The organism is Oryzifoliimicrobium ureilyticum, from assembly GCF_037199735.1.
GTDB lineage: Bacteria > Pseudomonadota > Alphaproteobacteria > Rhizobiales > Rhizobiaceae > Rhizobium > Rhizobium ureilyticus.
This window is the reverse complement of sequence record NZ_JBBBVQ010000009.1, coordinates 108,955-162,196: the sequence shown is the minus strand read 5'-3', so window position 1 is coordinate 162,196 and position 53,242 is coordinate 108,955. Positions and strand designations below refer to the sequence as shown.

63 protein-coding genes, 1 pseudogene, 1 riboswitch and 1 other annotated feature (1 of these 66 cut by a window edge) are annotated in these 53,242 nt (G+C 58.2%); of the genes and pseudogenes, 35 read left to right on the top strand and 29 right to left on the bottom strand.

Annotated features, from left to right (window positions below):
* Nucleotides 1-39: 39 nt before the first annotated feature.
* Nucleotides 40-369 (top strand): YkgJ family cysteine cluster protein, encoded by a 330-nt coding sequence (locus VQ830_RS14220; RefSeq protein WP_337268786.1) that lies wholly within the window; start codon nt 40-42, stop codon nt 367-369.
* 29 nt (nt 370-398) lie between these two features.
* On the opposite strand, the gene VQ830_RS14215 is transcribed toward VQ830_RS14220, so the two are convergent.
* The 3 genes from VQ830_RS14215 to VQ830_RS14205 form a co-directional block, all read right to left on the bottom strand.
* Entirely contained in the window at nt 399-788 is a 390-nt protein-coding gene (locus VQ830_RS14215; RefSeq protein WP_337268785.1) for an ester cyclase, read from the bottom strand.
* Nucleotides 789-889: 101 nt separating this feature from the next.
* Complete coding sequence (locus VQ830_RS14210) at nt 890-1,495, bottom strand: class I SAM-dependent methyltransferase (RefSeq protein ID WP_337268784.1); 606 nt, start codon at nt 1,493-1,495, stop codon at nt 890-892.
* A gap of 147 nt (nt 1,496-1,642) precedes the next feature.
* On the bottom strand, nt 1,643-2,614 hold the full coding sequence (locus VQ830_RS14205; protein WP_337268783.1) for a quinone oxidoreductase family protein: 972 nt from the start codon (nt 2,612-2,614) through the stop codon (nt 1,643-1,645).
* A 70-nt stretch (nt 2,615-2,684) separates the two neighbouring features.
* Here VQ830_RS14205 and VQ830_RS14200 point away from each other — a divergent pair, with 70 nt between their 5' ends.
* From VQ830_RS14200 to VQ830_RS14190, 3 genes are all read left to right on the top strand, one after another.
* A complete protein-coding gene (locus VQ830_RS14200; protein WP_337268782.1) occupies nt 2,685-3,563 on the top strand; it encodes a LysR family transcriptional regulator in 879 nt (292 codons plus the stop codon).
* Nucleotides 3,564-3,901: 338 nt separating this feature from the next.
* A complete protein-coding gene (locus tag VQ830_RS14195; protein WP_337268781.1) occupies nt 3,902-4,912 on the top strand; it encodes a GGDEF domain-containing protein in 1,011 nt (336 codons plus the stop codon).
* A gap of 323 nt (nt 4,913-5,235) precedes the next feature.
* Complete coding sequence (locus VQ830_RS14190) at nt 5,236-5,934, top strand: response regulator transcription factor (RefSeq protein ID WP_337268780.1); 699 nt, start codon at nt 5,236-5,238, stop codon at nt 5,932-5,934.
* Nucleotides 5,935-6,025: 91 nt separating this feature from the next.
* Here the strand turns inward: VQ830_RS14190 and VQ830_RS14185 are convergent, their stop codons facing one another.
* From VQ830_RS14185 to VQ830_RS14175, 3 genes are all read right to left on the bottom strand, one after another.
* Nucleotides 6,026-6,298, bottom strand: coding sequence for a hypothetical protein (locus tag VQ830_RS14185; protein WP_337268779.1), 273 nt, complete (start codon nt 6,296-6,298; stop codon nt 6,026-6,028).
* Between the two features lie 221 nt (nt 6,299-6,519).
* Nucleotides 6,520-6,762: a hypothetical protein gene (locus VQ830_RS14180; RefSeq protein ID WP_337268778.1), complete on the bottom strand. Its 243-nt coding sequence runs from the start codon at nt 6,760-6,762 to the stop codon at nt 6,520-6,522.
* Entirely contained in the window at nt 6,762-6,929 is a 168-nt protein-coding gene (locus VQ830_RS14175; RefSeq protein WP_337268777.1) for a hypothetical protein, read from the bottom strand. Before VQ830_RS14175 ends, VQ830_RS14180 begins: the two co-directional genes overlap by 1 nt.
* A 323-nt stretch (nt 6,930-7,252) precedes the next feature.
* On the opposite strand from VQ830_RS14175, the gene VQ830_RS14170 reads away from it, so the two are divergent.
* The gene (locus tag VQ830_RS14170; protein ID WP_337268776.1) at nt 7,253-9,079 is read left to right on the top strand and encodes a methyl-accepting chemotaxis protein; all 1,827 of its coding nucleotides are present in this window, start codon (nt 7,253-7,255) and stop codon (nt 9,077-9,079) included.
* A gap of 89 nt (nt 9,080-9,168) precedes the next feature.
* Here VQ830_RS14170 and VQ830_RS14165 read toward each other — a convergent pair whose 3' ends face one another.
* The gene (locus VQ830_RS14165) at nt 9,169-10,842 is read right to left on the bottom strand and encodes a thiamine pyrophosphate-binding protein (protein ID WP_337268775.1); all 1,674 of its coding nucleotides are present in this window, start codon (nt 10,840-10,842) and stop codon (nt 9,169-9,171) included.
* Nucleotides 10,843-10,982: 140 nt separating this feature from the next.
* Here VQ830_RS14165 and VQ830_RS14160 point away from each other — a divergent pair, with 140 nt between their 5' ends.
* From VQ830_RS14160 to VQ830_RS14145, 4 genes are all read left to right on the top strand, one after another.
* Entirely contained in the window at nt 10,983-11,447 is a 465-nt protein-coding gene (locus tag VQ830_RS14160; RefSeq protein ID WP_337268774.1) for an Lrp/AsnC family transcriptional regulator, read from the top strand.
* Nucleotides 11,448-11,727: 280 nt separating this feature from the next.
* The gene (locus VQ830_RS14155; RefSeq protein WP_337268773.1) at nt 11,728-11,967 is read left to right on the top strand and encodes a DUF551 domain-containing protein; all 240 of its coding nucleotides are present in this window, start codon (nt 11,728-11,730) and stop codon (nt 11,965-11,967) included.
* Nucleotides 11,968-12,047: 80 nt separating this feature from the next.
* Nucleotides 12,048-12,266, top strand: a complete 219-nt coding sequence (locus VQ830_RS14150) for a hypothetical protein (RefSeq protein WP_337268772.1) — start codon at nt 12,048-12,050, stop codon at nt 12,264-12,266.
* Between the two features lie 263 nt (nt 12,267-12,529).
* Nucleotides 12,530-13,180, top strand: a complete 651-nt coding sequence (locus VQ830_RS14145) for a L,D-transpeptidase (RefSeq protein WP_337268771.1) — start codon at nt 12,530-12,532, stop codon at nt 13,178-13,180.
* A gap of 18 nt (nt 13,181-13,198) precedes the next feature.
* Here VQ830_RS14145 and VQ830_RS14140 read toward each other — a convergent pair whose 3' ends face one another.
* The gene (locus VQ830_RS14140; RefSeq protein WP_337268770.1) at nt 13,199-13,525 is read right to left on the bottom strand and encodes an Atu4866 domain-containing protein; all 327 of its coding nucleotides are present in this window, start codon (nt 13,523-13,525) and stop codon (nt 13,199-13,201) included.
* Between the two features lie 46 nt (nt 13,526-13,571).
* On the bottom strand, nt 13,572-14,300 hold the full coding sequence (locus VQ830_RS14135) for an SDR family oxidoreductase (RefSeq protein WP_337268769.1): 729 nt from the start codon (nt 14,298-14,300) through the stop codon (nt 13,572-13,574).
* A gap of 206 nt (nt 14,301-14,506) precedes the next feature.
* Between VQ830_RS14135 and VQ830_RS14130 the strand changes: the two genes are divergently transcribed.
* The 3 genes from VQ830_RS14130 to VQ830_RS14120 all read left to right on the top strand — a co-directional run bounded on the left by VQ830_RS14130 (nt 14,507) and on the right by VQ830_RS14120 (nt 16,409).
* Entirely contained in the window at nt 14,507-15,397 is an 891-nt protein-coding gene (locus VQ830_RS14130; protein ID WP_337268768.1) for a LysR family transcriptional regulator, read from the top strand.
* Nucleotides 15,398-15,463: 66 nt separating this feature from the next.
* Nucleotides 15,464-15,712 (top strand): hypothetical protein, encoded by a 249-nt coding sequence (locus tag VQ830_RS14125; protein ID WP_337268767.1) that lies wholly within the window; start codon nt 15,464-15,466, stop codon nt 15,710-15,712.
* A gap of 148 nt (nt 15,713-15,860) precedes the next feature.
* Nucleotides 15,861-16,409, top strand: a complete 549-nt coding sequence (locus tag VQ830_RS14120; protein WP_337268766.1) for a GrpB family protein — start codon at nt 15,861-15,863, stop codon at nt 16,407-16,409.
* A 42-nt stretch (nt 16,410-16,451) separates the two neighbouring features.
* Here VQ830_RS14120 and VQ830_RS14115 read toward each other — a convergent pair whose 3' ends face one another.
* Together VQ830_RS14115 and VQ830_RS14110 are read right to left on the bottom strand one after the other, a co-directional pair.
* Nucleotides 16,452-16,949, bottom strand: coding sequence for a GNAT family N-acetyltransferase (locus tag VQ830_RS14115; RefSeq protein ID WP_337268765.1), 498 nt, complete (start codon nt 16,947-16,949; stop codon nt 16,452-16,454).
* Between the two features lie 67 nt (nt 16,950-17,016).
* The gene (locus VQ830_RS14110; protein ID WP_337268764.1) at nt 17,017-18,600 is read right to left on the bottom strand and encodes an ABC-F family ATP-binding cassette domain-containing protein; all 1,584 of its coding nucleotides are present in this window, start codon (nt 18,598-18,600) and stop codon (nt 17,017-17,019) included.
* 255 nt (nt 18,601-18,855) lie between these two features.
* Here VQ830_RS14110 and VQ830_RS14105 point away from each other — a divergent pair, with 255 nt between their 5' ends.
* The 3 genes from VQ830_RS14105 to VQ830_RS14095 all read left to right on the top strand — a co-directional run bounded on the left by VQ830_RS14105 (nt 18,856) and on the right by VQ830_RS14095 (nt 20,032).
* A complete protein-coding gene (locus VQ830_RS14105; RefSeq protein WP_337268763.1) occupies nt 18,856-19,329 on the top strand; it encodes a hypothetical protein in 474 nt (157 codons plus the stop codon).
* 77 nt (nt 19,330-19,406) lie between these two features.
* Nucleotides 19,407-19,640: a hypothetical protein gene (locus VQ830_RS14100; RefSeq protein WP_337268762.1), complete on the top strand. Its 234-nt coding sequence runs from the start codon at nt 19,407-19,409 to the stop codon at nt 19,638-19,640.
* 89 nt (nt 19,641-19,729) lie between these two features.
* On the top strand, nt 19,730-20,032 hold the full coding sequence (locus VQ830_RS14095; protein WP_337268761.1) for a hypothetical protein: 303 nt from the start codon (nt 19,730-19,732) through the stop codon (nt 20,030-20,032).
* Nucleotides 20,033-20,044: 12 nt separating this feature from the next.
* Here VQ830_RS14095 and VQ830_RS14090 read toward each other — a convergent pair whose 3' ends face one another.
* Nucleotides 20,045-20,950, bottom strand: coding sequence for an agmatinase (locus VQ830_RS14090; RefSeq protein ID WP_337268760.1), 906 nt, complete (start codon nt 20,948-20,950; stop codon nt 20,045-20,047).
* A 115-nt stretch (nt 20,951-21,065) separates the two neighbouring features.
* On the opposite strand from VQ830_RS14090, the gene VQ830_RS14085 reads away from it, so the two are divergent.
* Nucleotides 21,066-21,629, top strand: coding sequence for a GNAT family N-acetyltransferase (locus tag VQ830_RS14085; RefSeq protein WP_337268759.1), 564 nt, complete (start codon nt 21,066-21,068; stop codon nt 21,627-21,629).
* A 32-nt stretch (nt 21,630-21,661) separates the two neighbouring features.
* Here the strand turns inward: VQ830_RS14085 and VQ830_RS14080 are convergent, their stop codons facing one another.
* The 4 genes from VQ830_RS14080 to VQ830_RS14065 all read right to left on the bottom strand — a co-directional run bounded on the left by VQ830_RS14080 (nt 21,662) and on the right by VQ830_RS14065 (nt 24,643).
* Nucleotides 21,662-22,063 (bottom strand): DUF1398 domain-containing protein, encoded by a 402-nt coding sequence (locus VQ830_RS14080; protein ID WP_337268758.1) that lies wholly within the window; start codon nt 22,061-22,063, stop codon nt 21,662-21,664.
* A gap of 44 nt (nt 22,064-22,107) precedes the next feature.
* Nucleotides 22,108-22,557, bottom strand: a complete 450-nt coding sequence (locus VQ830_RS14075; protein ID WP_337268757.1) for a MarR family winged helix-turn-helix transcriptional regulator — start codon at nt 22,555-22,557, stop codon at nt 22,108-22,110.
* A 79-nt stretch (nt 22,558-22,636) separates the two neighbouring features.
* The gene (locus VQ830_RS14070; RefSeq protein WP_337268756.1) at nt 22,637-22,876 is read right to left on the bottom strand and encodes a hypothetical protein; all 240 of its coding nucleotides are present in this window, start codon (nt 22,874-22,876) and stop codon (nt 22,637-22,639) included.
* An 825-nt stretch (nt 22,877-23,701) separates the two neighbouring features.
* The gene (locus tag VQ830_RS14065) at nt 23,702-24,643 is read right to left on the bottom strand and encodes a GlxA family transcriptional regulator (protein WP_337268755.1); all 942 of its coding nucleotides are present in this window, start codon (nt 24,641-24,643) and stop codon (nt 23,702-23,704) included.
* A gap of 121 nt (nt 24,644-24,764) precedes the next feature.
* On the opposite strand from VQ830_RS14065, the gene VQ830_RS14060 reads away from it, so the two are divergent.
* The 3 genes from VQ830_RS14060 to VQ830_RS14050 all read left to right on the top strand — a co-directional run bounded on the left by VQ830_RS14060 (nt 24,765) and on the right by VQ830_RS14050 (nt 26,977).
* Nucleotides 24,765-25,559: an SDR family NAD(P)-dependent oxidoreductase gene (locus VQ830_RS14060; RefSeq protein WP_337268754.1), complete on the top strand. Its 795-nt coding sequence runs from the start codon at nt 24,765-24,767 to the stop codon at nt 25,557-25,559.
* A 39-nt stretch (nt 25,560-25,598) separates the two neighbouring features.
* A complete protein-coding gene (locus tag VQ830_RS14055; RefSeq protein ID WP_337268753.1) occupies nt 25,599-26,363 on the top strand; it encodes an SDR family oxidoreductase in 765 nt (254 codons plus the stop codon).
* Nucleotides 26,364-26,449: 86 nt separating this feature from the next.
* Nucleotides 26,450-26,977, top strand: a complete 528-nt coding sequence (locus VQ830_RS14050) for a carboxymuconolactone decarboxylase family protein (protein WP_337268752.1) — start codon at nt 26,450-26,452, stop codon at nt 26,975-26,977.
* 67 nt (nt 26,978-27,044) lie between these two features.
* On the opposite strand, the gene VQ830_RS14045 is transcribed toward VQ830_RS14050, so the two are convergent.
* Nucleotides 27,045-27,398 carry a VOC family protein gene (locus VQ830_RS14045; protein ID WP_337268751.1) on the bottom strand — a complete coding sequence of 118 codons (354 nt, stop codon included), beginning with the start codon at nt 27,396-27,398 and terminating at the stop codon, nt 27,045-27,047.
* 148 nt (nt 27,399-27,546) lie between these two features.
* Nucleotides 27,547-27,623: riboswitch (Fluoride riboswitch) on the top strand.
* Nucleotides 27,624-27,721: 98 nt separating this feature from the next.
* Between VQ830_RS14045 and VQ830_RS14040 the strand changes: the two genes are divergently transcribed.
* From VQ830_RS14040 to VQ830_RS14025, 4 genes and pseudogenes are all read left to right on the top strand, one after another.
* Nucleotides 27,722-29,074 carry a voltage-gated chloride channel family protein gene (locus tag VQ830_RS14040; protein ID WP_337268750.1) on the top strand — a complete coding sequence of 451 codons (1,353 nt, stop codon included), beginning with the start codon at nt 27,722-27,724 and terminating at the stop codon, nt 29,072-29,074.
* Nucleotides 29,075-29,170: 96 nt separating this feature from the next.
* Nucleotides 29,171-29,575, top strand: coding sequence for a carboxymuconolactone decarboxylase family protein (locus VQ830_RS14035; RefSeq protein WP_337268749.1), 405 nt, complete (start codon nt 29,171-29,173; stop codon nt 29,573-29,575).
* A gap of 115 nt (nt 29,576-29,690) precedes the next feature.
* Nucleotides 29,691-30,144, top strand: a pseudogene (locus VQ830_RS14030) (MerR family transcriptional regulator).
* Complete coding sequence (locus tag VQ830_RS14025; protein ID WP_337268748.1) at nt 30,056-30,463, top strand: carboxymuconolactone decarboxylase family protein; 408 nt, start codon at nt 30,056-30,058, stop codon at nt 30,461-30,463. Before VQ830_RS14030 ends, VQ830_RS14025 begins: the two are co-directional and overlap by 89 nt.
* 67 nt (nt 30,464-30,530) lie before the next feature.
* Here VQ830_RS14025 and VQ830_RS14020 read toward each other — a convergent pair whose 3' ends face one another.
* Nucleotides 30,531-32,345, bottom strand: coding sequence for a methyl-accepting chemotaxis protein (locus VQ830_RS14020; RefSeq protein ID WP_337268747.1), 1,815 nt, complete (start codon nt 32,343-32,345; stop codon nt 30,531-30,533).
* 152 nt (nt 32,346-32,497) lie between these two features.
* Nucleotides 32,498-32,692: a hypothetical protein gene (locus tag VQ830_RS14015; protein ID WP_337268746.1), complete on the bottom strand. Its 195-nt coding sequence runs from the start codon at nt 32,690-32,692 to the stop codon at nt 32,498-32,500.
* Between the two features lie 115 nt (nt 32,693-32,807).
* Here VQ830_RS14015 and VQ830_RS14010 point away from each other — a divergent pair, with 115 nt between their 5' ends.
* Complete coding sequence (locus VQ830_RS14010; RefSeq protein ID WP_337268745.1) at nt 32,808-33,434, top strand: formate/nitrite transporter family protein; 627 nt, start codon at nt 32,808-32,810, stop codon at nt 33,432-33,434.
* Between the two features lie 53 nt (nt 33,435-33,487).
* Nucleotides 33,488-34,627 (top strand): DKNYY domain-containing protein, encoded by a 1,140-nt coding sequence (locus tag VQ830_RS14005; protein WP_337268744.1) that lies wholly within the window; start codon nt 33,488-33,490, stop codon nt 34,625-34,627.
* A gap of 49 nt (nt 34,628-34,676) precedes the next feature.
* Here VQ830_RS14005 and VQ830_RS14000 read toward each other — a convergent pair whose 3' ends face one another.
* The 3 genes from VQ830_RS14000 to VQ830_RS13990 form a co-directional block, all read right to left on the bottom strand.
* A complete protein-coding gene (locus VQ830_RS14000) occupies nt 34,677-35,123 on the bottom strand; it encodes a type II toxin-antitoxin system VapC family toxin (protein ID WP_337268743.1) in 447 nt (148 codons plus the stop codon).
* Nucleotides 35,120-35,386: a type II toxin-antitoxin system Phd/YefM family antitoxin gene (locus VQ830_RS13995; RefSeq protein WP_337268742.1), complete on the bottom strand. Its 267-nt coding sequence runs from the start codon at nt 35,384-35,386 to the stop codon at nt 35,120-35,122. The genes VQ830_RS14000 and VQ830_RS13995 overlap by 4 nt, the downstream gene beginning before the upstream one ends.
* A gap of 125 nt (nt 35,387-35,511) precedes the next feature.
* Complete coding sequence (locus VQ830_RS13990) at nt 35,512-36,978, bottom strand: SulP family inorganic anion transporter (protein ID WP_337268741.1); 1,467 nt, start codon at nt 36,976-36,978, stop codon at nt 35,512-35,514.
* A gap of 66 nt (nt 36,979-37,044) precedes the next feature.
* Nucleotides 37,045-37,100: a sequence feature (sul1 is cis-regulatory element that is thought to sense ions involved in sulfur or methionine metabolism; They are found in Alphaproteobacteria), on the bottom strand.
* 219 nt (nt 37,101-37,319) lie between these two features.
* Between VQ830_RS13990 and VQ830_RS13985 the strand changes: the two genes are divergently transcribed.
* Nucleotides 37,320-37,670 carry a PilZ domain-containing protein gene (locus VQ830_RS13985; RefSeq protein WP_337268740.1) on the top strand — a complete coding sequence of 117 codons (351 nt, stop codon included), beginning with the start codon at nt 37,320-37,322 and terminating at the stop codon, nt 37,668-37,670.
* A gap of 15 nt (nt 37,671-37,685) precedes the next feature.
* Here VQ830_RS13985 and VQ830_RS13980 read toward each other — a convergent pair whose 3' ends face one another.
* Entirely contained in the window at nt 37,686-38,075 is a 390-nt protein-coding gene (locus VQ830_RS13980) for a VOC family protein (RefSeq protein ID WP_337268739.1), read from the bottom strand.
* Between the two features lie 698 nt (nt 38,076-38,773).
* On the opposite strand from VQ830_RS13980, the gene VQ830_RS13975 reads away from it, so the two are divergent.
* The 5 genes from VQ830_RS13975 (at nt 38,774) to VQ830_RS13955 (ending at nt 43,882) form a co-directional block, all read left to right on the top strand.
* Nucleotides 38,774-39,334 (top strand): LbetaH domain-containing protein, encoded by a 561-nt coding sequence (locus VQ830_RS13975; RefSeq protein ID WP_337268738.1) that lies wholly within the window; start codon nt 38,774-38,776, stop codon nt 39,332-39,334.
* Nucleotides 39,331-40,434, top strand: a complete 1,104-nt coding sequence (locus VQ830_RS13970) for a glycosyltransferase family 4 protein (RefSeq protein ID WP_337268737.1) — start codon at nt 39,331-39,333, stop codon at nt 40,432-40,434. Before VQ830_RS13975 ends, VQ830_RS13970 begins: the two co-directional genes overlap by 4 nt.
* A 217-nt stretch (nt 40,435-40,651) precedes the next feature.
* Nucleotides 40,652-42,397 (top strand): gamma-glutamyltransferase, encoded by a 1,746-nt coding sequence (ggt, locus tag VQ830_RS13965; protein WP_337268736.1) that lies wholly within the window; start codon nt 40,652-40,654, stop codon nt 42,395-42,397.
* Nucleotides 42,398-42,644: 247 nt separating this feature from the next.
* The gene (locus VQ830_RS13960) at nt 42,645-43,310 is read left to right on the top strand and encodes an HD domain-containing protein (protein ID WP_337268735.1); all 666 of its coding nucleotides are present in this window, start codon (nt 42,645-42,647) and stop codon (nt 43,308-43,310) included.
* Nucleotides 43,307-43,882: a flavin reductase family protein gene (locus VQ830_RS13955; protein ID WP_337268734.1), complete on the top strand. Its 576-nt coding sequence runs from the start codon at nt 43,307-43,309 to the stop codon at nt 43,880-43,882. The genes VQ830_RS13960 and VQ830_RS13955 overlap by 4 nt, the downstream gene beginning before the upstream one ends.
* Before the next feature lie 43 nt (nt 43,883-43,925).
* On the opposite strand, the gene VQ830_RS13950 is transcribed toward VQ830_RS13955, so the two are convergent.
* Nucleotides 43,926-44,372 carry an Rrf2 family transcriptional regulator gene (locus tag VQ830_RS13950; RefSeq protein ID WP_337268733.1) on the bottom strand — a complete coding sequence of 149 codons (447 nt, stop codon included), beginning with the start codon at nt 44,370-44,372 and terminating at the stop codon, nt 43,926-43,928.
* 128 nt (nt 44,373-44,500) lie between these two features.
* Here VQ830_RS13950 and VQ830_RS13945 point away from each other — a divergent pair, with 128 nt between their 5' ends.
* Nucleotides 44,501-45,415, top strand: coding sequence for an NAD(P)/FAD-dependent oxidoreductase (locus VQ830_RS13945; RefSeq protein ID WP_337268732.1), 915 nt, complete (start codon nt 44,501-44,503; stop codon nt 45,413-45,415).
* Nucleotides 45,416-45,729: 314 nt separating this feature from the next.
* Nucleotides 45,730-46,899 carry a hypothetical protein gene (locus VQ830_RS13940; protein WP_337268731.1) on the top strand — a complete coding sequence of 390 codons (1,170 nt, stop codon included), beginning with the start codon at nt 45,730-45,732 and terminating at the stop codon, nt 46,897-46,899.
* Here the strand turns inward: VQ830_RS13940 and VQ830_RS13935 are convergent.
* Entirely contained in the window at nt 46,869-47,813 is a 945-nt protein-coding gene (locus VQ830_RS13935; RefSeq protein ID WP_337268730.1) for an AraC family transcriptional regulator, read from the bottom strand. The two genes, VQ830_RS13940 and VQ830_RS13935, sit on opposite strands and share 31 nt — an antisense overlap.
* A 94-nt stretch (nt 47,814-47,907) precedes the next feature.
* On the opposite strand from VQ830_RS13935, the gene VQ830_RS13930 reads away from it, so the two are divergent.
* Nucleotides 47,908-48,735, top strand: a complete 828-nt coding sequence (locus VQ830_RS13930; protein WP_337268729.1) for an oxidoreductase — start codon at nt 47,908-47,910, stop codon at nt 48,733-48,735.
* A gap of 109 nt (nt 48,736-48,844) precedes the next feature.
* Here the strand turns inward: VQ830_RS13930 and VQ830_RS13925 are convergent, their stop codons facing one another.
* From VQ830_RS13925 to VQ830_RS13910, 4 genes are all read right to left on the bottom strand, one after another.
* Nucleotides 48,845-48,976 (bottom strand): hypothetical protein, encoded by a 132-nt coding sequence (locus VQ830_RS13925; RefSeq protein ID WP_337268728.1) that lies wholly within the window; start codon nt 48,974-48,976, stop codon nt 48,845-48,847.
* A gap of 108 nt (nt 48,977-49,084) precedes the next feature.
* Nucleotides 49,085-49,609 carry an AAA family ATPase gene (locus VQ830_RS13920; RefSeq protein ID WP_337268727.1) on the bottom strand — a complete coding sequence of 175 codons (525 nt, stop codon included), beginning with the start codon at nt 49,607-49,609 and terminating at the stop codon, nt 49,085-49,087.
* Between the two features lie 137 nt (nt 49,610-49,746).
* Nucleotides 49,747-50,214, bottom strand: coding sequence for a hypothetical protein (locus VQ830_RS13915; protein ID WP_337268726.1), 468 nt, complete (start codon nt 50,212-50,214; stop codon nt 49,747-49,749).
* Nucleotides 50,215-50,292: 78 nt separating this feature from the next.
* A complete protein-coding gene (locus VQ830_RS13910; protein ID WP_337268725.1) occupies nt 50,293-51,618 on the bottom strand; it encodes a S41 family peptidase in 1,326 nt (441 codons plus the stop codon).
* A gap of 751 nt (nt 51,619-52,369) precedes the next feature.
* Between VQ830_RS13910 and proP the strand changes: the two genes are divergently transcribed.
* Nucleotides 52,370-53,242: the 5' portion of a glycine betaine/L-proline transporter ProP gene (gene proP / locus VQ830_RS13905; protein ID WP_337268724.1), read on the top strand. It continues 648 nt past the right edge of the window; the window shows 873 of its 1,521 coding nt (coding positions 1-873); it begins with the start codon at nt 52,370-52,372; its stop codon lies beyond the right edge, outside the window.

Here is a 53,242-nt window from a genome sequence, read left to right as displayed (position 1 = left end):
TGCTGTGGCTGATCCAAACGAGGAAAGAGCACGAAACCGATGAGCCGGGATGTCCAGATCAGTGACGAGCGCGATGCGCCGCTTGCCGATTTCGACTGTCAGTCATGCGGGGCCTGTTGTTCTTACTCGTCCGAATGGCCGCGCTTTTCGCTGGAGTCGGACGAAGCGCTGGAACTGATACCCGAGCAATATCGCTCGGCCGATCAGAGCGGGATGCGGTGTGAGGGCGAGCGCTGCTTGGCCCTGTCAGGCAAGATCGGAGAGGCAACGGCCTGCATGATCTACGCGGTACGTCCGGACGTTTGCCGCGCCTGCCTGCCGGGCGATCCGGAATGCCTGATCGCCCGCGAAGCCCACGGCATCGTTTGAAGCTCGCGTTCGATCTTGGACGAGATGCTTCATTCAAGCTGCGTTTCGATCGCCTGTTTGTCGATCACCGACCAGACCTCGCTAATGCGCCCGTCACGAAATTCGTAGATCACGTTTTCGCAGAACTCTACTCTGCGGCCGTTGACCTTGATGCCGAGGAAGAGGCCGGCCGGATGACAATCGAAGCGCAGCCGTGCGGCAATCTTCGGCGGTTCGCAGATCAGCAGTTCGATATGAAAGACGAGATCGGGTATGTCATGCACATCTCGTTCCAACATGGCCCGATAGCCATCTACTCCGAGTGTTCTGCCATTATGGCGTGCGTCCTCGCTCACATAAAGGCCAAGCTCGTCGAACCGTCGTTCGTTCAAACAAGCGATATAGGCGCGATACCGATACGCAAGCTCCTGTCCGTCCATCTTTTTCTTTCCCTTCTTCAGTGACCTTTTTGGAGGGCACATTCAGAGCCTTCACATATGTCAGGCCCGCGCAGTGAGAAGCGAAAAAAGATGGATTTCTTTCAGTCTGAGATCCTGATGCAGTCGAAATAGTCGTTCTCGCCTTCATCCTGGAGGCAGGAGACGAGCTGCAATCCCGCACTTGCCAGATGCTGACGATAGGCCTCAAGTCCGAGCGATTGGCACTGACGACCCGTCAGATTATCGTGCCAGGTGCAGGCGTGCCGAGGTGCGCTGAACAGAAAGCGGCCCCCAGGATGAAGGGCTTGTGCGACCCGCGTTAAGACCTGTAGCTGATCGTCGGGAGAAAGCAGAAAAATAAGGCCGATCGACATGGCTGCATCGAACTGTCGGTCGAACATCGGGCTGTCCTGCGCTGCCTCTAAAAGACAGGGCGCATCCGGAAATCGTTCGCGAAAGGCGGTCACCAGTGTCGGCGATGCATCGATGCCGAAAACCGCAAAACCTGCCTTGATCAGTGCCCCTGCAATCGGCAAGCCGTTGCCGCATCCGACATCAAGGATGGTGGTCTGAGGCGGCAGATGGTCGCGTGCCCAGCGAAGGACAAGTTCGGTGCCAATTGCCGATCGCGCCGCCATAAATTGCGGCGCAATCATTTCCCAACCTTCGGATCGATCCTGCATCATGCCATCACTCTGCTGTTGCACCTTCCCCTGCATCACCGCAAGACGTGGCGTTTTTACGGTGCCTTTGGCTTTATCGAGGGCAGCAAATGGCGCAAAGGCAGATTATGATCACGATCCTTGCGGCAAGGTCCGGTTGAGCAAGAGCGGTGCGAAAGAAGTCTCGATGTTCTACGGGATCAGCAGAAGACTGCCTGTGGTGCGGCCGGCCTCCATCGCCTCATGCGCTTTAGCGACGTGAACCAAAGGGTATGTGCCGCCGATGTCGGAGGCAATGCCGGCAGTCATATCGCGGATGGCTGCCTCCGCGACCTCACGGTAACGCGCGACCTCGCTGCACCATGCCATGATGCTGGGATGGGAGAGGTTCTTGCCGGGCCGCAATTCCTCGACGGAAATGGGCGGGATCGGTCCACCCGCCTGACCGACGGTGACGGCCGTGCCGAAAGGGCGGACGGAGCGTAGTGTCTTGACCAGCATATCGCCGCCTATTCCATCGTAGGCTACATCAACGCCGCGCTCTTCCGTAAGCTGTTTGACTTCCTTGGCAAGATCGATCTCGCGCCCGACAATAACGTGATCGGCGCCTAAGGAGCGCGCTATTTCCGCTTTCTCAGCCGTGCTGGTCACGCCGATAACGGTTGCACCGCGCGCCTTTGCACCCCGCACCAGAATGCTGCCAAGACCGCCAGCGGCCGCATGCACCAGGACCGTATCGCCGGATTTCACCGCGAAGGTCTTTTCCAGCAGCATCACCGCCGTCATCCCTTTCAAAAGTGAAACCGCGGCCGTTTCCATGGAAACGTCGGCTGGCAGCTTGATCACGCGCTCTGCCGCGATCGTACGAAGGCTGCAATAAGCGCCGATCGGCGGACCGGCATAGGCGACATGGTCTCCTGCCGCCAATCTCTCGACGCCCTCTCCGAGCGCAACGATCGTGCCTGCCGCCTCAGCGCCGATGACTGCCGGATAAGATGGAAGCGCATAAATGCCCTTGCGCTGATAGATATCGAGGAAGTTCACGCCTATGGCCTCTTGGCGGATGACGACTTCGCCGGCGCCTGGCTGCGGCACGGCCTGCTCGACGGCCTCAAATTGTGAGACGTCGCCGGGCGATTGCAGCACGATGCTCAGATTTTTCATAGTTTGATCTCCTTTGCTGGAGTCATATTCGCCCATAGCACCATGAGAAAAAATTCCCTATTTTCTCCCAATGAATGTTCACGAATTAACATCGCTCGACTGGGACGATCTCAGGCATTTCCTAGCACTGGCGCAAGCCGGGACCTTGCTGGGGGCCGCGCGACGTCTCGGCGTCGAGCACGCGACTGTCGGCCGGCGCGTTGCCGCCCTGGAGCGGCGGCTTGGACGCAAGCTGGTCGATCGGAGGGGCCGGCGTATTCTTCTGACCGTCGATGGCGAGAAGGTGGCCGAGCTTGTTGCATCGATTGCGCTTCAGACGGCCAAGATCGAACAGCTTGGGAGAAGCGACGCCGAAGCTTTGAGCGGTCACATCAGGATCAGTGCGCCACCTGCCTTTTCCAGCCTGCGCCTTGCCCATCCCATTGCGGCCCTTCGTCAGGCGCATCCAGGCATTCACATTACCCTTGTCGGGGAAAAGCGCTTTGCCTCCCTCGACAGGCGGGAAGCCGATATTGCCATTCGCCTGACACGGCCTGATGCAGGCGATTATGCCATCAGCAAGATTGGTGAGATTGCTTTCGGCCTCTACGCGGCGCCGGCTTATCTTGCCGCCGTCGATCCCGCCGGTTGGACATTTATCGGCTATGACGACGGCATGAAGGATGCCCCGCAGCAATTGCGCCTCGTGGAACTGGCGCAAGGCAGGCCCATTGCGCTTAAATCGTCGATGCTGGAATTTCAGGTTGCCGCCGCAAGGGCAGGAGCAGGCATTGCCATGCTGCCCGATGTCGTCCTTGAGACAAATGAGACGCTTTGCCCGGTCGGTGATCATCCAGCGCTTGTTCGCGAAATCTGGCTGGTCGTCCATTCCGACATCAAGGCTGTCCCTGTCATTCGCGTCGTGGTCGAGGCGCTGCGGCAGGCAATCGCGCCATCACAGGCAACCTAACTGCCTGTCTTCTGTTTACTTGCTCTGGTTGTACGGCAAGCAGAAGGTACGCGCGAAGGTTCCTGCCGTTTTCGATCTGACCATCTGCTGGCCGCTGGACGAAGTCATCGGCGCGTTGCAGGTGGCTTTGGCGGCTTCCGGCAAATGCCGGTCGGAATAAAGACGCGCCAGTTGCTTATCCTTGCGCCATACCACCACGGCGCGAGCATTTAAGCAAATGCTTTACCATCGAGGAAAATTGCGGCTGCCAAGGGCTGAACCGCACGCATGAGTGAACCGTAAATCAACGTTTAGACGGGCACTGTTGCCGTCATTGAGGTCGGAGTGAAATAGGGGCTATGGCAATGAAGTTCCGGCTGAAGGCACTGATGCCGAGCTGGCGGAAAATTTTGCGCGATGAAGACGTTGTGGATCGCCTCCAGCCTTCGGATCTTGGCCATCTCCGCAAGATTTTCGACCGCTGCTCGAAAGCGGCGCGCATCGGCGTTTGGGAATGCACGCTACCGGACGAGAAGCTTACCTGGACGGATGTCGTTTACGAGCTTTTCGATCTTGCACCTGGGACGCCGCTCAATCGCGAAGACATTCTTGCGCTTTATTCGAAGGAAAAGGCCGACGAGTTAAACCGTCTGCGGACTGAGGCCATTGCCAACAAAAGCGGCTTTACCTTCGACGCGGACGTCATGACGGCCAAAGGCAACCGGCGCTGGATCAGGATAACTGCAACAGTAGAATGTGACAATGATATCCCAGTCCGGATCTTCGGCCTCAAGCAGGACATCACGGCGGAGATGCTGATGCTCGACGAAATACGCCGTCGTGCCGATTTCGACTATCTGACCGGACTTGCCAATCGCTTTCAGTTCCAAAGATGCCTCGACCGCCTTTTTGACATGAACTGGAACAAGGCAACCACAGCCTTGATTTTGATCGATCTTGATGGATTTAAGAGCGTGAATGACCTGATGGGCCACAAGACAGGAGATGCCTGCCTTGAAGAGGCTGCGCGGCGGCTGCGCGAGATAACCCAAGATGCCGAGCTGACGGCGCGCATCGGCGGCGATGAATTTGCGGTCGTTTATACGGGACGAAATGCTCATGATGTCGAATGTGCAGCGGCGTCTATCGTTGAAGCGCTTGCCTGGCAAGTGGAGCGGGTGGTGACCGTGAGCGCCTCCGTCGGTCTTGCCTTTGCCAAAGGTGCGATGTCGCCGACCGCGCTTTATGAAGAGGCGGACAACGCAATGTATCGATCGAAATCAAAGGGCGGTAATCAGTATGGCCGGCCTTACGAGCCCGCAGCATCAAGCCGAGCACCGGGTCAGATTTTTCAAAGGCCTCGTGCCTAAGCTTGTTTTGGAAGGCTTCGTGCCCTGCTGCTCGCGCCTCGAGCAAGCGTACCGCGGTTGAAGGCCTCACGAGCGAGATACGCCGTCCCGGCACGCTATGGCCGTAAAACTTGACGCAAGTAAATTTTTTGTGTCATCAGATTGCCCTCGTTCGAAGGCAGGTATCGGGTAGCGGAACTGCAGGAATGTTGATCGATTAAGTTTCGAGCAGCAAACCAAAAGGAGGTCGGCGACGTAATGCTACTGGATGGAGAAGATCGCGCTCGCACCGATGCTTGATTTTCTGCCGTCTGAAATTGGTGACTCTGGGGCAGATTTTTCGCATGCGGCTTGTTCTGATCGAAGATGACTACGACTTCGGCTCTGCGCTGAAGAAGACACTCGAAAAGTACACCTATGGTGTGGATTGGTTCCGCACCGGCGATGCCGGTTTCGATGCGATCGCCGCCGGGAACTATCTTGCGCTGATCCTTGACCTCAATCTGCCGGGGATGAATGGTTTCGAGATTGTCAGTTCGCTTCGCAAATCAGGCTCGGACCTGCCGATCCTGATTCTAACGGCCATGGACGATCAGCCGTCGCGCCTGCACGGGTTAGAGCTTGGTGCTGACGACTGCCTCGTCAAACCTTTCGATGCGGAGGAGCTTCTGGCAAGGGTCAGGGCGCTCACCCGCCGTCCACAGTTCCGCCTGCAGTCAAAGCTGCAATGGGGCAATATCAGCCTTTATCCGCACGAACTGACCGTCTATCGTGACGATGAAGAGCTGCATCTGTCGCATAAGGAAAAACATCTGCTGCGGCTTTTGATGGAATATCAAGATCGTTATCTTTCGAAGAACGATCTGGAATATGCGCTTTACGACTGCGACAACCTTGTCGAAAGCAATATGATCGAAGTACTCGTTTACAGTCTGCGCAAAAAGCTCGGCGGCAATTGTATCAAGTGCGCGCGCGGCATCGGCTACCGGCTACGCACGGATGAAACGGCTGGTGCGAGTGCGAACCATAGCCATGTCTCTTGAGGACATGCCTTCGCGGTGAAATCCGCTGAGATCTTCACGCCTTGCCCGCAAGTCATCGCAGAACTGAACCTCTCGAAGAGAATAATCCGTTTCACCCGCGCGATTTATCGCGGGATCGCGGCGGAGACTTGATCAGGTTGGGGAGGATCGCTGCGATTGCGACGAGGCAAGCACCTGCCACGCAAATAGTGACGAAAATCATGATGCTGCCGACGAACACAAAGGTGCTGATCACGATGGCAAGAGCGCCAAGCGCTACCGTAAACTTGAAGATACCGATCAACAGATGTGCAGCCGTCTCAGACAAGAGACACAATAGCCGGTTCGTCATCCTGCCAAGCCGTAAAACCATCGATCCGGCCATCTCTCGTCTCGACCCGGTGCAGCGCGCTTGCTGAACCAACAATGTCGTACAGGGCCAATCGCCCCTAAATCATTGCTAGCCTTACGCCGCGCCGTCCTTCCTATCAATGGCGACACTTTGCCTCGTCGACCATGCGATGGGCTTTCAAGGGGAAGCAAATGGCTTGGCACGGCGCAGACCAAGCCTTCATAATAGGCATACCAATCCGCAGCCGGCCTTTTTCAAAATGCGATGGCGGCATGCGTGATTGGCGGAGGAAGCAGCGCCTGCGGCGAAATGCAGGCGGCGCGACGGTTTGGCTGAGGACTTGAAGCAGGCAGAGCGAATGCCCGGCGCTTTAACTGACGGCGCAGCTCCTTGATATCGCAAAGCAAGGCCGCGATGGCTGCCTTGGCATCCTCGTCATAAAAGGCAAGCGTTGCCTCCACCTCATAGGCGAGATCGGGATCGAGCTTGGTTTCCATCAGTGCAGGTCCAGGGAAAGCTGTTGGCCCTTGATCGTCGGTAGCGGCCTGCCGATCTGAATGGAGCCGAAGACGCGTTTGCGCCGTTCGGCGTCTTTTTCCCGCTCGGCGCGGCTGGCGGCCACCACGGCCAGGGCTTTGGCAATCACTTCATCGGTGTGCGTCATGCAATCCTCCGTGAGATTTGTTCTTATTTTGTTCTCATTTTCGGAAATGTCAAGCGCCATCCGAAAACCCTATGCCGAAAGGGTTTTGGCAAGAACGGGCGCCCAACGAGATGGGTTCGAGATCGCCCGTTCGTTCCGCATGGAATGTATCGAAATTGGTGTGTCTATGGTCGCTTAGCGTGCAGGTTGAAGAAGCATTAATTTTTGACTTCTAAAATAGGTATCGATGCAATGGAGCATCGGCGCGATGCGCCTGCGTCATGATGTCCGGCTGACGGACGGGACGGCATTCACTTCAATCGAATTACCGATGTGGAACCCCAATGACGCGTCTTAAAGTTTCGATGCAGCTTGCCATACTTGTTGGTGGCCTTGTTGCTGCATTTTTCGTAGCGACTTTCTTTGAAATCCGGTCCTCGTCCCAGACCATCTATCAGCAGCGTTACGACATGCTGCGCACCGAGGTGGAGACGGCGATTTCGCTGTTGAAGCGCTATGACGACCGCGTCAAGGCGGGTGAGCTTCCGATGGAAGAGGCGCGCAAGCAGGCCTATGCCGAGCTTGTTTCGCTCCGCTTCGAGCCGGACGGCTACTTCTTCGGCTATGACCGCGACGTCAACATGCTCTTTCATTATGACGCAAAGCGTGTCGGCCAGAATTTCAAGAACAAACCCGATCCGAAGGGCAATCTCTATCGCGAGAAGCTGGTGGAGATCGGCCAGAAGGGTGGCGGGCGAGCCGATTTCTACGGTCCCAAGCCCGGCCAGCCAGAAGATGCGACCTTCCTCAAGAGCGCCTATGCGAAATCTTTCGATCCCTGGGGCGTCATTGTCGTGACGGGCCTTTACATGGACGATCTCGAGGCTGAGGTCCACCGCGCCATCTTCGAGGCTGTGAGCATCGGGCTCGGCATTCTCGTTATAGCCATCGTCGCAGCCTATTTCATTATCCGCGGCATTACGCGACCTCTGCGCAACATCCATGACGCGCTGAATGCCGTTGCCAATGAAAACACCGAAATCGCTATTCCTCATACCGAGCTTCGCAATGAGATCGGCATGATGGCCAAAGCGACGCAATCGCTGCAGGAAAAGGTGCGCGAGCGCCATATGATGACAACGCGCCAGCAGCAGCAACAGCGCGAGCTGGACGATGAGCGCCAGCGAAATGCCGAAGCCCAGCGCCGCGAAGCCGAGGAGCAGGCCTTTGCCGTTTCGACCATTGGGCGTTCTCTCGAAAAACTGGCGGATGGCGACCTTACTGCGCGTTGTGCCGATCTTGGCCCGCGCTACCAGGGCCTGCGGGACAATTTCAACCATGCCTTGACCCAGCTCGAACAGGCCATGGCGCGCGTCAGCATCAAAGGCAACGATATCGGCCTCAGCAAGGAAGAAATCCGCCGTGCCTCGAGCGAGCTTGCCCAGCGCACCGAACGTCAGGCTGCCAATCTCGAAGAGACCTCGGCGGCACTCGATGAGCTGACGGTTGCCGTCCGGCAGACGGCGGACGGCGCCATCGAGGCGGCGCAGCGTGTTCAGACGATCAGCCAGGATGCACGCCAGAGCGATACGATTGTTGAGCAGGCCATCACCGCCATGAGCGGTATCGAGCAATCTTCCGCCGAAATCACCAAGATCATCGGCATGATCGACGAGATTGCTTTCCAGACCAATCTTCTGGCGCTGAATGCAGGCGTTGAAGCGGCGCGTGCCGGCGAATCCGGCAAGGGTTTTGCCGTGGTGGCGCAGGAAGTGCGCGAGCTTGCGCAGCGTTCGGCCTCGGCTGCGAAGGAAATCAAGGATCAGATTGCGCGGTCCTCCGTCCAGGTGCAGCAGGGCGTACAACTGGTCGGCCAGGCCGGCGATGCGCTCAAGCGCATTTCCAGCCAGATCGAAGGCGCCAATGAGGTTGTCTCGAAGATCTCTCATAGCGCCCAGGAACAGGATACGACGCTACGCTCGATCTCCCAGGCGCTCAACCAGCTCGATGTCGCCACTCAGCAAAATGCCGCTATGGCCGAGGAAACCACCGCCTCTGCCGATGTGCTTGCCAACGATACCGGCGACCTGCTCAATCTCATCAGGGGCTTTCGCACCGTGGAAGGCAGCAATCTGTCCAGCATGGCGCAGGCGATGCGCAAGGCCAGCTGATCGCCTGATGGCCTTGCGCATAAGAAGGCCGTCACGCTTCGACTATCTCCTTCTGCTCTGTTCGGGCGATCGGTCCGGGCAGAGCTTTTTCATTCCGTTCCGATCGCGATTTCCACGAGGTTCGGCCTGCCTGAGGCTATCGCATTCTTGATCATCGGGCCGATTTCATCAGCGTGGCTTGCCCGTCTCGCTTGAATGCCAAACGCAGAGGCGAGAGAGGTGAAGTCGATGGCAGGATCGACCAGCTCCATGCCTGCTATGGTTGAATTGCCTTGTCTCTCGTAGCCCTGGGCTACCGAATAGCGCTTCAGGATATTGTATTCGGCGTTGTTCATGATGACGAAGGTCACCGGCAGCTCCAGCTTTCCGGCCGACCAGAGCGCTTGGGGTGAGTATAGCGCCGAGCCATCGCCCAAAAGCGCGACGACGGGAGAGCGATCAAGCCCCAGCGAGACGCCAACGGCTGCCGGAAGCCCCCATCCCAAGATCGCGCTGCGCATGAAGAAGTAGCGGCGCACCGAGGCGCGTTCGAGAAAGGCGCGCACATGATACATGGTTGCGGGAGCCTCATCGACGACGGCAGCGTCCTTGCCGATCGCGTTCAAAATCTCGCCCGTCGCCACGAAGGGTGTTATCGGACGGCGAAAATGCTCGGTATCGAACCTCGTGACCAAGGCCTCAAGACGGTGCCGCCGGCTCGCCTTGGCGAGATCGAACAGCGCTTCAACCTCCTTCTTATGCTTCTGCACGAGCGGCGTCATGAGCGGTATCAAGCGTGCAAGCGATGTCTTAAGGTGACCCACGCAGGCGATCTGCGCCGGAAAGATCCTGCCTGCCTGGCTGGCATCTTCGGTCAACTGAAAAATCCGGCAGTCTGCGGGGACGGCGTCGCCCTCGCTGTAGAGATAGGAAATGAAGGGATTGGCCCCCAGAACAAGCACGGCATCATAGTCGGAGAGTATCTTCTGCATGGCGCTTGCCGTCGACGGCAGATTGCCAGCCCAGAGCGGATGATCTGTCGGGAAGGGCATCGATCCCGGCCAGGATGGCCCAAAAACTTTGACGCCCAGGATCTCGACAAGCTCAATGAGTTCGGAGCCGGCATGGCTTGCATCGATCTCATCGCCGGCAACGATCGCCAGGCGCCGAGGGCCTATCGCTGCAAGCGCTGCGGCAAGAACCTCCAATCCATCGGCAGCGGCTTTGGCGTAGATCGTCGAGCCGCGCCCTGCCTTTGCTTTTGTGGTACGGGTCAGGACATCGATTGGGAGCGAAAGCATCACGGGGCCGCGCGGCGGGATCATTGCTTCCTGCAAGCCGCGTCGCACGAGCGCGGGAATATGCTCGGGATGAATGACCTCGCGCGACCATTTTACCGTCGGATCGGCCATTCGCTGGATGTCGCCGTAAAGAAGCGGATCTGTGAAACTGTGCCGCGTGTCCTGCTGGCCAGCTGTCACCAGCATCGGCGTCCTGGCGATATGGGCGTGCAGCATCGCCCCCATCGCATGGCCGAGGCCGCCGGCCGTATGAAGATTGACGAAAGCGGGCTTGCCCTTTGCCTTTGCATAGCCATCGGCCATCGCCACGACGGAGGTTTCCTGAAGTCCGAGGACATATTGGATATCCGGATCTTGTCGGAGAGAATGCATGATGGGCATCTCGGTCGTGCCGGGATTGCCGAAAACATGGGTGATGCCCTGTTCCTGAAGCACCTCCAGCAACAGATCAGATCCTGATTTTGGGAAAGTCTCGTCCACCATACTATCTCCTCAGGCGAGCGGCGACACGTTCTTCAATTCAAGAGTGTAGCGCAGAGGACGCAGCAGGACATTGCGAATATTGCCTCAGTTCCGTTAGGATTGGCATTGCGTAGCGTCAAATCGAATAGAAGAGGCATTGAATGGCTGCTCAGCTCGACAGAATAGACAAAGCTATCCTGACTTTGCTTCAGGCCGATGGCCGGATCCAAAACCTTGATCTCGCCAACAAGATTGGGCTTTCGCCATCGCCTTGCCTGCGCAGGGTAAAGCGGTTGGAAGATGCCGGCATGATCAAGCGCTATGTCGCGCTTGTGGATGCGGTCAAGGTCGGTTTCGGTCTGACGGTCTTTGCCCGCATCAGCCTGGTAGCCCAAGATGCCGAAACGGTCGAGAGCTTTGCCCAGGCCATGAATGCATTGCCTCAGGTGACGGAGTGCCACATCATGGCAGGCGAATGCGATGCACTGCTTCGCGTCGTTGCAACCGATCTCGACGGCTACCGTCAATTCCAGATGGCGCATTTGACGCGCAAGAACGGTGTGCAGACGGTCAAGACGGATATTCCCATGCAGACCGTCAAAAGTTCGACTCAGATTCCTGTTTGAAGCCGGATGCATCGATTATCGGTCCAAGCCGGGCAGGGTGATCACCAACGTAGCGCATTTCACGGAACGCCCTTCAGGCGCTTCTTCGCGGGTGGCTGCGGAGGCTGTGACGCGCTGAGGTGATAACAAAATGACACAGTGTCCGAATAACAACGGCATGGCGACATAATTCGAGCAGTTTTAAGAGCGGGTGGCTTTGCGGGCCGAAACTGCATTGATAAAAGCTAATATGAACCGGCTGCTATGATGGCGCCGATGGCGGACTGGGCACGGTTGAACTATGGCAAAATGGCACACGATTCAGACAATTCCGCTCAACGTCGATGTCGACGTTTGGGCAACTCGTGAAAAGCTGCCGTCCGGCGAGTCCGCCGGCAATCAGGAGCGGCGGTGGCCGGATGTGCGGCTGGTGCGACGCAAGCTGCAGGGCTCCGAGCAGGAGATCGAACACTGGCAGGGCTTGCCGGACGGATGGACGCCAACCCATTGGCGGCCCTTGCCGAAGCCGCCAGAAGAATAGCCGAAAAGCCCTGTGGATGTGCGGCTTTCGACCTTGCGGACAAGCTTGACATCTGCGCCCGGCATGCGAGGGTTTGATCCATGACCTCCGAACGTTTTACACAATGCCTGATTCGTATTCGCTGGACGCCGATCAATCTGGCTTCCGCCCTGCAATGCGAGCTATCCTGGATCGAGGCCATGGAGGCAGGCAACGAAGAAGTTCCCGATGATCTGGCTGAATGGCTGGAGCAACTGGCGGCTGTGCACGAAAAGCTTCCCCCGCCGCTGACCTTCCGTGGGCGCCGCGCCGCGTTCTGATCGCGCGCAAGACGGTATCGCACTCCGTCCCGCTTATTGGCATGATCGGCAGACCTGTTCGTCAGTACGAACTGGTAAGCGTGTGCTTTAGACTGGTCGCGATGTCGTGCCCTTCGCGCCTTGCATCAAAGTTTGAGCATCACACGTTCACCATTCTGACAGCAAACCGGTCACGATATCGCGAAGGCGTTTGCCTCGCTTTGTTTCTTTCAATTCGCTCCCCTATATCCTCGACGGAAAGAATTCGCATTAATGGAGACACGATGAGATTAGGGATGATCGCGGCAGCAGCGTTTTTCTTGCTGTCGGCATTGCAGGCCATGGCTCAGTATTACCCATATGTCGAGCCTTATCGCGACAATCGTGTCTATGAATATGACGATCCCTATTATGCGCCGGAACCTGCCCCCGAATACGACTATGATCGAGCGCCGCAATATGAAAGGCCCCAATATGGCGGCCCTCAATATCGGCCGGCACCCTATCGCCGTCACTCGCAGACGCAGGGCGCCGCGCCAGGCACGATCCTGATCGTCACGAGCGCCCACACGCTGTATTACACGGATCCTTCAGGGCAGCAGTTTGCCTATCCGATCGCTGTGGGCCGCGAAGGCAAGCAGTGGTTCGGGACGACGCGCGTGGTTTCGAAGAAGGAATATCCGGAATGGCGACCGACGGCTGAAATGCGGCGCAAGAACCCGCGTCTTCCCGCCGTCGTCAAACCAGGTCCGTCCAATCCTCTCGGCACGCGCGCGATCTATCTGGCCGATGGTCTTTTGCGCATTCATGGCACGAATGACCCGTCTTCGATCGGGCGAAATGCCTCGAGCGGCTGCTTTCGAATGTACCGGGAAGATGTCGAACATCTGTACGAGATCGTGCAGCCGGGCACGCAAGTCGTCGTCGAGCGATAACCGCAGCCCGTCAAGGCATTATTCCGGCTGGCGGTAAAGGATCATGCCGCCATGATACAGGACACCATCGATGAAATCACCGTCGGCGGTAAAGCCCGTATCGTCCCAATAGTCGATATGGTTGCCTGTCACGAGGTAGCGCCCCTGATAGGCGCTCTCGCGCCGGCCGCGCGCCTCGTCATAGCGGTTGTTCGGCAAGAGGCGATGCCGGATAAGGTTGTCGGCGGTCGACCAGAGCCCGACATAGGGATGCGATGCTTGTTCGTTGCTCATTTTGTTCTCCTGGGCAGTCGCTGGTGAGGAAGCCGCAAGCAAGCTTGCGGCCATCAGGATCGGTGTTAGCATTTCAGGTTCTCCTCCCACGCGGTGCGCGCGTGATTGAGGACGCCGGTCAATTGGCCGAGCGTCGTGGGCGGACGACGATTTCGTTGACATCGACGTCGTCAGGCTGATCGATGGCGTAGCGCACAGCCTGGCCGATGGCTTCAGGCTGCAATGCGATCGCGCGATAGGTCTTCATGGCTTCGGCGGCCACCGGGTCGGTGATCGTGCCGGCCAGTTCGCTCTCCACCACGCCCGGATGAACACAGGTGACGCGGATGTCGTCACGCTCCTGGCGAAGGCCGTCTGAGATCGCCCGGACTGCAAATTTGGTGGCGCAATAAACGGCTGCCGTTGGCGAGACAGACAATGCACCGATCGAGGCAATGTTGATGATGTGGCCCGAACCGCGCGCCGTCATCTCCGGCAGCACGGCGGCAATGCCGTAGAGCACGCCTTTGATGTTGACGTCGATCATCTGATCCCATTCGCCGACCTTGACCGAGGCCATGAGGGAAAGCGGCATGACGCCGGCATTGTTGACGATGACATCGACGCGGCCGAAGGTTTGACGGGCCGCCTCGGCGAAGACTGCGACATCGGCCTGATCGGTGACATCCAGCCGGCGATATTCGACCTCGGTGCCGGCAGCGCGCAACTCGTCGGTAAGCGCGGCGAGACGATCCGTGCGGCGCGCGCCCAGCATCAGCTTGTAGGGGCCGCCGGCCAGCGCCTTGGCAATGCCGACGCCGATGCCGCTCGAAGCGCCGGTGATGAGAACGACTTTCTGGTCCGTCATGGTGTGTTCCTTTCGAAAAGCCGACAGCGGACGGGCGAGCAAGACCGCTCGTCCGGGGCAGTGTTATCGGTCTGAATGTTAGGCCGGTCCATTCCGGCGCGAGGAAGTAGCAATAAAAGCCCGTCTTCCATGATCGAAAGATAGACGTCCTGAATTGTTTTGGTAAGTTGGGCTTTGATAACCAGAATGGTAAGCGGTGCTAACCAATGATCCCAGACCTCAACCTGCTGTCGATTTTTCGGCTGGTGGCGGAAGAGCGGAATTTCCGTGCTGCGGCGGATCGGCTCGGCGTTAGTCGTTCAGCCGTCAGCCAGGCAATGCGCAAGCTTGAGGAAGATCTCGGCTGCGCCTTGGTGCGCCGCACGACGCGCAGCGTCAGCCTAACGGAAGAAGGCGAGCGTCTTTACGCGGAGATCGCGCCAGCACTGACAGAGGTGACTGCTGCGCTTGCGGCGCTTGGGGAGGGCGGTCGGGTGCCGCGCGGCAGGCTTCGGCTTGCGGTCTCTTCCATCGCCGAGGATTTTCTATCCGGCGATATGCTGGCTGGTTTTGCTGCCGCTTATCCAGAAGTCGAGATCGACATTACCGTGACGGACGAGGAATTCGACATCGTGGCGCGCGGCTTCGACGCGGGCGTGCGGCTTGGGGAGGTCATTGCGCAGGATATGATTGCCGTGCCGGTATCCGGCGAGCAGCGCCAACTCGTCGTTGCGGCGCCAGGCTATCTCGCCCGTGCCGGCACGCCCACCCATCCGCGCGAGCTTGCCGATCATTACTGTATCGGCTGGCGGCCATCGCCAGAGGTTGCGCCCTATCGTTGGGAATTTGCCGAAGGCGGCGCGGAGTTTTCCGTTTCCGTCCAGCCGGAATTCACCACGAATGACATGGCGCTGATGATCAAACTTGCCTGCGCCGGTGCCGGCATTTCCTTCGGCATGGAAGCAAGCTTTCGCCCCCTGCTGGAAGAGGGACGGCTCATTTCGCTGCTTGAAGAGTTCAGCCCCTATTTCCCCGGCTTTTATCTCTATTATCCAAGTCGCCGCAATCTGACGCCGAAACTGCGGGCGCTGGTCGAGCACATTCGCCAACAAAGATAAGATTGCCGTTTGCTGGTAGGATGGCATAGTTTCGTCAGAGTCATTGGAAAGGGAGATCGCTCACTCGTGACCTCGTCGATTGTAGCGAATGCGCTGGGTTTAATTTTCGGCATTCTGTCTCTCGGCTGTGCCTGCTCGCTTGCGCGCTATCCGTCCCGTCCGCTGGTCGGTGTTGCGCTCGGCACGGCTCTCGGCCTTGTCTTGATAAATCTGTCGGCCGCCATCATCGCGTTTCTCTCATATGTTGTGCCGTTCGGGCAGATTGACTTTTGGCTTGCCAGTTTCATTACAAGGCTCTTTGGCATCGAGTTATGAGTGGCCGTCTGCGTATCAGGTGATGAAAGCCATGAGGGCCTCAAGCCTGTCTGGCAGAGACAAGCAGCATTAACGGCCGTTACCGCTCGTCAGCCAATCGAGGCAAGGCGGCCGACCGAGTGCTCTTATGCTGAGGTAGAGCGGCAATATGGCGAAGAGGGAATCCGTAGTTCTTTGCGAGTGGTCGCCGGACTGGCATCCGGCCTTCACCGAGAAAGCAAGGCAACTTCGCCGACATTTGGGAAGCCTCGCACTGCGCATCGATCATATCGGCTCTACGGCGGTCAAAGGTCTGGCCGCCAAACCGATTATCGACATACAGATTTCTGTTGCTGACTTTGAACCGATCGCGAACATCGCGGAACCTCTGCGTCAGGCTGGCTATCTGTGGCGAGCGGACAATACCGAGCTGACAAAGCGCTATTTTCGCGAGATGCCGGGAGCCGAACGAACCCATATCCATGTGCGCATCGCAGGAAGCTGGCACGAGCAGCGTGCCCTTTTGTTTCGCGATTATCTGCGCAATCATGCAGCTGCTTGTCACCAATACGAGGCCGTGAAGCGTCAGCTGGCGGCAAGTTTCCGCGATGACAGGCTCGCCTATACCGAAGGAAAATCCGAGGTCATCTGGTCCATCCTGCAGCGCGCCGACCGTTGGGCGGCTGAGACTGGCTGGCAGGCGGGGGAGACGGATTGATGATAAAGCAGGAAAAGGTGTGTCCGCTTCGAACCGCAGATTCTATTTATGGGAAGAGCTTGCTGCGTATTCGTTTGGGCCCGAGCAACTAGCGTGCGCGTCACCTGCATCGGTGTAGAAAAAGATCAGCTCAGGATCATCAGGGTCAAGATTTTCGATATAGCCGCTCGGCTTGAAGGCAGTCTTGAGGAGAAGATATTGCATTGGGAGATTGGATGTGTTGGTCGATGTGAAAAGCTTCGAGCCTTGGCTAAGAGCCTGGAAATATGAAACCAGTGCTGTTCCCAAGCTAGAGCGCCGCCGCTTTTCCGAGATCATGACCATCTCGATGAACGCGTGGCCGAAAAAGCTGCGGGTGAGAACGCCATACCCAACGACCTCGCCGTCGCTCTCGCATAGATAGCAATTTCGTGCTTCAACCCAGGCTTTAATGTCTTCCTCGCGCTTTGGATCCCTCTGTGCCAACGTGTCTAACTGAACAAGATGATCGACATGTTGTTCGGACGCCAAGTAGAAACGAGGTTGTGTCGAGACGACCATTGTTTTGCCTCATCATGTAAAGTTGAGCATAGACTTCGATCCTCATCAGGATGTGACGGCAATATTCTCAGCCGCCCAACCGCACCACGTGTGTGATCGACAGCGATTGAACGAAGGCCTCGTCGTGGCTGACCACCAGCATCGCGCCGTCATAGTCCGACAGAGCGGCTTCCAGTTCCGCAATGGCGTTAAGATCGAGATGGTTGGTCGGTTCGTCCAGGATGAGGAGCATTGGAGCGGGGCTTGCGGCGAGGGTGCAGGCAAGGCCGGCGCGCAGGCGCTCACCGCCGCTGAGCGTGCCGGTGATCCGCAAGGCATCGGCGGCCCTGAAGCCGAAGCGGGCGAGCGCTTCATGGGCAGCATGAACGGTTGCCGTCCGGTTCAGTCGCTGGAAGTTTTCGCGCAGCGAGCTTTTGGGGTCCAGCAGACCGACATGCTGGTCGAGCATCGCAAAGGGCACCAGCCGTTCCACCTTGCCCGTCTGCGGGGCAAGTTGGCCGGTCACGAGTTTCAACAGTGTGGTCTTGCCGCTGCCATTCGGCCCTTGGACGAGAATGCGCTCTGGTCCCAGGATGGAAAGCGACAGGTCGCGGATGATGGGGCTCGTCGCGTCATAGCCGCCGGTGACAGACGTCAACCTCAGGACCTGCCGTTGCTGGGGCAGGCCTGTCGAGGGGATGTCCATGTGAACCGGCTGGAGCACTTCTATCTTCTGGCGAGCCGCTTCCAGCGCATCATGGACAGCCTCGCGCCTTGCTTCGCGCAGGCGTGCACCTGCCCCTCCGGAGGCTTCGGCTCGCCCTTTTGAAGCATCCATCATGATCTTCGGCTGGTCGCCTTTGGCACGCGCCTTGTGGCCGGCACTGTCGCGCCGTGCCTTTCGCTCGGCCGCCTCCTGGGCGCGCCTTGCTGCCTCGGCCTTTGCCTTTTCCGCAGTGCCGAGGTGGTGGTGCGCGGCTGCCAGCTCGATCTCCTTGCGCGCGCGGAACGCACTGTAATTACCGCCATAGCTGCTGGCTCCCAGACCCGTCAGCTCGACGATCGCATCCATCTCTTCCAGAAGTTCGCGATCATGGCTGGCAATAAGCGCGCCGCCTTTCCAGCGCCGGATGAGGTCGATGACTGCGTCCCGGCCGCTCCGGTCGAGATTGTTGGTGGGCTCGTCGAGCAGCAGAAAATCCGGCTTGGCGAAGACGAGAGCAGCAAGCGCCGCGCGGCTTCGCTGCCCGCCGGAGAGCACGCCAAGCGGTGTTTCCGCGGAGCATGAAAGCCTCACCTGCTGCAGGGCAGCATCGAGCCTTTCGGCCAGCGTCCAGTCGGCGTCGGCAAGTTCGTCTGCCGAGGCGAGCCCCTCTTCGGCGCGCTCCAGTAGTCGAAGTGCAGCTGTTACGCCAAAAAGATCGGCAATCGTTTCCGATGGCTTCTCCATGGCATCCTGGCGCATCATCGCCACCGTGCCGTGAAGCGCAATCGTGCCGGACCAAGGCGTGAGCTCGCCGGCGATCAGCCGCAGCAAGGTCGATTTGCCTGCACCGTTGCGACCGACGATCCCTGTGCGGATTTGGCCGAAGCTGAGGCTGAGATTGTTAAAAAGCGGCTCGCCGTCAGGCTTGGACCAGGAGAGCGCCGAAAGTGAAATGGAGGAAGGCATAGGACAAGACATCTCGCGACATGACCGAAGGGGTGATGGGGGAGAGGATCTTGTTCACGGCTATGCACTCCAATCAGATAACGCGGCATTCCAAGTCCAGATGGCCGATGCCGCATCGCCGATGTAGCATCTTTTGCCGCCTTTCGCAAAGCCGGCCTGAACGCAAGGCTGTTCTGTCTTGTCGCGCACCGTCCTTCACAAGGCTGCCTTGATCGAAAGGCAGACTGTATGCGATCGATAGAAACGGAGGTATAAATGATCATTAATCTCTATCAGGGCGAGCTATTCGCTGATTACTTCCAGATCTATCTGCGCGACAGCGGCCATCCGCAATTGCCGGAGGATTATTCGGACGAGGTTCTGGCGCGGCGGCTGATGGCGGGGCCTTACAGCATTATCCTTCACACGGCCCGCAATATGAAGGTTCCGCTGCGCGTCGAGTGGCATAACCATAAGCCGGCGCTGAATTTTGCCGCCTTCCAGCATGTCGCGGAAGCGAGTTTCGCCTGCCCGAGCGGCGAACTGGTGCTGGCCGGCATGACGGATGCCGAGGAGGCGGCCCCGCATCTTGCGGTGCGGGCGGGCGGCATCGGCGTGCGCGCAAATTTCTCTGGCCTTGATACGCTGAGCGAGGATGGCCTTGAGGGCAGCGATCACTATCTTCTGCAGCTCTGGCCACAGGCGGACATGACTGAGATTGAGGTTCTCAAGGCCTATCCTTTAAGTTGAGGTTGCCGCGAGGTTGCCGACTGCTATTTTCAGGCGTTTGGCATCATGACGATGTGGAGCGCGCGGGGGACTGCGGTTTGCATGGATTCAAGTCGATAGCGATTGTTCTGCGCGGTCTTTTGAGCATCGTAGCGGGCAATCTTGCCTATGTCGTCGGCCAGATCCTCATTCTGCTGAGCGGTCTCGTGCTTTTGGCGGCGACGCAATTGCAGGCGGGCGATGTCACGCTTGCGAGCATGACGATCGTTTTTGTTTCGGTCTTGTTTCTCTTGCTCGGCTTTTATCTAATTGTGAAAGGGTCGCTCTCGTGAAGGCTGTATGGTCCGCTATTTACTGCATGAGCTTGTGCTTTGCCTCTTTTTCCTGTTTTGCACTGCCCGCCGCCGCAGCGGACAAGAGCTTGTCTTGCAAGGAGGGCGATAGCGTCATAGTCTTTCGCTTGCCGGGGCACGGCAAGGCAGAATTGATATCGGTGAGCGGTCCGATCGCCGCCGATTTTGCCGATTTCAAGGACCGCGATTGGTCGCTGCGGATCGAAAGGCCGGATGGCGTATTCTTTTTCGTGATCTCCAACAGCCGAGGCGGCCGTCTGCAAGTTCTTTTCCCACCGCCCTCAGGCGAAACCATCGGCAAGCTTTTCTTGAGCGATCCGCCGGACGGCCAGATCGATCTTCTCTGCGACGTCACAATGGCCAATCAGTAGGCTGCAGCAGCGTTACGTGTTGCGGACGATTGTGCCGATGGCATTGACCAGAATGCGCGAGGCCGTCAGCGCCGAGAGGCCGCTGAGATCGGCCGGCGGATAAAGCTCGACGAGATCGAAGCCAACGATCCCCGCCCGCTTGCCAAGCCCGGCGATCAGTTCTGTGACCTCGGTATAGGTCAACCCGCCGGGGCTGCGCGCCGCAACGCCCGGCATGATGCTGGGGTCGAGCCCATCGCAATCCAGCGTGACGAGGACATTGGCGCCCGCCGGGACGTGGCGCAATGCCTCGTTGATGCCTTTTGAATGGATTTCGCGCGCGGTGATGAAGCGGCTGCCGAAGTTTTGCGCGGCCTCGATCTCCTCGATCCTGGCGCTGCCGACGCCGCGCAAACCGACTTGCAGCATGCCGTTGACATGCGCCATCTCGCTGGCGCGGCGCATCGGGCTCGAATAGCCGAAGCGCTCGCCCGCCAGCTCATCGCGCCAGTCAATATGCGCATCGATCTGCACGATGAAGATCGGGCCGTGATCGGCAAAGCCGCTGACGAAGGGAATGACGGTGGAATCGTCCCCGCCCAGCATGATCGGCACTGCGCCTGATGCCAGCACCTCGCGCACTTTGGCCTCGATCCGTGCCCGGTTGGCTTCATTCTCATGCATCACCGTATCGACATTGCCGAGATCGACGCAGCAGACCGGCTTGCCATTGAAGAGGGGGCCGCCAAGGTCAAAATCCCAATGGTCGATCAGCCCGGCATCGTCCCGGCTGGCTGCCCTGATGGCATCGGGGGCGAGCGCATGGCCACTGCTGTCCCTGCCGGCATAGGTGGTGCCATGTCCGGCGCCAAAGATCGCCATGCGCGGCGCGTCAGAAAGGCGATCCGGCAGGCCGAGGAAATGGAGAGGTGCGGTCATGGATCCATCCTTGTAGCGTGAAACAAAGAGCGTAAGCTCACTGTTTCACGATCCCTCACGGCTTTTCAAGAAGCGATGGGGCAATGACCGCTGATGAACTGGAGGAGCAGGGAACATGGGCGCATTCGATGGCGATTTCCCCGAGCTGGTAACATCGAGGCTCGTCCTGCGCGCGCCGCGCCTCTCCGATCACGTGGCGATGCATGCCATTCTGATGCAGCCGGAGGTGACGCGCACTTCCAACCTTCCGGACCAGCCCACCAAGGCGCAGACGCAAAGGGCGGTCAAATGGATGTGCGAGGTCTTTGCCAAGCAAAAGGGATGCGCCTGGATCATCGAGGAGAGGGCGTCCGGCAGCGTCATCGGCGCCATCCGCTTCAACTGGATCGCGGTACCATCGAAAAGCGGCGAGGTCGGCTATGAACTGACGCCTTCCGCCTGGGGCAAGGGCCTGATGACGGAAGCTGCGCGCGCTGTCACGGAGTGCGGCTTTGCGCTTTTCAAGCTCAACCGCATCGAAGCCTGGACGCTGAACGGCAACACAGCCAGCGACCGCGTACTGGAAAAGACAGGCTTTCGCTACGAAGGAACGCTGCGCCAGAAAGCCTACTTCAAAAATGCCTTTCACGACCTCAGGATGTTCAGCCTGTTGGCGGCGGATGTTTTAAGCAGCCTGTGAACAGAGCAGCGGAACCTGCGCCCTTTATCTTTCTACCCCGGAAAGTGTTCGACATGGATCTCTGCGGTGCGGCCGAAGTAGACGACGCGCCAGCCCAGAAAGGAGACCATGTAGCCTGCGCAACCGGCCGCTGCGGCTTTTTCGCAGAAGGCGAAATAGCGGTAGTCGGGCGGGTTGTCCTGCGCCCAGCGAACCAGACGGCCCATTTCTGCGGCATTGAAGGTAGGAGCAATAAGATACGATAATGATGGCAGCGACAGGGTAATGCTGTCTCCATCCGGAAGATAATAGCTTTGGCTCTTTCGCCGAAAATCGACGCAGTAGCTTTCAAAGCCGGCCTCTATCAGTGTACCGACGATCTCAGGAAAACCAAGGCTTCCGTCGTGGCTGGCATTCAGGCAAAATTCGGCAATTGATCTCTTCTCCGCGTCCATAGCGGGTTCCTTTCCTCTGTTCTTCGTCTTCGGATTGGTGGGTTTTAATCCACGGGGATGGTTTTAAGGCCGCGCCGCTCGGCAAGGCGTTTTAGGATCAAGCGTAGCGTTTCATGCTCTTCCTGCGTCAATACGCCAAAGAAGGCGACATCGTTCTGATCGGCGAGGGCAGCAAGGACTGGCAGCTTGGCGCGTCCTATCGCCGTCAAAGACAGGCTATGCGCCCGCGCATCCTCCAGGTTTTTAGACTTCTGGATCAATTCCTTTGCCAGCAATCGCTCCGCCAGCTTGCTGATCGCCCCTTTCGTCATGCCCATCTTTTCCGCCAGAACCGTGGGCGCCGTGGCCTCGGCCTCGGACAGCACGCGCATGAAAGACCATTCCGCCACCGTAACGCCTTCGGCTGAGACTTTTCCGGCGAATTCATGCGAGACAGCGTTCGACACCATTCGCAGCCAAAATCCTGTATGATCGGTCAGTGCGGAGATCGCCACGCCAGATATCCTTGTTGTTGACTAGGAAACTAACATATTTTGTTTCCTAGTCAATTAATATTTGGATGCTGTCCGAGTCTCACGACTTCAAGACCACGCCGACCTTATCGAGCGTTAAGGACGGAACGAAGTTCTGGTCCTGATAGCTGGCCGCAAGGTCTGCCTCCGCAATCGCGCCGGCATCGGCGGGCAGGGAAGATGCGGCCACGGTGTAGGCTGCGTCCCAGAGCGCGGCGAGATAGCGTGCCCCGGCGCCCATCAGCTTTGCCGTTTCATCGCCGAAGGCATCCCAGAGGCCATCGACGCCAATGGCACTCAAAGCCGTGGCTTCATCGAGCGCGGCAAGCGGACCTGTATGCCGCCCTGCTTGCCCCTAAGCCCCCGAAGCCGGTTGGAAAAATGGGGGTTCGGCAGAGATCGACGTCTATTGTTGATCGCGCGTTAGTTTTACCATTTCCCATTGATGGTCGGGATAGCCAAAGTGTCGCAAACACCTTTTTGCCTGCCCGAAAATCGGCGTGCTTCGGTGGGCTTCCCTCGGCTTCATCCGGCAGTTCCAACTGCTCTGCGACGAAAATCCGCAGGTCCTGATACGCTCAGCAGCCGGTCGAATTCCTTGGTGGTATTATCAACGTATCCTGTCGATGAAGAGATATTTCCCCAATATAAGTAAGGTCTGAAATATAAAGACCGCTATGAAAAATAAGATAACTATAACGGCAATCACCATGAGATTGACTATGAGCGAAAGAGGAGTGGAGGGCTGCAGCCCGAAATATCGATCTACCGGCCCTTTGACCGCCATCACATAGATAAATCCGAACAAAAGTTAAAAAAGAATACTTCTTAGCTTTTTCACTGATTAAGGTCCTGATTAGCCATGGGTGTCTCAGATCGTCTATATCGAGCTTTTTATGTTCGCCTTCTGCTGCCATTGCCCTGAGAAGGTAATCCTCTCCTTCGTTTGAGACAGTTGCGGGAGCCTCCAGATATAAGCCTTTCGCCAATGCCTTTGTTTGCCTTCTCTCAATCTCGTTTTGGCAGATGCCTCTTTCGGGGTTGATCACACTAAAGAGGTACCAGCGAGTTCCTCAATATGACAGCGCTCATCCCGTCGCGATGGCTGGGCCTGCAAACTCCCCCCTCACGCCGCCCTTGCCAGCCGCCGCAGGGTTTGCGGGGGTTGGCCGTATTGGCGCATGAAGGCTTCGCGCATGCGGCGCAGGTCCGTAAAGCCGTTTTCGCGGGCGATCTGGTCGAGGGGGTGGCGGGTTTCTTCGATCATCAGGCGCGCGGCTTCAAGGCGGATCTGCTCTACTGCCTTGGCCGGGGTTTGGCCCGTTTCGGCGCGGAAGGCGCGGCTGAACTGGCGTGGGGAAAGCGCGGCGACGTCGGCAAGCTCTTCCACCGTCAGGGGATCGGCAAGATGCGTCTTGGCGTGGATCAGCGCTTTCTGGATGCGGTCGCTGCTGGGTGCAAGTTGAAGAAGCTCGGAATGCTGCGACTGGCCGCCGGCGCGGCGGTGGTGCATGACGAGGCGGCGGGCAATCGCGCTTGCCATGTCGCGCCCGAGGTCCTTTTCGACGAGCGCCACGGCAAGGTCGAGACCGGCAGTCAGCCCCGCGGAGGTCCAGACCGAACCTTCATTGATGAAGATGCGGTCGTCCTCGACACGCACCTTCGGAAAGGCCTCGCGCATCAGCCGCGCATAAGACCAGTGCGTGGTGGCGCGCCGCCCGTCGAGCAGGCCCATTTGTCCTAGTAGAAACGAGCCGGTGCAAAGGCCCGCAACCCGGCGCGATTGCCGCGCCATCGCGCGCAGGGTTTCCAGCGTGGCTTCGTCCTGTTGCGGAGGCGGCGTCAGGCCCGCCATCAGCAGCAACGTATCGGCCTGGCCAACCTCGGTGAGCTTGACCGTCGGCACGGTAAAGCCGCTCGACGACATGACGGGACCGCCTTCGACGGAGGCGATGGAGAGCGTGTAATAGGGCTCGCCCTTCAAGGCATTGGCCAGTTCGAAGGCGGCCTGCACGCCGAGCGCCAGGAACTGGAAACTCGGCGTCAGCACCATGGAGATATGCGGCATAAAAGCCTCCGAAAAGCGATGTCCGAAAAACGTAGTTTATACGTCATATCAGACATGAAGGCTTTGGTCCATAACGTGCTTGTCAGAGCAACAGCGCTCTCCCGAAGCAAGGACCTTACCGATGACCAATCTCGGAACTGCACTCATCACCGGCGCCTCTACCGGCATTGGCGCTATCTATGCCGACCGGCTTGCCGCACGCGGTTACGATCTCATTCTCGTTGCTCGTAACAAGGACAAGCTGCAGCAACTCGCCTCTGCCATTTCGGACAAGACGGGCCGCGCTGTCGAAGTGCTGGCGGCCGACCTTGGCAATGCCGCCGATCTTTTGTCCGTTGAAAAGGTGCTGCGCGAGGATGCCAGCATCACGGCACTCGTCAACAATGCCGGCATCGGCACCCACACCAAGCTGTTGGACAGCGATGTGGACCGCATGGAGGTGATGGTGCGCCTTAACGTGACGGCCTTGATGCGCCTCACCTATGCAGCCGTGCCGGGCTTTGTGGCGCGCGGCGGCGGCCTTGTCATCAACATCGCCTCGATCGTTGCCATCGCGCCGGAACAGCTGAACGGCGTTTATGGGGGCACCAAGGCTTTCGTGCAGGCTTTCACCACCTCGCTCAACCGTGAGCTTGCCGGCCAGGGCATCCGCGCCCAGTCCGTTCTGCCGGGCGCAACGCGCACCGATTTCTGGGCGCTGGGCGGCCTGCCGATCGAGCATCTGCCGTCGGAGATCGTCATGCAGGCCGAAGATATGGTCGATGCGGCGCTCGCCGGGCTCGACCAGGGCGAAACCAGCACGATCCCGGCACTGAAGGATGTGGCGCTGTGGAACGACTACGAGGCAGCGCGCCGTGCGCTCGGCCCGCATCTTTCGGCCACCCATCCGGCGCCGCGCTTCGGGCTCAAGGCCTGAGCTTTTCCGCAATTTTTTCTCAAACAAAGGATTACGTCCATGAAACTCACCGGCAACACCATCTTCATCACCGGCGGCACCAGCGGCATTGGCCGCGGCCTTGCCGAAGCCCTGCACAGGCTGGGCAACAAGGTCATCATTTCCGGGCGGCGCACGGCGCTTTTGGAAGCGGTGACGGCGGCCAATCCCGGCATGGCGTCCATTGCGCTTGATATTTCCAGCCTCGAGAGCATCGAGCGGGCCGCAAAGGAACTGGTGGCCAATCACCCCGATCTCAACGTCGTGTTCAACAATGCCGGCTTCATGCCCTTCGACGATGTCTCCGGCCCTGTTGACGATGCGGTGGCAAGATCGCTGATCGACACCAACCTGCTTGGACCGATCCGCATGACCGCGGCGCTGATCGAGCATCTGAAGACGAAGCCGGAAGCGACCGTGCTTTATACGACCAGCGTTCTCGCTTTCGTGCCTTCGGCCGGCAATGCCATCTATTCGGCCACCAAGGCGGCGCTGCATTCCTTCGCGCTGTCCCAGCGCTTCCAGCTGCGCAACACAAATGTGCAGGTGCAGGAAATCGCCCCACCCTGGGTGGATACGGACCTGATCTACAAAAGCGGCGATCCGCGCGCCATGTCGCTGCCCGCTTTCATCGAGCAGACGATTGCCAAGCTTGCCGGCGACGATCCGGAGATCATCGTCGATGCCATCAAGCCGATCCGTGACAATCCCGGCGCAAACGAGCATGCCCTTGTCCACGCATTCAACCAGAGTATCGTCGAGAACCCGATCCCTGTCGCAGCCTGAGAGGGCGCTTAAGCCCATGCCTTGTCTGGCACGCATCGACTGAAAACCGTCGACCTACAATCTTCATTTCACGAAAGGAAAGATCCATGTCCCGCATTCAAGTTCCCGCTATCGAGTCAGCCCCCGAAGGTTCGCAGGCTGTTCTTTCGGCCATCAAAGCCAAGCTCGGCAGCGTTCCCAACTTCTTCCGTCTGCTGTCCAACAGCCCCGCCGTGATCGCGGCCCATGCGGCCCTCAATCAGAACCTCGGCAAGGCACTCGACGTGAAGACCCGGGAGCGGATCGCCCTTGCGGTGGCTGCCGTCAATGGCTGTGAATATTGCAATGCCGCTCACAGCTTCACCGGCTTTACCTTCAACAAGCTGAGCCATGAGGAGATCGGAAAGGCAAGGGAAGGCACTTCGGAAGAGCCGAAGGCTGCCGCCGCGCTCGCCTTTGCCCGCCGGGTTGCCGAACAGCGCGGCAAGGTTTCCGATGCCGATCTCGATGCCGTTCGCGCGGCCGGCTTTACCGACGCCCAGATCGTCGAGATCGTTGCCGTCGTGGCCGAGAACTTCTTCACCAACCTGATGAACAATGTTGCCCGCACCGACGTCGATTTTCCGGCCATCTGACGGGTAAACGGAAGGGATTGACGATCATCGATGCGCGCCGCCTGGCTGATGTCGGGCGGCGCGCAGTCTATTTCATGTGCTGCAGCACATTGACCAAGGTTCCGGCCGGGTCCTTCACAAAGAAGCGGCGAACGCCCCAGGGTTCATCCGCCATCTCGTAAGCGATGCCATGACCAGCCTCTTTTGCCCGGCGATAAACTTCCTTGACATTGTCCACTTCGATCGAAAGCGCCGGTACCGGCGTGCCCGACCCGCCCTCGCTGGCAATGCTGATCTGCGTCAGTGCGCTTTTGCCGGAGGAGAGCGTGGCAATCCAGCCATGGTCCATGACGACCTCAAGATCGAAGAGATCAGCATAGAACGCCCTGAGATGATCTAGCTCCGGCGCGGCGAGGTTGGGCACGATGCGCAAGACAGTCATGGATTTGTCTTTCTTTTCCCGCTCTCGCTTTGTTGCCTAAGCGGACCTCTGTTCGTGGATTGGCGAAGGGCGCAGTTTACCGAATATCTCGCTTTCGGTCGAATGGCTTGCCACGATCTTGACAGGTCTGCCGGCCATCTCCTATGCATCTGACAACGGTAATGGATTCTGCCGGGCATCAAGCCGAACCGCTTCCTCGATGAAGCTGATGACTCCTACTCACCGCAGGTCAAGCGAAGGAGTAGAGCCGTGCCTGGAATTCAGCCAAGATCCCGATTTTCGCTAGATGCAGCATGTTTGCCTTTTTGCGGAGGTGTCGGCGCATGAGCCCCTTTGCGATCTCAAACCCGCGCCTCCAGCCGCTGCGCAACCTCGTCAAATGGATCGCCGCCGTTGTGCCGATGGCCGTTGTGGTCGGATCGCTCGTGGCGCTGTTTCTATGGAGCCTCGACCGCGCGACGGAGCTGCGGTTTGCCTATCCCTGGCTGATCTTCTGCATGCCCGTTGCAGGCTTTGCCATGGTCTGGGCCTATGGCATGTATGGCAAGTCGGTCGAGGCGGGCAATAACCTCATCGTCGACCAGATCCATCAGCCGGGCGGCGGCGTGCCCTTGCGCATGGCTCCGTTCATCCTCGTCACCACGGTGCTGACGCACCTTGTTGGTGGCTCGGCGGGGCGCGAGGGAACGGCGGTGCAGCTCGGCGGAAGTCTCGCCAGCGCCTTCGGCAAGCTCTTCCGGCTGACGCCTGCCGAAACACGCATACTCCTCATGGCAGGTATTGCAGCGGGTTTCGGCGCTGTCTTCGGCACGCCGATTGCCGGGGCGGTCTTTGCCCTGGAAGTTTTGACCATCGGGCGCATGCAATATGAAGCGTTGCTGCCGGCCCTTCTCGCCGCCATCGTGGCGGACTGGACCTGTCATCTATGGGGCATCGGTCACGTGCGCTATGCGATCGCCTATCTTGGCGGCGTCGGCGAGCCGGCGGGCGTTCACATCGATGCGCTTTTGATGGCGAAGGTGGTGATCGCAGGCGTTGCCTTCGGCCTTGCCGCCCGCGCCTTTGCCGAGCTGTCGCACAAGGCCTCGGCCGCCTATAAGGCGCTCCTGCCTTATGCGCCGCTGCGCCCGGTTCTGGCGAGCGCCATCCTCATCGGCCTTTGCTATCTCATTGGCACGCGCGAATATCTTGGCCTCGGCGTCTGGTCTCCCAACCCTCAGGATGCAACTATCCTCGGCTTCTTCCAGCCTGGGCATATCGATTACTGGAGCTGGGCCTGGAAGGGGCTTTTTACCATCGTCACCTTGAGCGCCGGCTTCAAGGGCGGGGAGGTGACGCCGCTCTTTTTTATCGGGGCCGGCCTTGGCAGCGCGCTTGCCGGGCTTTTCGGCGCGCCGCCGGATCTTTTTGCCGGGCTCGGCTTCGTTGCCGTCTTTGCCGGGGCGACCAATACGCCGCTGGCTTGCATGATCATGGGCATCGAGCTGTTTGGGGCAACCCATTCGGTCTATCTCGCCGTCGCCTGCTTCGTCGCCTATCTGTGCAGCGGCCATTCAAGCATCTATTTGTCGCAGCGTCTGGGCGTGCCGAAGGTCTCCGGTGTGAACCTGCCTGCCGATACGCCCATTCGCAACCTTCGTGAACTTAGCCTGCGGGCGAAGACCCGCTCCGAATAGGCCTTGTCATATCGCCGTCACTTTAACGGCTAACCTTGGCGTGTATGCCTCTGATAGGGCGGAACACATGCCGATGCGGCGGAAAGATGATGGCAAATGGCACATGAAGATGACGAGGGCGAAAAGAGCCGGTTCGAGCGGGGTCGGGAAATCCTCTCCGAGATCCATGGCGAGCTTGGAAACAACATTCTTTCCTCGCTCAGTGATGTCGCGCCCGACTTCGCGCGGCATATTTTTGAATTTCCCTACGCTGATATTTATAGCCGGCCCGGTCTCGACCGTCGGGCGCGCGCCATGGTGACGATCGCGGCGCTGGCTGCGATGGGCAATGCCGCCCCGCAACTCAAGGTCCATATCGAAGCAAGCCTCAATGTCGGCGTGACGCGCGAAGAAATTATTGAGATCATGATGCAGACGGCCGTCTATGCCGGCTTCCCGGCTGCGATGAACGGTATTTTCATCGCCAAGGAAGTGTTCGCGCGGCGCGATGCGGCCGCCTGATTGCCGCTCAAGCCTCTTCTTTCCGGCTGATATGATAGAGAGCGATTTTTCGCTGTTGACTTAGAGCGCGCTCTAACCCCTAGCCTTGGAAGCGTCGTAACGAAAAGGCAGTGGAATGAAGATCGGAGAACTGGCGAAACGTTCGGGATTGTCAGCCTATACGATCCGCTATTACGAGCGGATCGGGCTCATCCCTTATGCTGACAGGTGCCGATCCGGCCACCGTGATTATGACGCATCCATCCTCGTCTGGATCCAGTTTCTGGATCGCCTGAAGACAACCGGCATGCCGATCCGCGACATGTTGCATTACGCGGCTTTGCGCGAGCGTGGGCCGGCGACCGAAGCCGAACGCCAAGCGCTTTTGGAACGGCACCGCGCGAAAGTGCGGGCCCATGTGGATGATCTCATCGCCTGCCTTGATGTCCTCGAACACCAAGATCGCCGGTTATGCCGGCCAACAACAGAGGATGACAGACCATGACGCCATCGACATCGAACCCAGAAGAAAGCCGGCTCGAACGCGGCAGGAAAGCGCTGGCCGCGATCGACGGTCAGGCCGGCGATAAGGTCGTCGCTGCGCTGGCCGATATAGCCCCGGATTTTGCGCGTTACATTCTCGAATTTCCGTTTGGGGATATCTATAGCCGTCCCGGCCTTGATCTGCGCGCGCGTGAAATCGCGACCATTGCTGCACTGACGGCCATGGGCAACGCGACACCGCAGTTGAAAGTCCATATCGAGGCGGGCTTGAATGTCGGCATCACGCGGGACGAGATCATCGAAACCATGATGCAGATGGCTGTTTATGCCGGATTTCCTGCCGCGCTGAACGCACTTTTTGCCGCCAAGGATGTGTTTGCAGACCTTGATAGCGCGACTGGCTGAACACCCTGCTCGGGTGAGGTCAAAGGCGGCAAGGCGCGTCCGCGGGGAACGCGCCTTGCTGCGGATCTTAAGCTGCGCGACGATGGCCGCCATGCTGCGTCTGCTGGCCTGTGCGGAAGGTCGACAGGAGTTCGAAGAGACGCTGGCTTTCTTGGGCGAGCGTCGCGCCAGCCGCATTCATTTCTTCCACCATGGCCGCATTTTGCTGGGTTGCCTGGTCCATGTGGTTTACGGCGGTGTTGACTTCCGAAAGACCGGAGGCCTGTTCGGCGGCTGCCTGGGCGATGGCCGACATATGCTCGTTGATCTCTTCGACGAGCGCGGCGATCGAGCCAAGGCCTTCGCCCGTGTCGTTGACGAGCTTGACGCCTTCGCTGACGGCAACTTCCGAATTGTTGATCAGCGTCTTGATTTCCTTGGCGGCATTGGCCGAACGCTGGGCGAGCTCACGCACTTCCTGAGCCACGACCGCAAAGCCCTTGCCGGCTTCTCCGGCGCGCGCGGCTTCGACGCCGGCATTCAGCGCCAGAAGATTGGTCTGGAAGGCGATCTCGTCGATCACGCTGATGATCTGGCTGATCTGCGTCGAGGCCTGTTCGATCTTGCCCATGGCCGCGACTGCGTTGGACACGACCGCGCCCGAGGTTTTCGCATGGGCGCGGGCATCGGTCACAAGGTTGCGGGCAAGGCCGCTCCGGTTCGAGGTGTCTTTTACGTTCTGCGTGATTTCTGCAAGCGCGGCCGCCGTCTCTTCCAGCGATGCAGCCTGCTGCTCGGTCCGCTTCGACAGATTGTCGGATGCCTGCGAGATCTCGCCGCTGCCCGTCGTCACGCCTCTGCCGACATCGCCGACAGCAAGCAGCGCATTTCGCAGATTGACGACCGACGTATTGAAGTTTTCACGCAGCGGTTCGAATTGCGGCGACAATTCCTGGCCGATTTCGCAATCGAGGTCGCAAGCGGCAAGGCGGCTCAGCGCTGTGGCGAAGGCCTGGGTAGCATTCGAGACGCGCTGTTCGGCATCTTCTTCCGCCTGGCGCTGCATGGCAGCACGCTCCTGCTCATGGCGTACGCGGCTTTCCTCCGCCTCAACTTCCATGTCGCGCTTGGAAAGAGCGGAAAGACGCATGACTTCGATGGCGCCGGCCATCTCGCCGATTTCGTCGGCGCGGCCAGTATCGGGAACATGCTGGTCGATCTGACCATCGGCGATTGTCAGCATCACGCTCTTCATGCGCTTGATGGGAGCCGTAACGCCGCGATTGATCCAAAGCGCCAGGCCAACCATGATCACGAGCGCCACGACGACGAGACCGCCGGCAATGATGTTCGAAGTTTGATAGGCATCGGCGGCAGCAAGGCCCGAAGCGTCGGCACCGGCAGTGTTGAGCTTGATGAGTTCGCCCAGAGCCACGAAACAATCGACCAGCGGCTGACGCGCCGGGGCGATCAGTGAAACGGCAAGATCACGGTTGCCGGCATTGGCAGCCTCGATGATCTTGTTGCGATAGGTCAGATAGGTCTGCCACTTCTGCTCGAAGTCCGACCAGAGCTGACGCTCCTTATCGTTTAAAAGCGTCCCGCGCATGTCTGCATAGGACTTGGGGATGGAGGCGTCCATTTCGACGAACTCGTCGTCCAAGCCCTTGATTTCGGCGGGATCGACAGCAATCGCCTTGCGGATCGTCGTGGTGTGGTAGCGCAGCAATGTAAACTGGATGGCGTCCAGTTTTTCCGTTCGAGGCAGCCAGACTTCGCGCGTGCTGGAGGCGGCTTCGTACACCGAGCCCATCTGTCTGAAGTTGAAGATGCCCATCGCGAAAACTATCGCGATGCCCGCTGCCGCCATGATCAGCAAACGTGTGGATATTCTTATTTTCACGATAACCATCCGATGAAGTAATGAGAAAGAACTAATTCAAAAAGATGCGCTCGATGGATTAAGATATCGATAAATGAGTACATCCCGATAAGCATGATCTGAGAAATCCGGCGCATTGATCTTGGCCCCAAAGACCGGCCTACTTTCAATCTTCATGAAACAAAGCATGCCCCAAGTCTGTTTCTGTCGCTCAGGCCGATGGCGGCCGCAGGTAAGGGTGGAACAGCGCTATGGCGGACGAGAATACGGCTGAGGCCGAACACGAGCGTCAGCCTTCCCGCAATATTTCCGACGATGACAAACGCGCCGTGAGCGAAAACGGCGGCCGCTCGGCGAAAGTCGTGCATGAAGTGGTTCGCCTGCAGGGCGACGAGGAGCTGGGCCGTCCCCTCCGTTCGCTGTTATTTTCCGGCTTTGCAGCCGGCCTTGCCATTTCGGCGTCTGGCGCAGGCCTCGCTTTACATGCGCCTGCCGGATGCGCCCTGGCGCGAGCTGCTGGTCTCCTTCGGCTACACGATCGGGTTCGTGATCGTCATCCTTGGCAAGCTGCAGCTCTTCACGGAGACCACGGTCACCGCCGTGCTGCCGTTCGCCACGCATCCGACCGCCCGCAATCTCGGTCGGCTCCTGCGGCTTTGGGCGGCGGTCTTTACGGCCAATATGGTCGGGACCTTCCTGGTGGCGGCGCTGATGGCGCATCAAATTATTATCGGGCCGGAACAGCTCGACGCGGCGCTGGCAGTATCCCGGCCGATCCTGACGCATGATTTTCTTACCACTCTTCTTCTTGCAACACCGGCCGGTTTTCTCATTGCCTCCATCGCCTGGATCTTGCCTAATGCACGCGGCAGTGAATTCTGGGTGATCCTGCTCATCACGTTCGTGATTGCCATGGGCCGCTTCAGCCATGTCGTCGCCGGTTCGGCGGAGGCCTGGTTGCTTGCCTTTTCGGGCGAGACAAGTTTCCTGCATGCGGCCGGCGATTTCATCCTGCCGGCGCTGGTCGGCAATGTCATCGGCGGCACAGGCCTCTTTGCCGTTGTCGCCCACGGCCAGGTTCGCGATGAGATCAAACCTGTCGACCGCTGAGCATAAGCGCCTCAGGCTTGACCAAAGACGTTTCTGCCTAAAATGAAATGGTCATGAGCGAGCGGACCGAATATCAGCTGGGCGATCGATCGATCCCGATCATTCCTTATGACCTCTTCGAGGCAGCCAATCTTTTTCTGGCGACCGGGCGCCGTCAGGAGGAGGTCCTGCCGCTTATCGAGCTTGCGCCTTCTGAATGGGAAGCGCTGCGCAAAGCCTATCAATGGCTACCGACAAGCCTCGATGTCTACAGGCAAGGCTATTTCGGCGATCTGGACGACGCAAGCCTTGCTCGCCTGCTGATGCCTCCGCGCTGGTTCTTGAAGGAAGATGTTGAGCCGAACTTACGGTCCGTGACTTGGCATATCAGAAAAGCCGTACGTCAGAACCCGCATATCGGGGTCTTTGCGGAGAGGGGGTGGCCCTGCACCCTGATTGGCATCGATGCGGAAGCGAGCCTTTGTGCCTATACGCATGATGGCGTAACCGTCTATTTTAACGGCCGTGCGCTTACCGATCAAAAGGGCCAGGTTATCCCGGCCGATGCGCCATCGTTTCAGCTGATCGGCGGGCGCTGGATGCGGGACCGTAATCATATTTACGGGCAGGGACGGCAAGGCAGCCGCAACACCGCCTACTGGTATATCGTCGAGGGAGCAGACCGCGAAACATTCGAAGCGCTGAATCTGCGATACGCCCGCGACAGGAACTGCGCCTATTATATCACTCGCAAGACGGTCCGTACCAAGAGCCCGGCCGACTTTCGCATCGTCCCGGACATACGACTGAACCACCGGGATCTTACTTGCGATTTTCTGAGCGAGGAGAGCGTCATCGCGCGCGATCGGGACGCCGTCTATTTCTATGGCGCACGGCTGAAGGGCGCGAACCCTGACGGCTTTCGCAATCTTGGCAATGGCTATGCGAAAAACCGCGAACACGTCTGGTATCTAGACGAAAAGATACTGATCGATGGGGCCGAGGTTGCAACCTTTACCGTGCCCGGACCCGGCGAACCACATGTCATACATCCCCGTCGCAGCGGCCACCCCGCAACCGACCGATTAAGGCCTTACCTCTCCGGCATTCCTCTTGATCCCGAATCCGTTTTCGATGACTGGCGGGCCTATTTCGAGGCAAAGCCGGACCTCACGGACTGGTGGTGGCATCGGCTGGCGGCCAATACGAAGTGAGGCATCTCTTTCGCACCCTCTGGGGAAGGGGATCGATCTGCCTATCTCTTCATGAATGTGCATCGTCCGGAGACCTGACATCGATCCCAAACGGCTTGAAGTGCTTGAGGTTGACTGTGATTAGAACAAGATCATGGAAGTAAGCGGTAGCAGCAATCATGGCGTCAGAAGCGCCCGGATGATGACCGGCTGCCATCGCCTTTGCTTCGAGGCGTCCCGCTTGTCGCGCCACGTCGGTGTTGATCGGCAAAATCCTGTCGTGATAACCGGTGATCAGGCCCTGAAGGAAAATGTCGATACCAGCAGCCTTTGCTGTTGCACCGCGCAAATGCAGCAACCTCACTCCCTTTTCGATCTCGTGAACCGTGATTGCCGAAAGATAAACCGCACTTTGCCGCTCCTGTTCTTCCAGCCAGCGCACGAAGACCGAGCTCACTGTCGCCTTCGAGGGGGACAGCATCGAGATGACGTTCGTGTCCAGCAGAAAGCCGTTCACAAATCCACCTCACGCGAGGGCTTTGTATTGCGAGCGAAGACTTCATCGGCAAGGTCAAGATCATCAGGGAATGCCTGCAAAAATTTGACAAGACTTGGGCGCTGTGTGGCAAGCGATTTTTGGGCGACCTCTGCCGCGCTGACGGAAACGAGAACTGCAGCTGCCCGCCCATGACGGGTAATAGTGATGAACTCACCTGCAGCCGCCTTGTCCACGATGGAAGAGAATTCGGCTTTTGCATCTTTTAAGCTGATCGTTGGCATAGCGTAAATCCAAAGTGGTCATAAGTGACCACTTTAATTCGAATGCCTCTGAAACTCAAGAGGATCCGCAGGAAGAGGCAGGACGGGAATGTCCATCCTGCTTGAGGTCTTTGTCTTCCTAATACCTAAACCTCTTTCAGTGCCATCTGGCTGTCGACGCCGCGCATCAGCGTGCTGCTCGCTTGGTTGAGACCGATGACCGTAGTGGGGATGGCGTGGGCCTTGTAGCGGTCGATCACCTTTTCCAGAGCCGCGATGGCGGTGATGTCCCAGAAATGGGCATTTGTCAGGTCGATTCGCACGCTCATGCCGGTCGCCTCTTCGATGTCGAACGCATCGATGAATAGATCGGCCGAGGCGAAGAAGATCTGGCCAGCAACCTTGTAGGTGAGGCGGTTTGCCTCATCCTCCCGCTCTACCTTGATGTCGAGCAACCGGGCGACCTTGAAGGTGAAGAAGACGCCGCTCATCAACACGCCGACGGCTACGCCCAAGGCAAGGTTGGCAGTCAAGACCGTGACGGCGACCGTTGCCAGCATGACCGTGGTCGACATTTTAGGATGGACGATGACTGCGCGCAGCGACGACCAGTCGAAAGTGTCGATGGAAACGGTCACCATGATGGCGACGAGCGCTGCTACGGGAACCTGCGAAACCCATGGCTTGAGCAGCACCATCAAGATCAGCAGGAAGACGCCGGCAAAGAGCGTCGAGAGCCGCCCGCGCCCGCCATATTTCACATTACCGACCGTTTGCCCGATCATGCCGCAGCCTGCAATGCCTCCAAAGAGGCTGGCGGCGGCGTTGGCAAGGCCAAGGCCGGTGCATTCGCGGTTTTTGTTGCTGGGCGTGCCGGTGAGGTCATCGACCACGCTCGCCGTCATCATGGACTCCAGCAAGCCGACCATAGCGATCGCCAGAGCAGGGCCTGCGATGATCTTCAGCGTTTCGAGGGACAGCGGAACCTCGGGCCAGGCGAAAATCGGCAAGGTATCGGGCAGTTTGCCGAGGTCGGCGACGGTTGGCACATGAAGGCCAAGCCCGATCGAGGCGACGGTCAGGACAAGAATGCAGATGAGCGGCGAGGGCACCGCCTTTGTCAGTTTCGGTGCGAGGTAGATGATCGCAAGGCCTGCCGCGAGCAGGCCATAGGCCACCGCATCCGAGCCGATGATGTGCGGCAACTGGGCGGAAAAGATGAGGATTGCCAGCGCGTTGACGAAGCCGGTGCGGACCGACTTCGATACGAAGCGCATGAGGACGCCGAGCTTCAAAAGCCCGAAAATGACCTGGAAGACGCCGGCCAGCAAACCCGCCGCCAGAAGGTAAGGCAGTCCGTGTGTGTGAACCAGCGGCGCGGCAACCAGCGCAACGGAGCCAGCGGCGGCCGAAATCATCGCCGGCCTGCCGCCGGTAAAGGCGATGACGATGCCGATGACGAAAGAGGCGAAGAGGCCGACCTGCGGGTCCACGCCGGCGACGAAGGAAAAGGCAATGACTTCAGGAATAAGCGCAAAGGTGGCGACAGCGCCGGCCAGCATTTCGCGCAAAGGATTGGCGGACCAATCCCGACGGATGGATGAAAATGACATAATGTGTGATCTCGCAAAGCATGGCGAAGAGGCCGCAACGGGAGCGGGGTATCATGCAAGGTTTTGCGTTGTCTGGCGGATCGGCGGCCAGAAGAGCCACCCGGAATTTCACCGGGTCCGTGGTGAGTGCCCGGTTTATAGACCGGGTTTTTTGGAAATGGCAAGGCCGGAAAGGCGCGCAGCAGACATCTTCGCAAGGTCTAAAATTCCGCAGGAGGCCGACTGCGGGTGTTTTTCTTTGTCATCTGACAAACACTTCAAATGCTACTGATTGTAAAAGCTGAAGATTTACTTGGCCCGTGTAAGTAACAGATGCATTGTGTTTAGATGGGTGGAACTGCATGCTTGTAAGTACAACATCGACAGTGAAGGGCATGAAGACCAGAGGTGCCAGGCGTAGTCGCTGCAGGCTCTCTGCTGTTTTGAAATATCGCAATCTCTCCACCCGTGGCCGTATCGTCGATATTTCGCTCGACGGCATGGCGCTTGATCTGGAAGACGGACGCATTGCCGGTACCGGAAGCAAGGTGGTTGTTGAATGCGAGGAAATCGGCACAATCGAGGGCATCGTTCGTTGGGGCTATCGCGGCCGTGTCGGCGTTCAATATGATCGCACTTCAAATGCGTCGGCCAAAGTCGCCGCCTATTTCCGCTTTCACCATCAGGAAGTGGTGCCGGTTTTGCGTCGTTGACCCCAAGCTCGGCATTTAGCCCTTATGGACTGCCTCGATGGCATAACCGTTCGGGTCGATGAGGAAAGCTGCAAAATAGGACGATCCGTAATCGGGACGAAGGCCCGGTTTGCCATTGTCCCTGCCGCCATGGGATAGGCCAGCCTCGTGAAAATCGACCACGGCCTGACGGCTGGGCGCTGAGAAGGCAAGGTGGAAGCCGGCGCCCGGCGCATGGGCAGCGTCACGCTGTTTGAGCGTGAACTTGTCACCGCCGCCTGCCTGACCGTATCCAACGGCATGATCGGGATTACCAGGCGTTAAATCCTCCCAGACCCGTACAAAGCCGAGCGGCTGCAAAACGGCGTCGTAAAAGACGGCTGCCATTTGTATGTCGGAAACGCCGAAGGATAGATGGTGCAGCATGCATGCCTCCTGGGGTTGCGCTTCGTTCGGCAGTTGATTGTCAGTATCTAAATCTATCCCATAGATCAGGTTTGCCGGAAGGGCGCGTTCACGGCAGTGAGAGAGCATGGTCGCGACTGCGGCGGTGCTGGCTGAGTTGGGGAAGGCCTGGCTCAGTCCTTTTCGATCCCGCCAATTTGCCCGAGAAGTCGGCGGCAATGGGCTTGACCGATCTCAGCGAATTGCCACGGCCAATCTTCGCCGGCGCTACTACGGAGTGCCTCAGACAACATCACGCTCGGCCCAAGGCGAGCATGTGAGCTTCGTGCGGAGCTCGCCTTGGTGAGATTAAATAAAGGTTTAGAGTGCTGCCTCTAAATTATACGGAGAAGCGCCGCTGCAATTCTTGGTTCGATTAACGTGAAAAGCATTTAAAGCGGCAAATAATATTTCTATATCTCCTTGAAAAAACTGTTCTCCTGTGGATAAGCTTCTTATCGCAGGGTTAAAATTGCCTATTTCATTCTATTCTTGCCTAGAAATCTATGGTTGAAGTTGTGGGGAAGGAGCGGCCACGTTGTCTTGAAAACCAGCATTGGCTTTTGGAAACCGCTGTGCGGGGGTTCAACGGCCTAGCCGGTCGTTTGTGTGTCAGTCCGGCAGCATGGCGCGCTGGCTTATTTCTCAAAATTTGAGATAACTTCTGAAATAGGCTGATTATGACCCCTCTAGATGCACAAAAGTTTAAACCGAATGAAGGTGGTCCTAGTTTTCCGCTTAAGCATCGTCTTATACGAGCGATGTGGAATGCGACCTGGCTATTGTTGGCATCCTGGACTCCGCCGCCTATGCATCCGTGGCGGCGCTTTCTTCTCCGCGCCTTTGGAGCGACGATTCGCGGCAAAAGCGATGTCAGGGGATCCGCCCGCGTCTGGTATCCCGCAAATCTTCTCATGGAGCAAAATTCCATTATCGCCGCGCGCGTGATTTGCTACAACATGGCGCCCGTCTACATCGGTGAAGGTGCGATTATTTCTCAAGGCGCACATCTATGTGCTGGAAGCCATAACATTCGCGACGAAAACTTTCAGTTGGTGGTTAAGCCAATCCATATTGGCAAAAAAAGCTGGATTGCGGCAGAGGCTTTTGTTGGGCCTGGCGTGGAGGTCGGTGATTTTGCTGTCCTAGGCGCTAGAGGCGTCACCTTTCGGCATTTGGAAGATCATGGGGTCTATGTCGGAAATCCCGCCATAAAAGTATCATCTAGGATTGTAGTATGAAGATACTTCACATCACGCCAACATTTGAGCCGAAAATCGGTGGCATCGAAAATGTAATATCAAATCTTGTTCGCCAGAGTGTCCGGAATGGAATTGTTGCGGACGTCCTGCATGTCGAGCCTGGAATGCGCTATGAGAAGGAATATAATCAGTATGGAACAATCACATGGCGGAGGCCAGTATACGGCCACCGACTGATCGGCCTTATTCCGTCCATGCGCAAGATTGCGTCAGGATACGATATCCTGCACGTTCATGATCCTCAGACAGCTGCGATTAGCCTTAACCTTGCTCTCTTTTGTCAAGGCAAAATCAAGATCTTCAGCACGCATGGCGGCTTTTTTCATAATAGCAAGGACTCCATCGCGAAGAAGCTTTACTGGAGTGCGATCACGCCGCTGATGCTCAAGCAATATTCCTATGTACTTGCATCCAGTTCGTCTGACGCATTGACCTTTCAAAAGAGGAACGACAAAACCCAGCTTGCCGCTAACGGTGTCGATGTCGAACGATATCTTTCGATTCATCGGGACAATCAAACAAGTCTGCGTCGTTGGCTGTATTGGGGCAGAATATCGGACAATAAACGGATCCACTTAACGATCAATCTTGTCGCAAAGTTAAAGCGGCGCGGCGTTGATGTCTCCCTTATAATAGCTGGCCCTGACTTCGATGGTCTGGTTCCTTATCTAGAAGATATCATCAAACAAGAAGGGGTAGCTGATCGCATTACGATCCGTAGCGAGCTTGACGATGCTGAGCTTTTAAAAACAATCGTGGATCAAAACGTCTATATCACCGCGAGCGCATATGAAGGTTTTGGCCTCACGGTGATTGAGGCTCTGGCGGCGGGTCTGGTAGTTGTTGCAAATGATATCTCACCACTCAATAATTTCGTAAGAACAGGCGAGAATGGACTTTTAATTGATTTCAATGGAACTGAAACCGAGCTTGCGGCAATCGAAAGTTTCGTCGCCTCCTCGCCCGAAAAAGTTCAAGCGATGACATTGGCAGCAAGGGCTTCAGCCAGATCCTTCGATTGGAACAGGTCTTTCAAGACATTTCTGGACGTTTACAACAATCTAGCCTTAAAGATATAAGTTTAAAAATAAGGGCAGTGTGCAGGTGTACGGATGTGTAAAGGTCTTGCTTCTCTCTGATTGACGCACCGGGCTTTGCCGCGAATTCTCACCGATTTGTCGGACAGCTACCCTCGATTGATGCGCAGGGCCTGATCGCGCCTCAATACCTCGAAGGCCGCGTGTGCGGCCGTGTGCGGCTTGCCCCTGGTCCGCAGTCTTTGAAGGAGGAAACTTGATGTCGTATTCCCGCTTTCGCTTCGTTGCTCTCATCAGTGCGGTCGCTCTGGCCGTTCAGCCAGCCGACCTGGTTCTTGCGGCGTCGCCCGCGCCTGTTACCGGTGAAAACGGTATGGTCGTGACGGCCCAGCACCTTGCGACCGATGTCGGTGTTTCGGTGTTGAAGAGTGGCGGAAACGCGGTGGATGCGGCTGTTGCTGTCGGCTATGCGCTGGCGGTGGTCTATCCGACGGCCGGCAATATCGGCGGCGGCGGTTTCATGACGATCCGCCTCAAGGATGGCAAGACGGCTTTTCTGGACTTTCGCGAGCGCGCCCCGCAGGCCGCCACCAAAACCATGTATCTCGACGACAAGGGCAACATCGTGCCGCGCGCCAGCCTCGACGGCTATCTGGCGGTCGGCGTTCCAGGTTCCGTCGCCGGGTTCGAACTGGCGCGCGAAAAATATGGCAGCAAGCCGCGCGAGGAACTGATGGCGCCGGCCATCACCTTCGCCCGCGACGGGTTCACGCTCTCGCAGGGCGATGCCTCGATCCTCAACGAAGACCATGAGCGGCTCGCCAAAGATGCGCCAACGGCCGCGATCTTTACCAAACAAGACGGCAAACCCTTTGCGACGGGCGACAAGCTGGTCCAGCCCGATCTGGCCAAGGCGCTATCGTCCATTTCCGAACAGGGCAAAGACGCCTTCTATAAAGGCGCAATTGCCGACGCGATCGTCAAGGCAAGCCAGGACAAACACGGCATTCTCGCCAAGCAGGATTTCGAGAATTACAAAGTGCGCGAGCTCGATCCGATCCAGTGCAATTATCGGGGCTATCAGGTGATCTCGTCGCCGCCGCCATCTTCGGGCGGTGTCATCATCTGCGAGATCCTCAATGTGCTGGAAGGCTATCCGCTTTCTTATCTCGGCTCCGGCTCGGCCGAAACCGTGCATCTGATGGTGGAGGCAATGCGCTATGCCTATGTCGACCGCAATGCGGCGCTCGGCGACCCCGATTTCGTGAAAAACCCCGTCAGCAAGCTGATCGACAAGGGCTATGCGGCCGAAATACGCGCCAAGATCGACCCTTACCGCGCCGGCGTTTCCGCCGATCTGAAACCGCATGATTTCGGCGAGAGCCACGAGACTACGCATTATTCGATCATCGACAAGGACGGCAATGCCGTTGCCGTCACCTATACGCTGAATGGCTCGTTCGGCGCGGGCGTCGTGGCGCCCGGCACTGGCATTCTCCTCAACAACGAGATGGACGACTTCACCTCCAAACCCGGCGTTGCCAATCTTTATGGATTGGTGCAGGGCGAGGCCAATGCCATTGCGCCCGGCAAGACGCCGCTCTCGTCCATGAGCCCGACCATCGTTGCCAAGGACGGCAAGCCCTTCATGGTGATCGGCAGCCCGGGCGGCTCGCGCATCATTACGATCACGCTGCAATCCATCCTCAATGTCGTGGATTTTGGCATGGATATTTCCGATGCGGTCAATGCGCCGCGCATCCATCACCAGTGGCAGCCCGACCGCGTTTACATGGAGCCGCATGCGCTCTCGCCCGATACGCTGAAGCTTCTCGCCGGCATGGGCTATAAGGTCGGCGTCGACAAATCCTGGCCGATCTGGGGGCAGGCGGCCGGCATTCTGGTGGGCGGCGCCAGCCTGGAGGACATCGGCAAGGGCGGCGGCGCGCGCTATAACGGCGCCATCGACAGCCGCGCCGTTTCCGGTATGGCCGAGGGCTATTGAGGAACGGCGGAGCCGTTGTTTGCTCGTTATCCGCAGGCTTTGCTTGGGGATAGACGGGTTGCGGCATGCCGTGGGTTGTGGATCCTCGGGTCAAGCCCGAGGATGATGGCGTGAGATGATCACCCAGAACTATTTCTCGAAAAGAAAGGTTCGACTCGGGCAATTATGCGCTACATCGATCTCGCCTTAAGGCAAGACGGGCGGCGGGGTCGTTGCTGTCTCGCCTGCCAATCGAATGGAGAGCAGCATGTCCGAAAAGATCACGGCCGATTATCTTGAAAGCTTTCTTGGCAATCGCCGCCTGATGGACCAGCTTACATTTATCCTGGAGGCGGAGAAGCTGAAGACGATCTTGCGCCGGACGCTTTTGCTGGACCGCTCGCGCGTCGAAACCGATGCCGAACATACCTGGCAGCTGGCGCTGATGGCCTTGGTGCTCAGCGAATACTCGGATGAGCCTGTCGATCTTCAAAAGGTACTGAAGATGCTGCTGATCCACGATATCGTGGAGATCGATGCTGGCGACACCTTTGCTTACGACAGTGTTGCGCGCGTTAGCCAGGTCGAGCGGGAACTGAAGGCGGCCGACCGGATCTTTGCGCTCCTGCCGCTAGATCAAGCGAAGGAGTTTCGCGCGCTCTGGGACGAATTTGAGCTGAAGCAAACGAGCGAGGCGCGGTTCGCCAATGCCATGGATCGCATGCAGCCGCTCTTGCACAATTTCTTCACCAATGGCGGGACCTGGGACAGCAATGGCGTGACGGCGACGGATGTGCATCGCCGCATGGAGCCGATCGGTAAGGCTTCTGCCGCGCTTGGCGCGCTCAGCGACAAACTGATCGCGCTGGCTGTCGAGCAGGGCATTCTGGCGCCTGCCAAAGTGGCTGAGGCCGTCGGGCAAAAAGCGCCATGATGAAACATATCCGGCGCGTCGAGCTTCCCAAGGCCTTTCGCCTCATCAATCACGGCCCGACGGTCCTCGTTTCGGGGCGCCATCACGGCGTCGACGATGTCATGGCCGTTGCCTGGTGCTGCGGGCTCGATATCGACCCGCCGAAACTGACTGTCGTTCTCGACAGCAGTAGCTTTACGAGGACCTTGATCGAGGCAAGCGGCCGTTTTCTCGTCCAAGTGCCGACCGTCGCGCAGCTGGATATGACCCGCGCCGTCGGAACGCGCACGCGCAACGAAGAGCCTACAAAGCTTGACGACTGCGGCGTCAGGCTCTTTGACATGCCTGGTCATGACCTGCCGTTCGTTGAGGGTTGTTCGGCCTGGCTCGCCTGTGATCTCGTGCGCGAGCCGCATATCCAGGAGAGCTACGACCTCTTCATCGGTGAAGTGACGGCGGCCTGGGCGGACGAGCGTGCATTTCGCGATGGTCACTGGCAGTTCGAAACCGCTCCGCCCGAATGGCGCAGCCTCCATCATGTCGCCGGCGGACATTTCTACGCTATCGGCAAGGTGCTGAAAAGCGGGTCGTGATGCTTCAACGGCTTTACGAGGTTTGTGGCTCTCTGTGTCCCGGCTAGCTCTTGCCGCATTGTTGTGCGTGATGATCGACCATCGCAAAGCCCTTGGCGATGTCGGCGAGCGTAACGTCTGAAAAGCGCTTCAACAGCAGCCGTTCCGCCTCGGTGAACACCCCTTCGAGGGTCGCATTGACAGCCTGTTCGATGGGGCACCCTGGCATATCATAGGCAGGGCCGACGGCGAAGACCGAGGGTTCGCCGACCGCGCGGTAGATGTCGAGAAGGGTAAGCTCCTCCAGCGGCCGGGCCAGGGTCCAGCCGCCGCCATGACCTTTGACCGACGTGACATATCCGCTTTCGCGCAGGCCAGCCATGGTGCGCCGGATCACCACGGAATTGGCATCCAGCATCTGCGCTATCATTTCCGATGTCATCGGTCCGTCATGCCGGCCCATATGGATCAGCACATGCAGCATGCGCGAAAGCCGGCTGTCCTGCCGCATTTTTCTTCCTTTCCTCACAATTGCTGCCGATCCTAGCACATCGAACTTTGATGCCACAACAAAAGTTGCATGACTATTGACGTGCCGTTTTCTCGGCACTTATGATGTTACAAAAGATGGAGATCGATATGCACGAGAGGATTTACGACGTCATCATCATCGGCGGCAGTTATGCCGGCCTGTCCGCAGGTTTGCAGCTCGCGCGGGCGCGGCGCAATGTGCTTGTCATTGACGAAGGCCTGCGGCGAAATCGCTTCGCCAGCCATTCGCACGGCTTCCTGACGCAAGACGGCAAAGACCCGGCGGCGATTGCCGCTGAGGCCCGTGCGCAGCTCATGGCCTATCCGACGGTAGCTTGGGTCGACACGCGTGCAGAGGCTGCACAGCGCCTTGATCAAGCTTGTTCCGATGCTGCGGCTTTCAAGGTTGATGTTGACGGCACGGCCTATTCATCGCGGCGACTGCTCTTGGCGACCGGGGTGCGGGACATTTTGCCGGACATAGAGGGGCTTGCGCCGCGCTGGGGCAAAAGCGTTTTTCACTGCCCTTATTGCCATGGCTATGCGCTGAACCAGGGTCCGATTGGGGTGATCGCGGGCTCAGTGCTTTCCATGCATCATGGCCTGATGCTGCCGGACTGGGGGCCGACGACATTTCTGCTCAATAATGCCTTCGACCCGGATCAAGAGCAGCTTACCGCTTTGGCGGCGCGCGGCGTCCGGCTTGAGCGCAGCCCGATCAAGGCAATCAGTGGGCATGCAGATGTTGCTCTCGGTGATGGTCGGACACTCTCCTTCGCCGGGCTCTTTGCGCTGGCCGCCACCGAACTTGCAAGCCCGATCGCCGATCAGCTTGGTCTTACACTCGAGGAAGGGCCGCTCGGCCCGATCATCAAAACCGATCCAATGAAGGAAACCAGTTTACCGGGTGTCTTTGCCTGCGGAGATGCGGCGAGGGCCATGGCCTCCGTCGCGCTTGCCGTTGGAGACGGCAATCTCGCCGGCGCGGGTCTTCACCGCTCGCTTTTGTCAGGCGCAATTTAGCTTGGGCTGATTTCCGCGAACGCAGCTTGCCAGGCGCGCGAGTGGCTTAGGCAAACGAGAGTGTGTGTCGCGATGGGCAGTGGCAGTTCGAAACCGCTCCGCCCGAATGGCGCAGCCTCCATCATGTCGCCGGCGGACATTTCTACGCTATCGGCAAGGTGCTGAAGAGCAACGAAGCGTAAGGGCCTTTCTCAAAACTTCACTGTCGCGAGGTTGATCTGTCGTTGCCCTGATCTATCCTTTTTCAGGAGTGCGGAAGAGGCGGCACACTTGCCGCTTTCTTTGGCTCGAAGGCGATACGAGATAGGGGCACCATGACCGATCCTCAGTTGCTGCGTGAATTCATTGCCGATGAAGATGAGGCCTTCGCGGCGAGCCGTCAGGGCAAGTTCTGGCCGTCCAATCATCATCGGATTGGCCCACTCGTGCCGCAGGCGCCAAAGATGCTGGAGGCCGTGGAGCGGGAGCGCCTCTACTTTCATTTGATGCGGATCTCCTATGGTATTCCGGCTGCCGATGACAAGGAATTGCCCCTTGTGCTTGCTGCCTATCGCCGCTTGTTGCAGCGGCTCGATCAGGATGGACTGCCTCGACATCGTTATCTTTTCGTCTTCGGCTTCGATGAAAATGGCGAGTTGCCAAGTGGCGAGACGACATCGGCAAGGGCACTCAAGGCACGGCTGAAACTGATTGGGCAGGTCTCGGCCTATACGAATATGCCAGCCCAGCGGGACAAGAAGGCGAAATTTCTTGCCTTTGCCGATCAGGCCGTACGCATTTTGGAAACCTTCCAGCATCTCGGCTACCGCCACGACCGGACGGGCGCCGAAGAGTTCTATTCCTACACCGATCTTGCCTTTTGGGGCATGATGTTCATTGGCCTCCTCAACAAGGCAACGCGCTCCGAGCTACTTGCCGATATGCTGGAAGGCGATTTTGCGCTGATGCGGCGCGGCGAACAGCTCGCGATTTTACATCGATATGTCGAAACGGTATTACCTGACGTCGAGCCTGACGAGACGCAGTTCCGGGCGCTGGCCGAGAAACTGAAAGACAGAGAGCGTGCACGCCGCGAAAAGACGGAGGGTGCCGCCCTGGCGCGCGCACTCAAGCTGCCTTTCGGGGATGAGGATTGGGAGATCTATCTTGCCATTCCGCTGCGCGGCGAAACCAGACCTGCGTCGATCTCCGGAAATGCCGCGATGTTGCAGATACGGCCAAACCCCGATCGGCAATGGGAACTGCGCGTGCGGCTGTCTGCGCGCGGCGAGTTCTCGGAGAGCGACGCGAAGGTCTTTCGCAACGAATTGGATTTGCCTCAGCTAGGTCGCGGCAATCTGCACGCCTTTCCGCAATGGCTGAGAAATGTGCGTGAGAAAAAGGGATTCGATTTCGATCTGGAGGCCGCGGACATCCGGGTCGGTCGCAAGCGGGCCGCGGCCAAGCTCATTGCTCAATGGTTGCGCGGCGAGGCGTCATCCTGAAGCATCGCCATATCGCCCACATGCATTCGCAGCCACTGCGTTTCCTCGCGGGCGGTCTTGCCGAAATGACGGCGAAAGTCCCGGCTGAACTGGGCGGGGCTCTGATAGCCGACCTTGTTTGCGATCTCGGCAATGGTGCCGTTTTGCCGAGCGATCATCAGTCGCGCCTCGTGCAGGCGCAGCGCCTTCAAATACTGCATCGGACTGTTGCCCGTCAGTTCCTTGAAGTGGACATGATAGGTGGGAATGCTCATGCCGGCGCGGGAGGCTAGGTCGGCGACGGAAATTTCCGTTGCATAATGATCGCGCAAAAAGGCGAGGCTCTGGATGATCTTTCCAGCTACGCCCCGTTGGCGAAGCGCCGCCAGCATGGCACTACCTTGCGGACCGACCAGCACGCGGTAGTGCAGTTCCCTCAAGATGGCCTGGCCGAGCACGGCTGTCTCGGTGGGGTCGGTGAGTGTCGTGAGGAGCCGCAGTAAGAGGTCTTCCATCTGCGGCTCGATGCGGCTTGAAACGAGGCTGCGCACCGGCTCGGCGGCCAAGCCCTTATGGGTTTCGACCTCAAGGGCAAGCTCCGCTGCGAGCTGGAGATCGAAATCGATATAGATCGCCAGCAGCGGGGCTTGCGGCGTGGCGATCGAGGTCATGCGGAAGGGAACTGGGATCGAGACGGCAAGATAATGCTGCTCGTCGTAGATATATGTTTTCTCGTCGAGAATGCCCTGTTTGCTTCCCTGCAGTACGAACACAGCGCCGGATTTATAGAGAACCGGAATGTCGTTCAGCACGGCCTCAGTCCTCAGCAGCCTGACATTGCCAAGCCGCGTTGCGTTGTAACCTTGACGTGGTGCGAGGCTGTCGGCAAGCGCAACCAACGCTTTTCTCCTCCCGTCGTTAAAATTCGCACTCATAGGATTTGGCAAGAATTGGCGACTTTCCGCAATCGAATTGGCTGTTTCTGAAGATTATTTTTCAAATCATCAGCGAGCAAGGAGTTTATCGATCATGGAACGGAAAACCTTCTTTATCACCGGTGCCAATTCCGGTTTCGGTCTTGCCATCGCCTCGACGGCCGCGGCGCTCGGCCATCGTGTCATCGGGACGGTTCGCTCGAACGCTTCGCGCGAGGCTTTCCTAGAAAGCATCCCTTCTGCCGAGGCTGTCCTTCTCGATGTAACGCAGTTCGATCAAATCGAGGCCGTCGTCTCTGAGGTCGAAGAAGCGCATGGGCCGGTCGACGTGCTCATCAACAATGCGGGCTACGGGCATGAGGGCGTGCTCGAGGAATCGCCGATGGAGGAAATGCGTCGCCAGTTCGATGTGAACGTGTTCGGGGCGGTGGCTGTGGCAAAGGCGTTTCTTCCGCGGTTTCGCACGCGGCGAAGCGGCTTTATTGCCAATATCACATCGATGGGCGGGATGATCACCATGCCCGGCATTGCTTATTACTGCGGCAGCAAATTTGCCCTGCAAGGCATATCGGAAGTGATGCGTGCCGAAATGGCGCCCTTTGGCGTCCATGTCACGGCGGTGTGTCCCGGCTCGTTTCGGACCGATTGGGCAGGGCGCTCCATGGTCAGGACCGAACGCACCATCGCCGACTACGACAGCTTGTTCGATCCGATCCGCGCGGCACGACAGGCCAAAAGTGGCAGGCAACTGGGCGACCCGGAAAAACTTGCTGCGGCCGTGCTTGAGCTTGCTCAATCCGATAATCCGCCGCCCCAGCTTCTCCTAGGCAGCGACGCGCTCCAGTTGGTTTCTGAAAGGATTGCACGGTTGGAGCGGGAGATCGAGGCGTGGAAGGCTGTGACGGTTTCCACGGATGGGTGATGTATCGGCGGAAATTCTTCGTCGGGTTCGGGTAGGGCCATTCGGGAGGAGGCGAGAGCTAACGTCTCGCCTTCTGGGTGGCCCATGCTGACAGACTCAGGCAGCCGTTTTACTTATCGCTTCTGGTCATCAGATGTTCTTCCTCATACTGGGTCCGCGATCCGGGTTCGGTGACGCAGGCTGCGAGAACAAGGCAGGCCAAAGCAGCGAGCGTTGCCATGGCAAGCTGTTTCCTGATCATTCCTATATTTCCTTCTGTATTGGCATCGTCTTTTGGTGTGTGCAGGTGCAACCTACAGCATAGGTGACAATTGCGGTAATGTTTTTCGATCCTTTGGCAATTGCCGTTCTAATTTGCTGTCGATCGCAGGATATCGTCCACGACATCAGCAAGAGGTTTGGTTGCATCGACCGCGATGGCGTTCCTTGGCATGTCTCGTCTTGTGCTGTGTAGGTCGAGGATGAGCGCGCGTTCGGCGGGCGCGGCTCCGAATTCCTCAATTGGTCGTTCGGCAAGCCGTGCGAGCAAGGTGTCGCGATCAATTTCGAGAACGAAGACACCCTCGAAGAGATGGAGGAAGCTGGCGTGATTGCGGGCGCCGCCGCAAAAGAAGGTGATCTGATGGCCGTCATCAGCGACCAGTCTCTCGATCATCCCCACATCCCAGATATGATGGGCGTGGCGGAAGGCGGCTTCACCGCTGCGAGCTTGGATTTCGTGTGGTGTGATGCGCCGTCCGGTCTCGGGATCGCCTTGGTAAGCCAGCAGGCGATCACCGTGGACGACGTGATAGCCGCGCTTTTCCAGTTCGGTCGCAACCGTGGTTTTACCGGCGCATGATACGCCTTCTATGAGATAGTTCCTGACGCCCATCGTCTGCCGGCTCCTCCTCAGCCAAGCTGTTAATTTGAACGCGTGACCTTGCTGCAGGTCCTACTGCTGGCTCGGTCTTTGCTTGACCAGGCTTCCAACCTATTGGCCGTCGCGGACGATCGGCTTCAGCAGCTTTCTCAGATCGGGCCGGTCTTGAACCACACATATCCATAGCGCAAGATTGCGCCTCTTTTGTTTTGGCAGTTGATGGAGCTGTAAAAGCTAGAGATTGTTGTCGGATCCGTTTCCGAAAGATCCATGATGTGCAACACATCATCATAGGGGCTGCTGCAGATCGGTATTTCAACGGGTGAGATCGGACCGAAATATAGAACTGCTGTTAAAGGCCTAGCCGAAGAGAAGGCAAAGTGAAGACCGAAGATTGCACCGATCGCAGTAGACGCCACTCTCACGAAAAATCCGCGGAAGCGCAAATTTGCGAGGATGAGACAAGCCAGAAGGATCAATCTGGCGACGAACGGGACGCTGAAACCCTCAGCATCTCCCAGTATGACGTCGCGTTCCACGAGAGAGAACAGTTCTCCGAAAAAAAGGAACAGGATGCAAACGAAAGTTGTGAGAATAAAGCCCAGAGCACGCAGCAAAATCCACTCCCATTCGGTGCCATTGCTTACATCACAGCTTAGCGTTGAACACTTGGGATAATGGCGTCCTCGCCAACCTTATTGCGAGGACGCAGCGCTTGACGGCGTTGGCGGAAAGGCCTTGTCGGTCTTTTGTCCGCGCAGGAGATCGAGTGCTTCGTGCAACTGCACGTCGTCCTTGGGGTCCGGCGGGACGTAGGAGATCGAACCGGAGCCCTCGTCTGTTTCGCTCTGACCCTTGATATGGCCGCGCAGAGCGGATTCGCCGGAGCTTTCGACCTTGCCCTTCATGTCGTCGGGCAGCGGCTCTTCGAGTTTGATGTCCGGCGTGATACCGGTGCCCTGGATGGAGCGGCCCGATGGCGTGTAGTAGAGCGCGGTGGTGAGGCGAAGCTGGCCGTTGTCGTCCCCAAGCGGAATGATGGTTTGGACCGAGCCCTTGCCGAAGGAGCGCGTGCCAAGGATGGTGGCACGGTGCAGGTCCTGCAATGCGCCGGCGACGATCTCGGAGGCCGATGCCGACCCGCCGTTGATCAGGACGATGATCGGCTTATGGTCCGTCAGGTCGCCAGGGGCGGCCTCGAAGCGGCGGGTTTCATCCGCATTGCGGCCGCGCACGGAGACGATCTCGCCATGATCCAGCACGGCGTCGGCAACTTCGACCGCCTGGTTGAGAAGGCCGCCCGGATTGAGCCGCAGATCGATCACATAGCCTTTCAGCTTGTCGGCCGGCACAGTGTTCTTGATCGTCTGGATCGCCTTTTCGAAGTCCGGATAGGTCTTTTCGGTGAAGGAGATGATGCGCAGATAACCGACGTCTCCCTCAACACGCGATTTGACGGCGTCCACGGATATGATGTCGCGCAGGATGGTGAGCTTGATCGGATCGTCGACGCCGGCGCGCACCAATGTAAGCTTGATGGGGGTGTTGACCGGACCGCGCAGTTTTTCGACGGCGTCCTGCAGCTTCATGCCCTGCACCGACTGGCCGTCGATCTCGGTGATGTAGTCGCCCGACAAGACGCCGGCTTTGGCGGCGGGCGTTCCGTCGATGGGAGCAATGACCTTGACGAGGTCGTTGTCCATGGTGACCTGGATGCCGAGCCCGCCGAACTCGCCCTTCATGTCGCTGCGCATATCGTCGGCGTCTTTGGCATTCATATAGCTGGAATGCGGATCGAGCGAGGTGAGCATGCCATTGATGGCCGCTTCGACCAGCTTGTCGTCATCCGGCTTTGTCACATATTGGCGGCGCACGCGATCCAGCACATCACTGAATACGGCGAGCTCCTTATAACTTGAGTCATTGGCAGCGATGGCCGGAACCAGGCTGGAGCGCATTGCGGCCATAACCATTGCGCCGATCAATGCACCGAGAACAAGAAGAGAAGCCCTGCGTATCATTCCGTGCCTTTCGAGAACCCCCTTTTGCCGGGGGCCGGGAAGCACCACCTTCCCGCATTTCGACGCGCAATGTAAAACTTTGGCGAGCGTCTTTCCAGCCCAAAGCGCGGCCTCGATGCGCTTTTGGAAAAGATGTCGCGGCTGCAGGATTCGCGCCTGAAACGAGGGGTGAAAAGCTGGAGCGACACAGGAGGAGAAGAGGCAAGTTGCTTGTCAAAGGTGCTGGAAGAACCCTCTGCGAGGTGGTGATGACGTCGCCATAACCCAATTCAGATTTGCACTTCGCAGCCTGGCGCCTTATGAAGCGCCATTCGTTTTGCCCGGAGGGCTGTAACTCACCGCGGCGAGGACGAAACCCAAATCGAGTCAGCGAGCGTAGCAATGGCTGCGGCTGGCTCGCCCTTTTGTGCGGATGCAGAGATTGTCGTCGCGACACTCTCAAGGCCCTTCACGGGCTTGCCGCGTCGGAGCAATCCGGCCCATCCGCTCCGGCCCGCGCGACAAGCGTAACGCCCTCAACGTCACGGCATTTGCCTGATGTCATGGGTGCGATCTGCCTTGCTGACGTATGGCGTTGCTCGCCTTTGCTTTGCTGGCGCGTCGACACGCTAGATGCGGCCGAAAAGGGCTCTATATCATCGGCCAATAAGAAATTGCGATAAAACGCAGTTTCAAAATGCATGGCTCTATTTTCACGCGTATTTCGCTCGCTTGACGGCGAGCGGGGTCGCACATTTTTCGAGGACTGGATTTGAGCGAACAAGCACAGAATTCGCCCCTGAGCATCGACGACGTTACGCTGATCGACGACAGCAAACTGAAAAAAGCCGTCACGGCCGCTGCCCTGGGCAATGCCATGGAATGGTTCGATTTCGGCGTTTACGGCTTTGTAGCCTACGCGGTTGGACAGGTATTTTTTCCAGACGTATCGCCGGCTGTGCAGACGGTGGCGGCGCTTGCGACGTTTTCCGTTCCCTTTCTCATTCGCCCGCTTGGCGGCGTCTTCTTCGGCGCGATGGGCGACAGGTTCGGACGGCAGAAGGTTTTGTCGCTGACCATCGTCATCATGGCGGCCAGCACCTTCTGTATCGGCCTTATTCCAAGCTATGCGACCATTGGGATCTGGGCGCCGATCCTGCTTCTCCTTTGCAAGTTGGCCCAGGGCTTTTCGGTGGGCGGCGAATATACGGGCGCGGCGATTTTCGTGGCCGAATATGCGCCGGATCGAAAGCGCGGCTTTCTGGCCAGCTGGCTCGACTTCGGCTCGATCGCCGGCTTCGTGCTGGGAGCAGGGTTCGTCGTTCTGCTCAGCACCGCTGTCGGGGAGGAGAGCTTCCTGTCCTGGGGATGGCGTATTCCGTTTTTCTTTGCCGCGCCGCTCGGCCTGATCGGCCTTTACCTGCGCCATGCCGCCGAGGAAACGCCCGCCTTTGCCGAGCGTCTTGCGCAGGCCGAGCAGGAAGACAAGCAATCGCTGCAGGAGCGGCCGATGGTACCGATCGCCGAGATTGCCCGCGAGCATTTCCGCTCGCTCGCCATCTGCATCGGCATGGTGCTGGTCACCAACATCACCTACTACATGCTGCTTACCTACATGCCGACCTATCTATCCAAGACGCTCGGC

Coding starts and splice junctions, on each gene's coding strand:
- VQ830_RS14220 (WP_337268786.1), top strand. CDS start 40: ATGAGCCGGGATGTCCAGATCAGTGACGAGCGCGATGCGCCGCTTGCC.
- VQ830_RS14215 (WP_337268785.1), bottom strand. CDS start 788: ATGGACGGACAGGAGCTTGCGTATCGGTATCGCGCCTATATCGCTTGT.
- VQ830_RS14205 (WP_337268783.1), bottom strand. CDS start 2,614: ATGAAAAATCTGAGCATCGTGCTGCAATCGCCCGGCGACGTCTCACAA.
- VQ830_RS14200 (WP_337268782.1), top strand. CDS start 2,685: ATGAATGTTCACGAATTAACATCGCTCGACTGGGACGATCTCAGGCAT.
- VQ830_RS14195 (WP_337268781.1), top strand. CDS start 3,902: ATGGCAATGAAGTTCCGGCTGAAGGCACTGATGCCGAGCTGGCGGAAA.
- VQ830_RS14190 (WP_337268780.1), top strand. CDS start 5,236: ATGCGGCTTGTTCTGATCGAAGATGACTACGACTTCGGCTCTGCGCTG.
- VQ830_RS14185 (WP_337268779.1), bottom strand. CDS start 6,298: ATGGCCGGATCGATGGTTTTACGGCTTGGCAGGATGACGAACCGGCTA.
- VQ830_RS14180 (WP_337268778.1), bottom strand. CDS start 6,762: ATGGAAACCAAGCTCGATCCCGATCTCGCCTATGAGGTGGAGGCAACG.
- VQ830_RS14175 (WP_337268777.1), bottom strand. CDS start 6,929: ATGACGCACACCGATGAAGTGATTGCCAAAGCCCTGGCCGTGGTGGCC.
- VQ830_RS14170 (WP_337268776.1), top strand. CDS start 7,253: ATGACGCGTCTTAAAGTTTCGATGCAGCTTGCCATACTTGTTGGTGGC.
- VQ830_RS14165 (WP_337268775.1), bottom strand. CDS start 10,842: ATGGTGGACGAGACTTTCCCAAAATCAGGATCTGATCTGTTGCTGGAG.
- VQ830_RS14160 (WP_337268774.1), top strand. CDS start 10,983: ATGGCTGCTCAGCTCGACAGAATAGACAAAGCTATCCTGACTTTGCTT.
- VQ830_RS14155 (WP_337268773.1), top strand. CDS start 11,728: ATGGCAAAATGGCACACGATTCAGACAATTCCGCTCAACGTCGATGTC.
- VQ830_RS14150 (WP_337268772.1), top strand. CDS start 12,048: ATGACCTCCGAACGTTTTACACAATGCCTGATTCGTATTCGCTGGACG.
- VQ830_RS14145 (WP_337268771.1), top strand. CDS start 12,530: ATGAGATTAGGGATGATCGCGGCAGCAGCGTTTTTCTTGCTGTCGGCA.
- VQ830_RS14140 (WP_337268770.1), bottom strand. CDS start 13,525: ATGCTAACACCGATCCTGATGGCCGCAAGCTTGCTTGCGGCTTCCTCA.
- VQ830_RS14135 (WP_337268769.1), bottom strand. CDS start 14,300: ATGACGGACCAGAAAGTCGTTCTCATCACCGGCGCTTCGAGCGGCATC.
- VQ830_RS14130 (WP_337268768.1), top strand. CDS start 14,507: ATGATCCCAGACCTCAACCTGCTGTCGATTTTTCGGCTGGTGGCGGAA.
- VQ830_RS14120 (WP_337268766.1), top strand. CDS start 15,861: ATGGCGAAGAGGGAATCCGTAGTTCTTTGCGAGTGGTCGCCGGACTGG.
- VQ830_RS14115 (WP_337268765.1), bottom strand. CDS start 16,949: ATGGTCGTCTCGACACAACCTCGTTTCTACTTGGCGTCCGAACAACAT.
- VQ830_RS14110 (WP_337268764.1), bottom strand. CDS start 18,600: ATGCCTTCCTCCATTTCACTTTCGGCGCTCTCCTGGTCCAAGCCTGAC.
- VQ830_RS14105 (WP_337268763.1), top strand. CDS start 18,856: ATGATCATTAATCTCTATCAGGGCGAGCTATTCGCTGATTACTTCCAG.
- VQ830_RS14090 (WP_337268760.1), bottom strand. CDS start 20,950: ATGACCGCACCTCTCCATTTCCTCGGCCTGCCGGATCGCCTTTCTGAC.
- VQ830_RS14085 (WP_337268759.1), top strand. CDS start 21,066: ATGGGCGCATTCGATGGCGATTTCCCCGAGCTGGTAACATCGAGGCTC.
- VQ830_RS14080 (WP_337268758.1), bottom strand. CDS start 22,063: ATGGACGCGGAGAAGAGATCAATTGCCGAATTTTGCCTGAATGCCAGC.
- VQ830_RS14065 (WP_337268755.1), bottom strand. CDS start 24,643: ATGCCGCATATCTCCATGGTGCTGACGCCGAGTTTCCAGTTCCTGGCG.
- VQ830_RS14060 (WP_337268754.1), top strand. CDS start 24,765: ATGACCAATCTCGGAACTGCACTCATCACCGGCGCCTCTACCGGCATT.
- VQ830_RS14055 (WP_337268753.1), top strand. CDS start 25,599: ATGAAACTCACCGGCAACACCATCTTCATCACCGGCGGCACCAGCGGC.
- VQ830_RS14050 (WP_337268752.1), top strand. CDS start 26,450: ATGTCCCGCATTCAAGTTCCCGCTATCGAGTCAGCCCCCGAAGGTTCG.
- VQ830_RS14045 (WP_337268751.1), bottom strand. CDS start 27,398: ATGACTGTCTTGCGCATCGTGCCCAACCTCGCCGCGCCGGAGCTAGAT.
- VQ830_RS14040 (WP_337268750.1), top strand. CDS start 27,722: ATGAGCCCCTTTGCGATCTCAAACCCGCGCCTCCAGCCGCTGCGCAAC.
- VQ830_RS14035 (WP_337268749.1), top strand. CDS start 29,171: ATGGCACATGAAGATGACGAGGGCGAAAAGAGCCGGTTCGAGCGGGGT.
- VQ830_RS14025 (WP_337268748.1), top strand. CDS start 30,056: ATGACGCCATCGACATCGAACCCAGAAGAAAGCCGGCTCGAACGCGGC.
- VQ830_RS14015 (WP_337268746.1), bottom strand. CDS start 32,692: ATGCACGACTTTCGCCGAGCGGCCGCCGTTTTCGCTCACGGCGCGTTT.
- VQ830_RS14010 (WP_337268745.1), top strand. CDS start 32,808: ATGCGCCTGCCGGATGCGCCCTGGCGCGAGCTGCTGGTCTCCTTCGGC.
- VQ830_RS14005 (WP_337268744.1), top strand. CDS start 33,488: ATGAGCGAGCGGACCGAATATCAGCTGGGCGATCGATCGATCCCGATC.
- VQ830_RS13995 (WP_337268742.1), bottom strand. CDS start 35,386: ATGCCAACGATCAGCTTAAAAGATGCAAAAGCCGAATTCTCTTCCATC.
- VQ830_RS13990 (WP_337268741.1), bottom strand. CDS start 36,978: ATGTCATTTTCATCCATCCGTCGGGATTGGTCCGCCAATCCTTTGCGC.
- VQ830_RS13985 (WP_337268740.1), top strand. CDS start 37,320: ATGCTTGTAAGTACAACATCGACAGTGAAGGGCATGAAGACCAGAGGT.
- VQ830_RS13980 (WP_337268739.1), bottom strand. CDS start 38,075: ATGCTGCACCATCTATCCTTCGGCGTTTCCGACATACAAATGGCAGCC.
- VQ830_RS13975 (WP_337268738.1), top strand. CDS start 38,774: ATGACCCCTCTAGATGCACAAAAGTTTAAACCGAATGAAGGTGGTCCT.
- VQ830_RS13970 (WP_337268737.1), top strand. CDS start 39,331: ATGAAGATACTTCACATCACGCCAACATTTGAGCCGAAAATCGGTGGC.
- ggt (WP_337268736.1), top strand. CDS start 40,652: ATGTCGTATTCCCGCTTTCGCTTCGTTGCTCTCATCAGTGCGGTCGCT.
- VQ830_RS13960 (WP_337268735.1), top strand. CDS start 42,645: ATGTCCGAAAAGATCACGGCCGATTATCTTGAAAGCTTTCTTGGCAAT.
- VQ830_RS13955 (WP_337268734.1), top strand. CDS start 43,307: ATGATGAAACATATCCGGCGCGTCGAGCTTCCCAAGGCCTTTCGCCTC.
- VQ830_RS13950 (WP_337268733.1), bottom strand. CDS start 44,372: ATGCGGCAGGACAGCCGGCTTTCGCGCATGCTGCATGTGCTGATCCAT.
- VQ830_RS13945 (WP_337268732.1), top strand. CDS start 44,501: ATGCACGAGAGGATTTACGACGTCATCATCATCGGCGGCAGTTATGCC.
- VQ830_RS13940 (WP_337268731.1), top strand. CDS start 45,730: ATGACCGATCCTCAGTTGCTGCGTGAATTCATTGCCGATGAAGATGAG.
- VQ830_RS13935 (WP_337268730.1), bottom strand. CDS start 47,813: ATGAGTGCGAATTTTAACGACGGGAGGAGAAAAGCGTTGGTTGCGCTT.
- VQ830_RS13930 (WP_337268729.1), top strand. CDS start 47,908: ATGGAACGGAAAACCTTCTTTATCACCGGTGCCAATTCCGGTTTCGGT.
- VQ830_RS13925 (WP_337268728.1), bottom strand. CDS start 48,976: ATGATCAGGAAACAGCTTGCCATGGCAACGCTCGCTGCTTTGGCCTGC.
- VQ830_RS13920 (WP_337268727.1), bottom strand. CDS start 49,609: ATGGGCGTCAGGAACTATCTCATAGAAGGCGTATCATGCGCCGGTAAA.
- VQ830_RS13910 (WP_337268725.1), bottom strand. CDS start 51,618: ATGATACGCAGGGCTTCTCTTCTTGTTCTCGGTGCATTGATCGGCGCA.